Below are 40412 nucleotides of genomic sequence, written 5' to 3'. Positions count from 1 at the left end.
GCGGCGGGGGCGGCCAACGCCGCTCAGGTCGCTCTCGGCGCGGCTGCCGGGGCAGGCAAGGCGTCTCGCGCCGCAGCCTCCGCGGCGGCGGCCGCGGGGATGGCGCAGCGCGCCGCCGCTCGGGCCCAACGCGCTGCCAGCGACGCGATCTCCGACCGCAAGGCAGCCGGTACCGCGCGGCAAGCGGCAGAAGACGCTGACAACGCCGCGAAAGCGGCGAAGGACGCAGCCGCCACCGTCGCGCACGTTGGTGAGGCAGCCCGGGCGGCGAAACGTGCGGCCGATGCCGCAGTCAGTGCCGCTGCCAACGCGGACGGCGCCGCCGGAGCCGCAGGCGCGGCAGGCGGCTACGCCCGCGAAGCGGGCGTCAAAGCCGAGCAGGCTACTGCCCAAGCCGCGAAAGCAAAGCGGGCTGCCGCGACCGCGACCCGCGCCGCGAACACCGCGCAAGCCCTTGCGCAGCAGGCTATTTCCGCCGCGATGGAGGCCAAAGCCGCCGCCGAATCAGCCGCCGGGCACGCGGAACGGGCAGCACAAGCCGCCAGGGAAGCCGCGGACCGCGCCGGCGACGCGGCGGACGCAGCGAAAGAATCAGCCGCGCACGCCGCCGAAGCACAGGGTGCCGCCGACGCGTCGCTCGCCGCCGCGGAACAAGCCCGCAAGATCGGCGAGATCGGCCGCGCCGCGGACGCGGCCCGGCTCGAAACCTGGCAAGACCAGGCTGTGGCCGACGCCGAAAAGGCAAAGCAAGAGGAAGCGGACAAGGCCGCCGACGTCGCCTGGCAGGTCGCCGACGCCGCGCGGCTGGACGCCGAGACCCGCACCCTGCTCGAGGCCGCGACAGCACCCGGTGCCACCCGTGAAACAGTCGTGTCCAGCGGGCGCAAGGTCGCGATGCGCCTCATGAACACCGGCGCGCCCTTTACCAAGGCCGCCGCTGAACAGGCCTTGATCGGAAACGACGACGTGGTCGCCGACTTCGTCGCCAGCACCCGGCTGACCGCGAACGAACAAGACGACCGCGCCCGGCTCGCCCAGATCGCCGACACCACCGACCGGCCCGGCCTGAAGACCGCCGCGGCGACCGCGCTGGCCGGCGACTACCCTGGCGTGACCCGGATGCTGGCCGGTCAGGACTACCCGGAACGCGAAACCGACGATCGCCTCCGCGTCGTCCAGCTCCCGAACTCCGGCGGACCCGCTGTCAAGGACGGTGCCTCGAAGGCACTCGATGCCCACACTCCTCCGGCGCTGCGGGAGTTTCTGGCCGTAGGCCAGCACTCCGCCCGCGAGCACGACGAACGCATCGCGGTCAACCAAGTCCTCTACAAAGGCGGTCCCGAGGTCAAAGCCGCCGCGCAGGCAGCTCTGTCCGGGCCGGTGTCCTACTTGCGGAAATTCCTCGACGTCGGACAACACCGGGCTGCGCAGCGCGACCACAACACAGCCGCCCACGCCGCCCAAGTAGCCCGTTACGTCGCCGAAGCCACCGAAGCCACCGAAGCCGCGCAGCAAGCCCAGGAGGCCGCCGCGAACGCGGCCAAAACTGCCGCACTGGCTCGCAACGCCGCCGCCGAGGCCGCTGGTTACGCGGCGCAGGCCGATCGGCACGCGTCGGCCGCCGCCGGCTATGCCGATGCGGCAGGCCGATCCGCTCGCGAGGCGCAGGAATCGGCCAAGAATGCCGTCGCCTCCGCCAAAGTCGCGCGCAATGCCTCGGCCACCGCGTAGCAAGCAGCCCGCGCCGCCGAGGCTTCCGCCGCGGCTGCGCGGACTTCAGCCGCCCGAGCCCGGTCTTACGCCATTGCGGCAGCTGACGCCGCCCGCATCGCGCGAAGAGCCGCTATCGACGTCGGCGCGGACGCGGTGAAGGCGGGAGAAGCCGCTGCGCATGCCGCAGGACTGTTCTTGGAGCGGCATAAGCAAGAAACTCTGGACGGACTGAAAGGCGCTGTCGCCGACGTCCAGGTGGAGGCGACACGCTACGACAACGGCACAGCTCTGCTCGTCGTCGACGGAACCTGCCACCTGAACGGCATCGAATCACCGGGCGGCCTCGGTGTCTCCTGCGGTGTCCTCGCCGCCAGCTTCGATCAATGCATCGACGACTTCGGTTTTGTCTTCGGCAAACCCAATGTCGACGAGAAAGACCTGCCGGCCTTCTATCTCAAGGTCTACTGCAAGTACTCGCCTGGTCAGTGCGGATATGCGCTTACTGTCCAGCCAAGCCGCTACGAAGGAAAAATCTTTCCCGGCTTAGAGAACGGCCCCGTTCTCGGCGGCGGCGGTTTCGGCCGGCTCGGACGCTTGGGCAAGCTCGGCGAAATTGCCGGAAAAAACATCGTACCCGAAAGCGGTAAATTCGGGAAGACGCTCCAGTCGATGGAAGACGTGTTCGCCAATCCGCAACTGCTTCGAGGGAAACTTCCGGACGAGGTCGAGAAAGTCTTGAAGGAAACGCCGGGCTGGCGGATCGAGACGCTTGGCAAGGGAAGCCACCAGGGAGAGGGGTGGGTGATGCGCAAGTACAATGAGCGCGGAAATCCGACCGGACCTCAGCTGCGGTGGCACCCTGGCGGCGGGCATCATGGGCCCGAGCCGTACTGGCGGGTCGTCGGTCCCAACGGAGACCTGGGAGGAATTATCCGATGACTTCGGAGCAAGTCCGTTCGCAATTGCGCTCGCTGGTGCGTGCGGTCGAACGCCTCGCGGAACCGGCCGCTTCGCAGGTTGCTTACCTGCGCGATCTGCGGACCTATCCGTCCGCGGACGAGCTGGCTCTGGAATTCGACGCCATGCGCGGGTTCGTGCCTGAGCTTTCCGAATCAGGTCTGGTCACGCGTTCCGCGGTCGCGATGCTGGATGCGATAGACGAAAAACTGGCGGAGATGAGCGGCGGCGAGAACGAGGGGCTGTGGCACGCGGACGCGCTGGAGAGCTCAGCTGACTGGAAGATCGTGCGGACGCTCTCGAGGGATGCACTGGTCCAATTGAAAATACCTTGAGTGATGTGTTCATCGTGTGGCGGGATATCGCGACTGGCCGGGGTGTGATGCTCGGCTGTCCGTGCGCGCGACGCACGGGCAGCCGAGTGGGGCGACTGCCGAAAGTTGGCTGCGGTGGTCGGGTTTTCGAGAATCCGCAGGACGGACGCCGGTAAAGCACGCCCGCTCAAGCGGTATCAGCCGAACGAAATCGAGCCCGCCGTCCTGCTGGCGCTTGAGGAGGCGGCCAGAGCGGCCGGGATCCGAACCAAGCTGATCGAGGTCATCCGGTCGGAGTTGGTTTCCGGCAGCCAGCAATAGCGGAGGAACTGGACCCGCGTGCCGGGAAGTTGTTGTTGGACTTGGTGAACGTCGTGATCGCCGAGGCGGGGTCGAGGGTGAGCAGTTGCGCATCGCGGACGTCCGACGGCAAGCCGAATAAGGTGCCGCGAACCGTGTCGCTTGTGGCCGGAGGGTTCCTCGCACCACTGCCGCGTGGCGGCCTCTGCCAGTGCCCACCGACTTGCTGCGGTGCCGGTGCCGGGAGTCTGAGCTGATCCGGAAGGCCACGGGCGTGCAGGCGCGGCGAACGACAACCCGCGAGCCTCGGTACATGAGCGGCAGGCCGTGCCGCTTGAGAGTTGCCTTGGGGATGAAATGGAGCAGGGGCCGACATTCGTAGTAGCGGTAGCTGGTGCGCGGAACGAAGATCACGTTGTGGTCTCCGCGGTCGGCGACTGCCCGGATCGCTGACGGCAGGTCCTCTTCGGCGAACATCAGCCTGCGGAGGCTGGGCGGCCTCCCATGGCAGGTTTCACTGCCCCAGTGCACCGACCAGCTCCAAATCAGTCTGGAAACCCGGCAGCGGAAGGCTCACGTACTCGGGTGGTAGCGGCTCGCGTGCGCGGAGGACCGCATTGAACAGAGATCCTGCTGACAGGTTCCAGCGTCGTGGGAAGTTCTCGGCGCTGGCCTGCTCTTCATCGTCATGCAGCAGTTCGATGTCGTCCTCGCGCTCAACCTTTTCCGTGTCGATCATGCTCGCTTCCACGGCGTCGACGGTGTTCGTCATGTATACCCCACGACACATCGCCTGCGTTTCATTCCGTGTCGCTGAGAAAAGTTTCGTTCCACAGTTCGCGCGCCGGTGAAAGGCTGAACTTGCTGTCGATCGCGGCGAGCCTGGTCGGTTCCGCGTTGCGAGCTACCGGTGAGCGCGGGGTGGATGACAACAGGCCAGATGTCGGTTTAGCGTGGAGTATCAGTCCTTCACCCATGGCATCCTGCAAGCCAGCGTGCTAAACAACCGCCCCGGCCCATCAGGCGTACGCGGTGCCCGCGGTCCACGCCAACGCGCTACATCGATGTCGGCAACAGCAACGCGGTGCTGTTCCGACGGACCTGCCCGACGAGAAGCGGGGAGATCAAAGACTCTGAGTCGACGCTCACTGAGGTCGAGTCGGCTGCTTGCCGTAAGTGCAAGATGGCTGGCTATTAGCACTGACGTTGGTGGAGTTCCTCGAAGCGATGGCCAGGACTGCGACCGGCAAGCTGTTGAAGAGCTGCAGGAGCGGTAGAGAAAGCCGCAGGACGGACGCCGCAGTTGACTGCACTTGACTGCAGTCCAACGCTGCTCAGCGTCGTTGAACCAGTTCTGCTCCAAGAAAACTCGCATGAATGCACGCTGCGCAAGCACACTCACCTGAGTGTCTCGCTGTGCGATCGTGTTGTCCAGAGCCTGCGTGACAAGGAAGGCCGGGTTCGGTCGTCGGCTGCGGAGATCGAAGATGTCAACCCAGGTCGAGCGGGTAAGCACATCGGTGACTTGTGCCGCAAAGTGGGCCAACCGGTCATACCCCCGTTCGCGCGGGGAGAACTCGATTCACGAGCAGCGCACGGACGTCGAGCTGGGACCACCCCTGCTCGCGCGGGAAAGATACGTACGCTGTGGGTGGCTTCTGACGGCCGGAATTCCGGTCCCGCACGTGCGCCACTGGGGGAGATTCGTGGTGACAGCATCGTCCAGTACAGCGGAGAAAACCGTGCTTCCCCGCATCTTTCACGTCTGGCTGGGCGGTGCTCTGGTGTCGCAGCTTGGCGACGCCGCTTTGTACTTCGCATTGGGGTGGGCGGCCTCGGCTCACGGCGGTGTGGCGGCCGGTTGGGTTCTGTCGGCGGTCGCGCTGCCGCGGACGATTCTGCTCCTGTTCGGCGGCGCCGTCGGCGATCGGCTCGGAGCCCGACAGGTCATGATCATCGGTGATGCCGTGATGCTGGTCGTCGCCGTAACACTGGCTGTCGTGTCGGGGGCAGCTGGGGCGCCGTTGGCCATTCTCGTGATAGCCGCTCTCATAGTCGGCACGAACGACGCCTTCTACCTGCCCTCGTCCGGATCGATGCCCCGCCGGCTCGTCGAGCCCGAGCTGCTCCCGCGGGCAGTCGCGCTTCGTCAGAGCGGAACGCAGGTGATTAGTCTGGTCGGTGCTCCTATCGGCGGTGCGTTGGTGGCATTCGCCGGGCTCTCCGCAGCGGCGTGGGCCGACGCGATTACCTTCGCTGTGGTGCTGGTCGTGCTGGTTGTGGTGCGTCCGCCGTTCACCCCGCCGTCGCCCGCGCAGCGCAAGCACATCCTGCGCGAGGTGTGGGAAGGGATCCAGGTCGCGGTCAGGACCTCCGGACTGGGACCCGTATTGTTGCTTGTGGCGGGCGCGGCGGGGTTCGTACTGCCTTTTGTTTCTCTGCTGATCCCGCTGCTTGCGCGAGAGCACGGATGGGGTTCGACCGGTGCGGGGTTTGTGGTCGGAGCCCAGAGCATGGGCACGATCGTCGTAACCCTGATTATCAGTCGCCGCGGGATCTTCGCCCGCCCCGGCATTGTTGCTGCGCTCGCGCTGGCTGTGGTCGCCGTGGGCGAACTGGCGGTCGGCCTCGCGCCGGCGCTGCCGATGGCCATCACGGGCGCGATAGGTGTCGGCGCGGCGAGCGGCATGTTCGTCAGCCACCTCAGCCCGCTGCTCCTCAGCGCCGCTCCTGATACTCATCTCGCTCGTGTCCAGGCAATCCTCTCGGTGATTCAGAGTGTGACTCTGTTGGCGACCAACAACATCATCGGATCGGTTGCCCATGCGCTTGGACCTCGAGCCGGGGCCTTCGTGTGTACGGCCGCGCTGCTTATATGCGCCGCGGCGGGACTCTTCAGCCGGCCCGTCCGCAGGATCGCCCGACCGGCAGGTCGGGTTGCGCGTTCTTGATGGTCTGTCCTCGATGGCATCGTCTGAACAAGGACAGCGGACGATCGTGCTAGCCACGACACTCGCGGTTGAAATGTCCGGCGGCGTATATCGGGTTTCGGCAGCGGCACCGCGACGTTGCGCGCGTATGAGCCTGCGAGGCCTGGCTGCGGCCGGATCGCTTTCTCCTGCCACGAGCCCGTGCACCCGCTCAACACGAACAGCTGGCCCGACGAACTGCCTGGCGTGCTCACTCCGGACGGGAATCCGTCCGGGGCGCTAGTCCTGGGGCAGTTCTCGTTTGGGGATGCCTGCGCTGACGTTGGTCGCGGAGCGGCGGGACGCGAGGCCGCCGCTGTTGCTGTTGTCTCAGGCGAAGCGCGCCGCAAAGTCCTGGGGGTCAAGTTAAGGCCGGAGATCCGCAAGATCCAGCGGTATATGTAAACCGCAGCAATCTGCGCGGGTCTCCCTATCATCCGTCTATGACGCGCAGCTGGACACGGATCCATGAACACCTCGGGTTGCCGCCTGGGCCGCTCGCCTTCGAGCACATCGCCGCAGTTGCGGAGGCCAAGCTGCCAGAGGCAGACGTGCTCGACTGGAAGGAGCCGTTGCCACGCCGCCGCGAGACGGCGCATGGAACGAGTTCGCGAAGGACGTCGCCGCCATGGCCAACACTCGTGGCGGCCTGCTGGTCTACGGGGTTGCCGACGACAAGACTTTGAAAGGAATCGATGCGGACGCTGTCGACGATCGGCAGTACGCGCAATGGCTGCGCAACCACGTACGTCCGTTCTTGACAGGCGTCACCTATGAGGTAATGCAAGCGGCTGACCAATCTGCGGCAGTGCTGGTCGTAGAAGTTGCAGCGAGCGAGTTTGCCCCGCATTCCGTTACAGGAACCGCGGCCCGGGACAAGCAGCAAAATGCCTTCGTGGTGCCCTTTCGCGACGGTGATCACACCGCATGGATGGAAGAACACCAGATCGCAAGAACGTACCGAGACCGTTTCGCCAGCCAAGAACGGCACGATCGAGCGCTTGCGAAGGCATGGAACGCGACTCACGAATTGCTTGTCGATCCTCTCGGAGACGACGCCTGGCTGGTCGTTGCTGCGCAGCCAGTACGACCATTGTCGCGACTCACTCCTGAAATCAATCGCCAGGACGTCGAGCGGATTCTGGAACAAACCCTTGCGGACACGGTCGGCCTGCGCAACGAAAGCCACTCCGACGTGATGGTCTTGCGCCACCTGGGCACCCAACGCCTCAATGCGCGCATCGGATTGCGCTCCTGGGTCGTCAGCAACGCGGTCGCCGCAGCCGACGTCGACCAGCTGCGGCCGACCTATCTACAGCTCGGGTATGAAGGTGCCTTGACATTCGCAGTCAACGTCAGCACAAGGACACTCAACGAGGAACCAGAGCCTGGCTTACTCGTGGTCAATTCCGATGTCGTGGAGGTTGCGATGTCCGAGGTCGTTAGCTTGGCCCGCGCTTTAGCTCGCCACCTTCACCACGACTCGCCGATCGGCGTCCATGCAGGGATCTCGGACCCGAGAGGAATCACGCACCGTTACGTGTGCGCTGTGCCGAACGGCTTCGGCAGGTTCGAAGTTCCTCGCACGTCGCGGAGGCCACGACGTATCCAACCCTGGACCACCGAACTCGTTCCGAGCGACCCGCCCGACACCGACCGCGTTGTCGCCGAACAACTCTCGGCCGCGATGCTGAACCAGTTCGGGGTGCAGTCTCGGCTGTACTTGTAGGTAGGCGGCGCGGCGGGTTGGGGCCGACTGTGTACCGGAGCGGCCGCGTGAGAAACCTGCCGGTCAGTCTTCGCTGGTGCGGGCTATGGCCGGGTCGTTGGCTGGTCGGCGGTGGAGGCGGGCGTGCCGGGCTGCGGCTTGGTCGAGTTCGTGCCGAGTTGCGGAGCCTCGAATGTCGGCAGCGCGGCTTGACGGGGCAACCTCGACATCATCTCTGGCTGCAGCGGCACCGCTGCGAACCCGGCCTCAACCCCTTCAGCTCGACCGCATCGAACACCTCGCCATACGCAGAGAAGACCGACTCGACGGACTCATCCACGCGTACCAACACGCGGCTTGACCTGCATGGGCGTAATTTTCGGCACTCGTACCGTCCGCGGCAAGACTCTGCCGCTCGACCGCGTACCCGACAGCGTCCGGGACATCCTCGCCAAGGCGGAAGCCAATCTCGCCGAGCTTCTAGCGGCTCTCCACACCGCGAGAACCTGAGAAATACGAAACCGAGATCACTCGGTCCTGAGCCGTATGCAGCCGTCCGATTCGCCGAGACCGCTCGAGATGCGCGGTGCCGACGAACAGGCACATCGAACGGCGCGGAGGCCATGTCGCTGTGCAGCTCGGCGAGCAGGTGCTCCGGGTCCGCCAGTTGGCGTTGAATCTTGCTCATCGGCGGGCTGCGGTGGCTCGTGAAGGAATCGTTCGGGATGACCATGGGGCAGGCGACCAAATTGCACACCACGGTGCGGACCCTGGTGAGCGTGCTCGGCCTGGCAGCGCTGGGGGTGCTGTCGATCTTCGTGTGAGGACACCGCGTCGCGCGGCAGAGGCAGCGCGTGGAGGCGGTGGTGACCGACGCGGCGGTCCGGGCCTGACCCGGCGCCGGAGGCAGCCCGGCGACGACCTGCCGGCGGTAGATTGGCCGTTGTGAGCCGAGTGACCTTGCTGGATGTAGCGGCGCGTGCGGGGGGTGTCGCGGGCGACGGCGTCGTTGGTGCTGCGGGGCACGGGTCGGGTGTCGGAGGAGACGCGGCAGCGTGTCATGGCCGCGGCGACCGAGTTCGGGTACGTCTACGACCGGGTCGCCGCGTCGTTGCGGACGCATTGGCCCATACACAGCTTCGTTGAACAGGAGACGACATGCAGTTCGCGAATGAAGAACGACAGGGGCCGCGGCAAGTGAAGGTCCTCGACCGTGACGATATCGGCTTGGTCGTCGACGAAGGCAAAAGCTTCGGCTCCGGAAGCGCTCATGTTTACTGTGTCGGCGTCCATTTCCCGGCGACAGGGGAAGTGAAGTTTTACGACAAGAGCAAGGTCACGACGGTCTGACGCCGCGACATCAACGCGACGCAGCCGCCCCGCGGAACAATTCGGTGTCCGCACCAGCGAGACGGCTCGGCAGCGAGGCGAGTTCGTCGGTGTCGACCGCGGCGGCTCGGCCGCGCGGACCCGGCGTCGGCCACGGAGCGTGGCAGGCTGCAGGAGCGTGTCGTCCGGCATCCCCGGTCACGGGCAAGTAGGCTCATCGGAACAACGCCCGGTTGATTGACGTCGCCCGCGCATCCTCGCCGACCGAAACTCATCCCGTCGTCCTGGCCAGCGTAGTCACGCCGCCGAACTCCGGCGGCGAACCTGACCGGCCTTCGAAGGGAACAACGGGTGCAGATCCAGATCAGCACGGACAAGAACGTCCACGGCAGCGAAGAACTGATCCAGCGGCTCGAGGCCGAACTCCAGTCGACGCTGTCGCGGTTCAGCGAGCACATCACCCGCCTGGAAGTCCACCTGAGTGACGAAGTGTCGACGGGTGCGGGAAGCGTGGACCGGCGGTGCGTGATCGAGGCGCCATTCGCAAGCTCGAAAGCGTGCTCGAAACCCAGTCCGGACGAGCGGACCACCGCAAGGGCGGGGAGTCCATCCGGCACATGACGGAGGACGGACCAAGATAACGCCGACCGGGACTTTCGCGGTGCGACGCGATACCAAGCCCGGCAACCGCATCAGAGGACGTTCCTTCGTCGATCACCGGCACGCAGAACATCTGTCTATGCCGCATGCCGGTCGTTCACGAACGCGCCGGCGGCCAACGAACCGCGTGACAACGCGTTCCGATCGAGCACTGGAGTTGGCGGTCCCACTACCGGCGACACGATGGTCCCTCTGCCCTGACAAACGACAGGAGGGATCGGCGTCCATGAAATCAAGTCGCGACGAGTTCGTCCGGCTTTGTCAGCGGCGCCGAATTCGGACGGCGTACGTCATTCCGGTTCCGCGTGGATCACGTGGTCGTGAAGGGGGATGCAGCTGACGGGCTGGCCGATCGCTGGCCAGGAAGTCGCGAAGGTCGTCGCTCGGCGAGGGATTGCAACGGCCTGTCTTGAGGTGGCGGCCGGACTCCGGATGCCCTCGAGCCGGCGTTCGGGAGACTGCGCGGGTGTGCGTTCAGGTGTGCCGCCAGGGCTGCCCGGTCGAGCTGGGCAGGCACGGGGCTGAGCTGGCCGTCGCGGTGTCCGCCGAGGACGTCGGTGACGAACTGCGCGACGGTGCCGGGCGGGGGTGCGATGTGGCCGCGGAGGTGGCGGATCACGGGCGGGTGGTCGTTGCCGCGCGGTTCGATCGCGACAGACCAGCCGAGCCGTTCGTCCCAGACGAGCATCAGGTCGCGGTGCGGGCGGCCGACGGCGCCGCAGGCCAGTCCGAGGTAGGCGGTGGCGGTGTCGGTGACTTCGTGTGTCACCGCGTCGAGGGGGACGCCGACCGCCTCGGCCACCTGGCGGACGTAGCCCGCCAGCGCGGAATCCAAGCTCGGTGTCGTGGTTCCGGCGGTGGGCTTGAGGTCCAAAATGGACAGCAAGAGGCTTTCGTCGTGCGGGTCGCGCGCCATCCGGGCGACTGTGCGCGCGGCGCGGACCCGGCATTGCTCGTGCTCGCGCAGGTGACGAGCACGAGAGGAGGCGAAATGCGCCGCCGGTCGTTCGCCTGGCGAAGCGGGGGTTGAGGTCACGGTCGGCACCTCGAACCCCGGAAAGTCGAACGCGGCGGAGATGCGGGCGGGCGGGCAGGCGCCGCTGGGCGTCCACGGCGACGCGGACGCCCAGCCGGCGTGACGGTGGTCAGAGGACCGACACCGCCGTGGCCTGCGGGCCGCGGTTGCCCTGGCCGACGTCGAACTGCACGCGGGCGTTCTCGTCGAGGCTGCGGAAGCCGCCGCCGCTGATTTCCGAGTAGTGGACGAACACGTCGCTGCCGCCGTCGTCGGGGGCGATGAATCCGAAGCCCTTTTCGGAATTGAACCACTTCACAGTGCCTTGGGACATATCAGTATTCCTTGTCGCGTCGAACATGCGGCACAACCTCGTGCGAGGCGGCCGGGCCGCGAGCGTGAAACCAGGGAAAGCCGGAAAGGCACCGAGACGACGCTCGCCAAAAACCTCTGCGGCGTCGGGAACAACGAGCACAAAAATCTTCAACCGCAAACAGTGGAGCACATCGGCGGGCGAGCCGTCAAGCGGGACGCGCGCCTCGCCCCCTGCCGGCAGTGGCCCGCCGATGCGGGTAGCGTCGGAGCCAGCAGGCTCGCGCCGCGTTTTTCGACCCTGGGTCACGAGAAGCCTTGCCGACGCTGTCCGACCTGCGACCAAGCCTCCGCCCGACGATGCGCGCCGACCCTCTCGACGCTGCCGTTCGGTGCTCATGAGTCACCGCTGGCCGTGTTCACCTGCCCGGCCCCTTCCCAGGAGTTTCTTTTGGTTCTGCATTATCGGAACCACGTCGAAGCCATCTCTTCGTCAACGTGCGCCTCAAGAGAATCCCTGAAACGCCAAGGATTCCTGATGCGGATGACATCCGCTTGCTGTGACTCAAGAAACGAAGGTCGACCGCAGCCGCGCCAACCGCGCCCGGCGGCAGTGTGCGGCAACCGGATGAAAGCCCGCCGCCACCACCCACACGCCCGCGAACCGTTCCTCGGCGTGACAGCGTCGAGAGAGCGCGTCCTGCTGCTGCCTGTCTTGGTGGGCAGCCGCGGTCGCCTCACAGGCCGGACGTGTCGTGTGGCTCGATCAGGCCGTGATGGTGGGCGAAGCGCACGGCGTGCACCCGGTCTCTGAGGCCGAGTTTGGCCAGGACGCGGGAGACGTGGGTTTTGACGGTCTGTTCGCCGACGTAGAGCTGTTCGCCGATGTCGGTGTTGGAGAAACCCGCGGCCATCAGCAGGAACACCTCCCGCTCGCGCGCGGTGAGCCGGTCCAGGCCGGGGGCTTGCGCCCGGGCCGGAAGCGCCGGGGCCAGCGCGTCGACCAGCCGTGGGGCGAGTCGGCTGGTGATCGACGGGTCGAGGTAGATGTCGCCCCGGGCGGCGACGCGGATCGCGGTCACGAGTTCTTCGGGGGGCAGGCTCTTCAGGACGAAGCCGCTCACCCCGGAGGCCAACGCGGAGCGCAGGTAGTCGTCGGTGCCGAACGTGGTGAGCAGGACGACTTTCAAAGCTTGCCGCCCTGACGACATCAGCTGGCGAGCGGCCGCGAGGCCGTCGAGTTTCGGCATGCGCACGTCCAGGACGGCGAGGTCCGGGGCAAGGGACCGGACGGCTTCGACGGCGCTGTAGCCGTCGCCGACGTCGGCGACGCATTCCATGTCCGGTTGAGCGTCGAGGACCGCGCGAAAACCGGAGCGGAACATCGCGTGGTCGTCGGCGATCACGATCCGCAAGGTCACGATTCGCCTCGCAGGGGAATCGTCACGCTCGACTCCCAGTAGAGCCCGTCGCCGGCGAGGCCGAAAGCTGCCGTCCCGCCGAGTGTTTCCGCGCGTTTGCGCATCCCTTCGAGTCCGACGCCGAAGCCGGTGACCGGGAAGGCTGACCCCGCCGGATCCGCGCGGGGGACGATCCGGTTGCGGGCGGTGAGGCCAACGCGGTCGCCGCTGTAGTCGAGTTCCACTCGAGCGGCTTTCCCGTCGCCGTGCCGCAGCGCGTTGGTCGTCATCTCCTGCGCCACCCGGTACAGGGTGGTGTCGATGGCGCGGGGGACCGGGTGCGGGGTGTTGTAGACGACGTATGTGACCTGCAGGCCGGAAGACCGGACGCTGTCGAAGAGATCCGGCAGCATCGCCAGTCCCGGCTGCTCCGGTGACTCGTCGCCCTCGTGCAGCAGCGACAGCAGCCGGCGCAGGTCGACCATCGCGGCCTGGCTGGATTCCTCGACCGCGGCGAGCGAGGTGCGCACCGCGCCGTCGTCGGCGGGCGGGCCCGCCGCGAGGTTCAGCCGGGCCGCCGTGGCGTGGACGCCGATCGCGCTGACGTGGTGGGAGATAACGTCGTGCAGTTCGACGGCGATCGTTTCCCGTTCCTCGGCCACTGCCGCGGCCACCTCGGCTTGCGCATCCCGCAGTGCGGCTTCGCGTTGGTGACGCAGTTCGTCCACGTGCGCTTTGCGCGCGGTGGTGTACCGCCCGACGAGCCACGGCATCAGGGAGTTGGCGGCCACGAGGCTCAGCACGGAAGCCGGTGCGCTCAGCCCGCTGATCAGCAACGAGCACAGGACCCCGCCGCACGACGCCGCCAGCGCCGCGCCGGCGGGCCATCCCCGCAACCAGGCGCCGGCCCGGTACGCGCTGACCAATTGGCCGGCGGTGCTCGCGCTGCGGCCGGGAAGCACGAAGGCGAGCGCGGCAACCACCAGGGCGTGCCCGGCCGCGACCCAGCCGGAGAGCCTCGGCGCCGACACGAGGGCAGCGTCGGCAATCAGCATTCCGGTCAGAAGAAGCGCGTTCCACGGGCCAGGGCCGGGACCATGCGTCAAGAAGCTCACCGCGTCGATGACCAGGCACATGACCCCCACCAGTGCCGACTGGCGCGCCAGGGAACGCTCCGTATCGTGCGCGCCCGCGCGGCCGAGCCATCGGCGCAGGGGGCCGCGGTCCACCTGGTTCGTGCTGCTGAGCATCCGGTCATTGTGCCCGGCGCGAACCGGCCGGAAGTCACTCCCGAGAGGGAGGGCGATCACAGCTCGGGGTGACGCAGGGCGGCGGGTCAGGCTCATAGCGTGCTGCCATGCGCTTGTCCCTCTCCCGCCGCCGGACGGTGGCTCTCGCCGGCGTCGCGGCCGTACTGCTCGTGTTGAGCGGTCTCGTCTTCTGGCCGGACGGCACGCCGCGGGTTCCGCCCGGCGCCGCGCCGGACTCGCTGACCCTCGAGTCCTGCACCTATGACACGGAGGCGGGAACGCGGGCCGCCGACTGCGGGACGCTGGTGGTCGCGGAAAACCGCGCGAACCCGGCGTCGAGCCTGATCGCCCTGCCGGTGGTCCGGATCCGCGCCATCGCGCAGCCCGCGGGCGAGCCGATCGTCCGGCTCGGCGGCGGTCCTGGCCTGTCGAACATGGATTTCCCCGAGGCCGCCCGGCTCGCCGACCACCACGATGTGGTTCTCGTCGGCTACCGGGGAGTCGACGGCTCACGACGCCTCGACTGTCCCGAGGTGACGTCCGCGCTGCAGTCGTCGTCCGACGGCATGACCGGTCCGGACGCTCTTTCCGCGACCAGCCGGGCGTTCGGCAAGTGCTCGAACCGGCTCCAGCGCTCAGGTGTCGACCTGAGCGGCTACTCGGCCGCCCAGCGCGTCGAGGACATGGAATCGGCGAGAAAAGCTCTCGGCTACCAGCGGGTCGATCTGGTCAGCTCGAGTGCGGGCACCCGGACCGCGATGATCTACGCGTGGCGCCACCCCGAGGCGCTGCTGCGCTCGGCGATGATCTCGGTCAACCCGCCCGGCCACCTGTTCTGGAACCCGCGCGTCACCGACTCCCAGTTCGCGCAGTACGCCGATCTGTGCCGGGCGGACGCCGCGTGCGCCGCGAAGACCCCCGATCTCGCGAAGACGATCCGAGACGCCGTCGCCACGATGCCGTCGCGGTGGGGGCCGCTTTCCATCAAGGACACCAACGTGCGGGTCTTGAGCCAGTACGCGATGCACCACAACGGCCCGGGCTCAGCACCCAACAACGCGCCCACGGCCGTCGACGCCTACCTCGACGGCGGCCCGGGCGCCAAGTGGGCGATGTCCGTGCTCGCCGAGGCCGCACTGCCGACCTCCACGGTCTGGGGCGAATTCGCGTCGTTCGCCATGCTCGACGCCCCCGCCGCGCGGCAGTACTACGCCCAGGGCGGCGATCCCGGCTCGATCCTCGGCAACGCCTCGACCGACTTCCTTTGGGGCGGCCCAGGAGGCTTCTACACCGCGTGGCCGGACAGTCCCGACAACGCTGGCTACCGCACGGTCCAGCCAACTGCGGTCGAGACCCTGCTCGTCGGCGGCGAACTCGACTTCTCCACGCCGCCGGCGAACGCGACGAACGAACTGCTGCCCGCGCTGTCCCGCGGGCACCAGGTGGTCCTGCCGGGTCTCGGCCACACCAACGACTTCTGGGAGCACCGGCCCGAGGCGGGCAAGCACCTGCTGACCGCCTTCTTCGACACCGGCCGCGTCGACAGCTCGCAGTTCGACCGGCGTCCGGTCGGCTTCGGCACAGTGCCGTTGAGCATGTCGACGATCGCCGGTCTCCTCGTCGGCGTCCCCGCCGGCGGGGCGCTGATCGGCTTGCTGGTGCTCGGCCTGCTGGTCCGCAGGCGCCGGCGTCGCGGCGCGCCGAGCCGCCGGGCGAGCCGCTGGATCCGGGCGCTGACCATGGTGCCGCTCGGACTGGCAGGCTGGTTCCTGGGCGTGTGGTTCGCCTGGACGCTCGCGCCCGGATGGTTCATCGCCGCTCCGGTCGTGGTGGTGCCGGGTACGGGCCTGTTGATCGGGCTCGGTGCGTACCTCGCCCGGTCGACGGCGAATCCCGGGTCCCGGTTCGCCGCCGCCGCAGCGGTCGCGGGGGCTTTGGCGGGGGCGCTGCTGGGATCGCTGGCGGGAACGGGATTGACGGCTCCCGTACTCGGGATTGTCGGCGCGGCGCTGGGTGCGAACTTCGTGGTGGAGTTCCGAGGCCGCCGACAGCGTGCGGAACTCGCCGAGCCGGCCGCGGCGGGGTGACCGACGGGCATGGGGATCGTCGTGAACGTTGCGGTGGTTTTTGGGCGCCCGGGCCGGTTCGTCCTCCGGGCCGGAGTCCGAAAGCGGACAAGGACGTCGGCGCACTGCGTGCTGAATTCTAGGGAAGTCAGGGACTACGCAATGAGCCCGACCACGTCTTTCGACTTCGATGCCGCGCTGATCGGCACCGGACAGACCTGGCCCGGCGAGAGCGCCGATACGTGCCGTCGGATCGGCGCGTCGGCAACCGGCCTCGTCGCCGATGCCCTGCCGGTCACCGACCCGGCGGCACGGTCATCGACCTGGACGGCAAGCCCCGGAGCGCGGCCAGCCGCGACTTCCCGGCCGCCGCCGCGGGCGTCCGCGTCGCCGCGCTCGAGGTCTTGTCCTCGATCTGACCGGCACCCGCCCAGACCTGTCGAGACCAAACAAATCAAGAGCACAAGGAGCATTTCGTCATGACCAGCATTGGCATCCTGGGCGCCGGCCGCGTCGGCACGAACCTCGCCCGCGCCTTCGCCGCGGCGGGCCACACCGTCACCCTCGGCCGTCGTGAGAACGACGAGGCGACGAGCACGCCGCCCGCGGAGGGAGCCGAGATCCGCTACGCCGATCACACCGCCACCGCCCGAGCCGCCGACGTCGTAATCAACGCGACCCCCGGCGACAGCGCGCTGGAGCGGCTCACCGCCCTGCGAGCCGAACTCGCGGACAAGATCCTCGTCAACGTCTCCAACGCCACGATCGACGCGGCCGACGGTCTCCCCGGCGACCTGCGCTACCCCGGCAGCAGCCTCGCCGAACAACTGCAGGCCGCGCTGCCCGGCACCCGGATCGTCAAGACCCTCAACACGATGCTGTTCATGGTCATGACCGCCCCCGGAACGCTGAGCACCCCGCCCACCGCCTACCTGTCCGGAAACGACGAGCAGGCCAAGAAGACCGTCGCCGGACTCCTCGGCGACCTGGGCTGGCAGCCCGCCTGGATCGAGGACCTCGGCGACGTCACCACCGCCCGTGCCACCGAAGCGATGATCCTCGTCGTTCCGCACGTCCTGCGCCGCCACGGCTTCACTCCGTTCGCCGTCTCCCTCGCCCGCTGACTCCGCCGCCCCGAGGCCACATTCCCCGCGACACCGCCTCGCGACCGTCGCGGATCCGATGCCCTCGCGGGCGATGCGCGGGCTGACCCCGCTCCGACGGAGCCCGTCTCGCGGGGCGGGGAGGTGGTAAATAGCCACCTTTTTGACTGTCGACTTAGGAGATATACGTGTCTCAGGATTTGCTGCCTGCCACGACCGCCGCCGTCCGCCGGGCCGGCGCCCGGCTGCTGAAGCGCTACTCCACCGCCGCCCGCCAGCCGGGGCTGGCCGAACTGCTCGCCGATCTGCGCGCCAATGACCTGACCGTCGTCGACGTGCTGGAACCCGCGCTGGCCGAGATCCTCCCCGAGGCGCGCTGGCTCAACGACGAACACGGCTCCGGCCCGCTGCCCGAAGGCGCGTGGTGGCTGATCGACCCGGTGGGCGGCAACCTCAACGCCGTGCACGGAATGACCGACTGGAACATCGGGGCGAGCCTGGTCCGCGACGGCCGCCCGGTGCTCGCGGTGCTGTACTTCCCGTTGCTGGACGAGATGTTCACCGCCACCGAGGGCGGCGGCGCCTTTCTCAACGGAGTGCCCCTGCGCGTCTCCGGCAAGCAGTCGCTCGAGGGCGCGCTGACCGGAACCGGCCAGGCACAGCCCGGCACGACCGTCGCACTGGCCGACCGCACCGGCGCGGCCTTCGCCGCGATGTCCAAGGCCGCGCTCTACGTCCGGATCTCGGTGCCGGTCAGCCACCAGCTCGCCCAGGTCGCGGCGGGACGGATGGATCTGCACTGGCAGTTCGACAACGTCCGCGCCCACGCCGGCGGCGTGCTGCTGGTGCTGGAGGCCGGCGGAGTGGTCACCGACCTCGACGGCAAACCGTGGGCGATCACCTCGGAAAGCTACCTGGCCGCAGCGCCGGGAGTGCACGCCGCCGCGCTCGAGGTCCTCACCGCCTGAACCTCTCACCGCCAGACGCAGAAGGTCATGAAGATCGCCGAGGCCGGCGTCGCCGGGCCAACCGGCCGCCGCCTCGGCGAACCCGCCGGACACGGTCCCGCACCGCGGGCCAGCACCCGACCACCCGGCACCACCCACCCCGTCCGGCCGCCGCGACAGCCGATGAGGCACCAAACCCGCTGCACGCCAGAACACGAGTATTGGCCTCGATCCTGCATGCGGGGGCAGGGATCGGCCGAAGCTGTCGTTGTGAGCGGGAACTGTTGTGAGGGCGCGGTTGTGGGCCGGCCGGGAGCGTTCGTGGCGCAGGGCGAGGCGCTGGCCATGGTTCGGCGGCGTTGCCGCGACGACGGCCTGGGTTTTCACCCTCGCCCCTGTTCGCTCAAGGCCCGCAATTTTTTCAGGTAGGCGTTCTCCGCCGACAAACGCAGGTTCTCCGCCCGCAACCGCTCCAGCTCGCCGGACGGGCCCGGCGAGCTGCCGGTGGGCGGCCTTTCCGCTTGGGCCGCAAAGCGTCCTCCCCGTCCCGCCGATACGCCCGAGCCCACGACTCGACCAGCTTGGGCGAGGACAGCTCGTGCTCGCGTGCCAGTTCGAGCGCGGTGGCCTCCCCGCCGACACAGCGGCGCACGATCTCGAGCTTGAACTCGAACGCTAACGACCGCCGGTCCGGCTTGTTCATCAGCGCTCCCGCGCTCCGCAGCATCCAACGATCACGCAAGCGTTGCACCGCCGTCACCGACACGCCCAACCGGGTCGCGACTACACGGATACAACGAACCACTTCCGGACAGTCGGAACCGGATTCCCAGTACAACTTCCGGGAAACAGGTCAGAATCAGACTCTCTCAGGGTTCCCTCGCGGACACCCTGGTCGTGCAGCGGGCGGGGTGGCGCAGCCCGCACTGCGGAGAGAAATCAATGAGCTGCTTCACATTATTGCAGGATTGACAGGCATGGGCGAACAATGCCCCAGGAGAAAATTGACGAGGATTCGAAAGTATGCCCTCGAGCCGAAGTTGACAAGAATTCCTTAATATGTCCTCGCATCGCCACGAACGGTTTCGGGGAATCGGATTGACAGGGTTAAGAAGAGTGCCTACGGTCCCATTACCGGCCTCTTACCGATCGCATTCGAAGGTGTTCATGACCGCCTCTTCAGCATTGCCGAAGGCTCGGCAATGGTTGATCCTCGCTGTCCTCATGCTCTCCCAGCTGGTGATCTGGGTGGACAACACCATCCTCAGCGTCACCTTGGAAACTCTGACCGATCCCGTCAACGGACTGGGCGCCAGCCCGTCCGAGCTGCAATGGGCCACCGGCGCCTACACCCTGGTCTTCGCCACCTTGATGTTCACCGCGGGCGCGCTGGGCGACAGTTTCGGCCACCGGACCGTGCTCGCCGCCGGAGTGGTGATCTTCGGCGCGGCCTCGGTATGGGCGGCGTACGCGGGCGACCCCGCTCAGCTGATCGCCGCCCGCGCGGTGATGGGAGTGGGCGCCGCGCTGATCATGCCGGCCAACTTCGCCATCCTGTTGTGGACTTTCAGCGGCCCCGCGCGGGTCACCGCGATCTCCATTTCCTCGACCGCCGCCGGCGTCGGCATGGCCGCGGGGCCGGTGCTGGCGGGGATCCTGCTCGGCCATTTCTGGTGGGGCTCGGTCTTCCTGGTCAACGTCCCCATCGTGGTGCTGGCCCTGATCGGCATCGTCGTGCTGGTCCCCAACTTCCGCAGCCCCACCGTACGGCCGCTGGACCCGGCCGGGATGCTGCTGTCGATCACCGGGCTAGCGGCGCTGGCGTACGGGCTGATCCGCGCCGGGCAGGTGGTCGACTGGGATCGTCCGGACGTCTGGGCTCCGATTGCCTTCGGACTGGCCTTGCTGGTCGCCTTCGTGCTCGTCGAACTGCGTATCAAGGCGCCCAGTTTCGATCCCCGGCTGCTCGCGAAACGGATGTTCGGCGGCGGCAACGCGGCCATGGCCCTGGTCTTCTTCGCGGTGGCCGCGATCACGTTCTATAACGCGTTCTATCTGCAAGGCGCACTGGGCTTCTCACCGATGAAGGCAGGCTTGGTCAACATCCCGACCGCGGCCGGCGCGGTGGTGGGTGCGCCCCTCGGGGCACGTCTGGTTCGCTTGTGGCCGCTGCGCGCGGTTTCGGTGCCGACGCTCGTCGTGGTGGCGCTGTCCATGGGCGCGTTCGGATTGCTCGGACTGCACACCCCGCTCGTCCTGATCGCACTCTTGTTGTTCGTGCAGGGCCTTTCGGTCGGCATGCTGATGCCGGTGACCGGGGAATTGATCAGCACCCTGCCGATGGACCGGGCCGGCACCGGGTCGGCCGTCACGCACACCGCGCGGCAGACCGGCAGCGTGATCGGGATCGCGATCGGCGGCACAGTGCTGTCGGTCGTGTACCGGAACGCGATCGAACCGTCGCTGGGCGGGGTGCCCCAGGCCGCACAGGACCAAGCGCGGGTTTCCGCGGAACAGGCCCGGCACGTCGCCGCCGAGATCGGCCAACCCGCGCTTGCCCGGGCCGCCGACGACGCGTTCCTCCATGCGATGCACGTCGGCGCGGTCTGGATCATGGTCGCCGCGTTGATCGGGGCAGTGGTGCTGGTGCCTGCCTTGTGCCCCACCGGAAAGCGCTCGGCGAAGTCGGCCGAGCCGGACGACGCTCGGGAGGGCCTCCGCGCCGGGGCCGGCGACGAGTCCGCACTTGAGAGCGACGCAGTGGGCAGCAATTGACACCATGGGAACCGGGCGAAAACTTCCTGAAGTCCAGCCGGACAGCCAGGCCACGTACCTTCTCGACCGTCATATGTTCGCGTTGTGGCCCTGGTCCGGCCGGGCCGCGGGGGATGCCCCGCCGCACGGTACGGCCGAGACCGTTTCTTTGGTCGTCCCGACGCCGGGACCGGGCGGGTTCGAGTGTCCGAGGTCGAATGCGGGCCGATCGAGCCGGACCGGCTCGCCGACGCGCCTCTGGAATCGCCCGGTTCCTAGGTGGCTGCCTGGCGTGCGTGGACCGCGGGCAGCGACGCGGCTCAAGCGCCTGTGCGCAGCGTTCGTCATCGAGCATCGCACCCGACGGGTCCACCTGCTCGGCGTCACCGGCCACCCGACCGGAGCCTGGGCAACCCAACGGGCTCGAACCTCGCTGCAGATCTTGAAGACAGCGGACACCGGTTCGCCCGCCTGATCCGCGATCGGGACGCCAGATTCACTGCGGTCTTCGACGCGGCGTTCGCCTCGATCGGCATCGACATGGTGCTTACCGCACTACCGGCACCGCGGATGAACGCGATCGCCGAACGCTGGATCTGCTCGCTCCGCCGCGAATGCACCGACCGGCTGCTTATCACCGGTCGTAACCACCTCGGCCACGTGCTTGAGGCGTACGTCGACCACTGCAACGCCGGCCGCAGCCGCCAAGGCGACGGCGTTGGATTACGAGCATCCGATGACGACCCGAACGTGGTCCCGTTGCCCGCTCCGCCGGACCGGATCAAGCGCACCCGACGCCTTGCAGGACTACTCAACGACTATCTACCAGCCGCCTGAATCCCCAGTTCACAGCCGATGACGACATTTTCGACCAGGACAGGGCTGCCGTCCGCGTCCGGTGATGCAGCACCGGACGCAGTTGCGGTCATCGTGTCGTGCGTGAGTTGCAGCGTAGTTCCGTCGTCGAGTTGGCAGGGGCCTTGCTCCGCATGCGGCGAGGACTCAACGTTGCTGCTTTGCTCTGTATTGAGCAGCGTCAGAGGTTGCTGCCGAGGGCGCGACTTGACCAAGGTCTGGAGCCTGGCGAGATACCGGCTGGCTATCGGGCGGGTTGCGCGGCCCGGGTCTCGGCAAAGGCCGGACGGCGATGCTCCAGGAACGCCCGGATCCCTTCTTGACCCTCGGCCGTTTCCACGAGCGCGGCGATCCCCGCTGCTTCAGCGTCCAGATGCTGGGGCAGTGGAGCTTCCTGTGCCTCGCGAACCAGCCGTACCGACTTGGCGAACGCGCCGCGCGGGCCTGTCGCGAGTGTTTCGGCGAGGGCGAGCGCGTCGGTGAGGGCATCGCCGGTGCTGACGCGGCTCACAAGGCCGTAGCGTTCCGCCTGCTCGGCGTCGACCATCCGGTTCGTCAGGATCAGGTCGGCGGCGCGCGCGGGACCCAGTGTCCGGGTGAGGGACCACGAGACTCCGCAATCCGGAGACAGGCCGGCACCTGTGTATGCGACGCGGAATCGGACGTCGTGCGAGGCGAGGACAATGTCGCCTGCCAGTGCGAAGCCGATTCCTGCCCCGGCGCATGCTCCGTGGACGGCGGTGATCACCGGGGCTTGGAGCGCGTGGAGACCGAGCAGCGCTTCGTGTGCGGTGGCGGCCAGTTCGGAGAGAAAGCTACGAGGGTCGGCGGCCTCGGCGAACGACTGCAGGTCGCCGCCGACGCAGAAGTTCTTGCCCTCACCGTGGAGGACGACTGCGCCGAGGCTGGCTCCGGTGCCCAGGCTGGCGATCGCGGCGCGCAATTCCTGCGCGGTGACCAGGTCGATCGCGTTTCCTCGTTCTGGTCGCGCGAAGGCGATCCGGGCGACGTCTCCGACCACGTCGAGGGTCACGTTGTTGCCGGGTGATTGCTGCACGAGCATGCTCCTCGAAGGCGACGGCGCCTGGACTTCGGCCAGTCTCGCCGACAACCTCAAAACAGTCAATGCTGACTGTTGCAGATCACCTTCGCCGGGTCAGCCAGATCGAGACCGCCTCGGCGCGGTTGGCCGCGCCGAGCTTGCGCAGGATGTGTTTCACGTGCGACTTCACGGTTCCTTCGGAGATCACCAAGCGGGCGGCGATGCGGCCGTTCGTCTGCCCGTCGGCCATGTAGCTCAAGATCTCCGCTTCGCGCCGGGTCAGCGAGGATTCTGTGCGTGGGCAAGCGCGCGGGGCTGCGTGTGCGGTCTCGCGGATCGAAGCGGGGAAGCCTTCGGTGTGCTCGACGAGGGATTCGCGCAGCTGGGCGAGTTTGTCCAGCAGGATCGCGCGTTCCAGGGCGTACCCGAATCCGTCGGAGAACACCGAAAGCAGTTCGCGGTCGAGCTCGGCCAGCGGGCCGGGATGGAAGTAGCGGTCGGCGTGCAGGAAGCCGATCACCTGGTTCTTCGGCATCACCGGTGCGGCGACGTAGGTGGCTGATTTCGACGACTGGGCCACGGCTTGGTGGACCCGCGGGTTTTCCTGGACGTCGCGGACGACGATCGCGCGCCTGCGCCGGACGATCTCGGTTTCGTGCAGTTTCGGGGTGAGGGCTTCCGGGTGCTCGCGCCCGGCTTCGAGGATCTCGTGGGCCCAGTTCTCGTCGCCGCCGACGTGCACGGTTTCGGTCACCCACATCGCCTCGTAGATTCGCGAGAAGATCGCCCGGTCGAAGCCGAGTTCGCAGACCGCCGCCGGTGCGGCCGAGATCAGTTCCGGCACCGATCTCGTACTCTGGAAACAGCCCAAGGCGGTGCGCACGGAGCTGAGTGCCGTCGATCGCCGGAGGTCTTCGTCGCGGCGGACCCGGTCTTCGACGTCTTTCGCCCGTACGGCAAGGGAAAGCAGATCGCCGCTGCCGCTTAAGGACGAACGCTCGCCGCGCGCGCCCGCTCGGACGGCGTTCCAGACCTGGTCCAGTGCGGACGTTCCGTCGGGAAGATGTTCGATCTGGGCCGCGTCGGGCGCGCGGCGCGGATCCAGCACTCGTTCCGCGTTCTCCAGTGCTGCGAGCAGTTCGTCCGGAACCGAGCCCGCGGCCTTCGGTGTGGTGGTCACGGCAGCCCTCCTTTGGGCCATTCGGCGCAGTATAACAGTCAGCGCTGACTTGTCCATGGGGCAGCGGGGTAGGCTGGCCGGGTGGCAGCAACCGCAACGACGAAACGGGCCCGGCGGACGTCGGAGAGCCTGGCCAAGATCCTCGACGCCGCCGTCGAATGCCTGGTGGAATCCGGATACCAGGGTGCGACGACGCTCGAGGTGCAAGCTCGCGCCGGGGTGTCCCGGGGACGGTTGCTGCACCATTTCCCGTCGCGCGACGCTCTGCTCGTCGCGGCCGCTCAGCACCTGGCGGCCGCGCGGGTGGCGGAGATGGCGATGCAGTCGACGGCCGAGATCACCGCCGGGCCCAGCACCCGTAAACGCATCGACCAGGCTGTCGAGCTGATGTGGACGACCTATCAGCAACCGTACTTCTGGGCTGCCATGGAACTGTGGATCGCGGCGCGGCACAACCCGGGAATCCAGGCGGCTCTCGAACCGGCCGAGCGGAGCCTGTACACGGCCATCAGGTCCGTGGTGGACCAGATGTTCGGTGCGGCGTACGTCAAGAAGGCGCAGTATTCCCAGGTACGCGAACTGCTGCTGACCAGCATGCGCGGGGTGGCGCTCACCTACTCGTTCGACCCCCGCGACCCGGCCGGGGACCATCACCTCGGCCAGTGGAAGGCGATGGCCAAGGCGATGCTGGCCGAGTGACGCGCTCAGCGTGGCGCCGGAACAGACCGCTCGCCGTTGACCCAGATCGAGACCGCCTCAGCGCGGTTAGCCGCGCAGAGCTTGCGCAGGATGTGCTTCACGTGCGACTTGACCGTGCCCTCGGAGATGATCAGTTTCGAGGCGATCCGGGCGTTCGTGTCGCCAGCCGCCATCAGCTTCAGCACGTCCACCTCGCGTCTCGTCAGCCGCGAATCGGAAGGCCAGTCGTCGCTCTGCGCGGGGGCCGGTCGCGCCGGCTCGCGTGGTGAGTCGCCGAACGTCGGCCCGGCTCCCCAGTCGTCGTCCATGATGGACGCGAGCCCCTCGCTGTGGCGGAGGACCGACGCCCGCATCTGCGCGAGCCGTTCGACGATGATCGCGCGCTCCAGCGCGTAGCCGAATCCCTCTCCGAAGATCGCCAGCACGTCCCGGTCGAAGTCGCTGAGTTCGCCTCGGTGGAAGTAGCGGTCGGCGTGCAGGAAGCCGATCACCTGGGCGCGGGGCATGATCGGCGCGGCGACGTAGCTCCGCGAACCCGAGGCGTCGGCCACCGCACGGTGGACTCGGGGGTCGGCCTGCACATTCGTCACGCGCAGCGCGCGTCGCCGACGTACGATCTCCGTCTCGAACAGTTGGGGCACGAGCCGTTCGGGATGGGTTCGCCCCACCTCGAGGATCTTCTCCGCCCATTCCGTGTCGCCTTCCACATGGACTGCCTCGGTCACCCACATCGACTCGTGGATGCGCGAGACGATCGCCCGGTCGAAACCGAGGCTGCACACGATCGCGGGCGTGGCCGCGATGATCCCGGAGACGGTGTCGCTTTGCTGGAAGCGGCTCAGCGCGGCCTGGACATTGCGCAACGTCGAGGACTGCCGGGCCGCCCGTTCCCGCTGGACGCTGTCTTCGCTTTCTTTCACCTTCAGGAGGAACGGAACCAGGTCCTCGGCATCGCCGATCCGGTCGGCCGCGGCGCGGTCGCCGAGGGCGAACGCGCGTACGTCGCGCCAGACCAGGTCGAGAGCGGTGGCCGCGGCCGGGAGATCGCTGACCTCCGCAGGAGAGGGCGAACGCCCGGCCGTGAGCAGGGTCCGTGCCTTCTCGAGCACGGCGAGCACGTCGTCGCGCGCCGATTCCGAAATGGACAGTTCGTAAACGTGGTCCATGACCGGTCGTGCGCGGTCGTCGTCGTGCCTGGTGCCTTCGGCAGCCACCACGAGCCTCCCTTCACCTTTGAACTGCGGCAGACTGTAGGCACGGTCAGTCCCCGCGGTCACGTAAAACCCCTTCGATGGAGGGGGAAACTGCCTCCCTGGGGGAGAGGCGAGCGTCAGCCCGTCACATCCCGCCCGATCAGTTGGCGCGCGACGAGCCAGTGCTGGATTTCGTTGGCGCCCTCGAAGATTTCGAGGATCTTCGCGTCTCGGTAGAGTTCTTCGAGGTGGTAGGTCTCGCCGGTTTCGGCGACTTCACGGGCGAAGCCGTAGCCGCCGTGGATTTGGATCGCGTCGCGGGCGAGGTCGGCGGCCAGCCGGGTCGCGAACGCCTTCGCCATCGCGGCTTCGGGTTCCGGGGCGCGTTCGCCGCCGTCGACCCGCAAGGCCGCTTTCTGGTACAGCGTGCGCGCGCATTCGAGTTCGGTCGCGCGTTCGGCGAGGCGGTACTGCCAGTGCTGCATGGCGCCGAGGGGCTTGCCGAAGAGGTGCCGGCTGCGCAGCCGGGCGACGGCTAGATCGAGGGCGGACTGGGCGACGCCGACTCCGGCGGCCGCGATCCCGATCCGGCCGTAGGTCAGGCAGGCCAGTGCGACCGAAAGCCCCTTGCCTGGTTGTCCGAGCACGTTTTCCCGGGGGACGCGGACATTCTCGAACACGATGTCGGCGGTCAGCTGTCCGTGGTGACCCATCTTGAGGTCCGGCTTGCCGACCCGCACGCCTTCGCTGTTCTTGAGATCGACCGCCAGCATGGTCATCCCGTTGCCGGTGCGGCAGAGCACGGTGACCCAGTCGGCGACGACGCTGTTGGTGATCCAGCGCTTCCGCCCGTTGACGACGAAGCCGTCCCCGTCCTCCACCGCTTCGGTCCGCAGCGAGTCCACGGACAGGTCGCTGCTCGCGTCGGGTTCGGTTGTGGCGAAGGAAAATACGAGGTCGCCGCTGATCAACCCGGGAAGCAGCCGGGCCTGGAGTTCCGCGCCGGCGAACGACAACGCCTTGGGGACGAGGATGCACTGACCGTCGTAGACACCGGCCATGCTGCTGCTGTGATACGCGATCTCCTCCGTCACGGTGCAGGTGCCCAGCAGCGGGTGGGCGAGGCCGCGGCCGTATTCGGCGGTGAAGGGCACCGCGAACGCGCCGGCTTCGGCGAGGCCGCGGAATGCTTTCCAGGGGAAGCTGTCGGCGGTCTCTTCCCGGCGGCCGATCTCGCGCGCGTACGGGGCGAGCCGCTCGGCCACCGCGGTCCGCATTTCGGCGCGCAGGGCGGCGATTTCTTCGGGGATGCCGAGGTCGTGCCACATCCGGTCTTGGGTGCGGGGGACTTCGTTCACTGCTGATCGGCTCAACGCGGGTACTCCTCGACGGCGACGGTGCCTGGACGCGCGCCAGTCTCGCGCGCGTCCGCAAAACAGTCAATACTGACTGTTTCATGAAGCCGCGATCGGGCCGGAAACCCGTGCCTACCCCTCCGATGGAGGGGCGAACTACCCCCCTGCGAGAGATGTGGCGCCCCGGCGGACCGGGCAGCATTCCTCCAGCACGTCGACAAGGCCGTCGATCGGGAGGTAACCAGCATGACGACCGCTGCCGCAGCGAGGCTGCCGGGCACCATCAGCCGCTCCGATGGCTGGGACCTGTTGCACGACGCAGGCGACGGGCGGCTGGAGGCGTTCGGCACTCTTTACGAACGTTACGTCGATTCGGTTCGCCGGTACATCCGCGCCAAGGTCCACGACCGGAACCAGGTCGAGGATCTGACGAGCGAGACGTTCCTCCGCGTGCTTTCGAGGGCCGCGTCGTTTCACGACCGCGGCGTCAGCGTGCGCGCCTTGCTGTTCACCGTCGCTCGCAATCTGGTGCTCGACCATGCGAAAGCGAAATACACCCGAGCGGTCGTCGTCGGCGACGAGCTGGTCGAGAACGCCTGCGCGAACACGGTCGACACCGAGTCGCTGGTCATCCGGGCGCACCGGAACGCCGACCTGATGCGCAACCTTCAGCTGCTGAACGACGACCAGCGGGCGTGCGTCGTTCTCCGCTTTCTCGAAGGGTTTTCGGTTCCCGAGACCGCGAAGGCGCTGCACCGCGACGTCGCGGCTGTCCGCCAGCTCCAGTTCCGGGCGGTGCGGCGGCTGGCCGCGTTGATGAAGGAGGAATGGCGATGAACCGGGCGCAGGGCCTTGACGCCGTCGACATGGTGACGGTCGTACGCGGCTGCGGGCGGGGTTTTCTCGTCCTCGTTGTCGGCGGACTGCTCGCGCCGGTGTTGGCGCAGCGTGCGCCGTTGCTCGGAACGCTGGTGCTGGCTGGAACCGCCCTCGCGGCGTTCGCGGTGGCTTCGCTGCCGCTCGGAGGCTCGGTCAACGGCCCTCTGCACGGGATTCTCGCCGCGGTCGGGGCGTACTTGCTCGTGCTGCCGCTGGTTTTGCTCGCCCCCTCCGGTCGCGACGTCCTGCAGATCTCGATGACGGCCGGCACCGCGGTCTTCGTAGGTGCGGGCACCGGGTGGGCGGCACAACGGCTTCGAAAGAAGGAGGGACAGGCGTGAGTGCCCTCGCGCACACGGAGCCCCGCGCCCGGCGGCTGAAGCTGCCGAAGTGGGCCAAGAGCGTGCAGCGGCCGCTCTCCGAAGCCGGTGAGATGGTGCAGCTCGCGGGAGACGTCTTCTACCGCGCTGTCCGGCATCCGGTGGGGTACTGGGGCGAGGTCCGCGACCAGATGTTCCAGATCCTCAAGCTCTGCTGGATCCCGATGATCGTGTCCTGCACGGCGTTCGGCTTCGGCGCGCCGGGTCTGCAGGGCGGCAACCTGTTCCTGCTCTTCGGCATCCCGGAACGGCTCGGGTCGTTCTTCATCATGGCCAGCGTCCGGGAGTTCGCCCCGTGGATCAACGCGATGGTCGTGGCCGGCGTCATGGGCACCGCGATGACGGCGGACCTCGGCGCCCGCCGGATCCGGGAGGAAATCGACGCCATGGAGGTCCTCGGCGTCGACCCGATCCGGACGCTGATCCTGCCGCGGGTGCTGGCAGTCACCTTCATGACCGGTTTGCTCGATCTCGTCGCCTTGGTGTTCGGCGTTCTCGGCGGGTACATCGCGTCGGTGTGGGTGCTGGGCGCGAACAGCAGCGCCTTCCTCGACAACTTCTTCGCGAACGCGACCACCACGGACGTGTGGGGCAGCGTGGTGAAGACGACGATCTTCGGCCTGCTGATCGGGGTTGTCTGCTGCTACAAGGGAATCCACGCCGAAGGCGGCCCGATCGGGGTCGGCCGCGCGGTGAACCAGGCGGTCGTCATCGCGTTCGCCGCCATCTGGATCTTCAACTACGTGTTCACCACGATCCTGCTCGGGCTCAACCCCGACATGCAGGTCTACAAGTAGGGCGCCCGCGATGACGACATCCCTGGAACGTCCCGAGGGGCGGCCGACGGAAGCGCCGAAACCGCGCGACACCGTGATTTCCGCCAAAGGCATGAGCCGCGGCGTGAAACAAGCGATCTCGACCAGCGGCGAGATCGCGCGCTTCGCGGGCAAGACGATCAGAGAGTTCCCGGACGTGCGGCACTACACGTCCGAGGTTTTCCACCAGGCCGGAATTCTGATTCTGTCGAGCGGGCTGATCATCTGGCTGATGCAGTTCGTGATGGGCACCGCGTGCGGGCTCGAAGCGAGCTACACGCTCAAGCAAATCGGTGCGCCGCTGTATTCCGGAATTTTCAACGCGTTCTGCTCGATCCGCGAGCTCGCGCCTTACATGTGGGGCTACATTTTCGCCGCCAAGGTCGGTTGCGGGCTGGTCGCCGAGATCGGGTCGATGAAGATCGCCGACGAGGTGGACGCCATGGAGGTCATGGGCGTCAAGTCGCGCAGCTATCTCGTCGGCACGCGGGTGATGGCGGCGTGGATCGCGATGCCGTTCCTGTACACCGTCGGGCTGGGCGTGATGTACGTGTCGATGTATCTCGTCACCGTGGTGCAGCTCGGCGGCGTTTCCTCCGGCGGCTACAACTACATTTTCTGGCTTTACCAGAACCCGCTGGATTTCCTGTACTCGCTGGTGAAAGTCATGGCGATGGGGACCACGATCGTCTTCGTCGGCTGTTTCTACGGCTACACCGCGTCCGGCGGATCCGTCGGGGTGGGAAGAAACACCGCGAGATCGATGATGCTGAACATGGTGCTGATCCACGTCATCGGCGTGCTGGCCACCCAGTTGTTCTGGGGGCTCAATCCGAACGCGCCCATCGCGAACTGACCCGGAGGCAAATGTGTCCACGACTCCAGCGCATCGCGCCGCGGAGCTGACCGATACCCTGCCGGCGCACGGCGTCCTGCCGGGGCAGCGGCCCGCCGCGGGCAACGGCACGCACAGCATGGAAGTGCGCGGCGTGCACAAGGCGTTCGGCGATTTCAAGGTCCTGCAGGGGATGAACCTCAACTTCGTCGACGACGCGATCACGACGGTGCTCGGCCCGTCGGGCACCGGCAAAAGCGTGCTGATCAAGCATCTCGTCGGCCTGCTCGAACCGGATGCCGGCGAGATTCTCATCCACGGCCAGGACATCTGGCGGATCTCCGAGAGCGAGCGCTACGAGCTGCGCAAGAAGTTCGGCGTGCTGTTCCAGGACGGTGCGCTGTTCGGCTCGATGAATCTCTACGACAACACCGCGTTCCCGTTGCGCAAGCACACCGATCTTTCCGAGCACGACATCTCCGACATCGTGCTGGAGCGCCTTCACGAAGTCGGCCTCGACAAGGCGCTGACCAAGTACCCCAACGAGGTCTCCGGCGGGATGCGCAAGCGCGCCGGTTTCGCCCGCGCGCTGGTGATGGACCCGGACATCGTCCTGTTCGACGAGCCGGACTCCGGTCTGGACCCGGTCCGGACGAGCCTGCTCAACGACCTGATCCTCGAAATGCACCGCCAGCACAAGGGAACTTACCTGCTGGTCACCCACGACATCCGCACCGCCAGGAAGGTCAGCGACTACGTCGGGCTGATCTGGAAGGGCAAGGTGGTGCACTACGGCGAGGCGGAGGCCGCGTTCAATTCGGCCGACCCGTTCGTCCGGCAGTTCCTGTCCGGCGATTCGGCCGGCCCGCTGGGGATGGACTGACGATGCGCAGACTCCTGATCCCCGCCCTCGTCGCCGCGGCCGTGCTCGCGGCCGCCGGATGGACGTGGGCCAAACCGGATTACACCGTCGGGGTGCTGCTGGGCTCGGCGACCAACGTGGTCAAGGGCGGGTCCGTGCTGATCAACGGTTTCCCGTCCGGCTCCGTCGCCGACATCAGCGTCCGCGACGGCAAGGCCTACGTCCAGCTGGCGCTCGACGGCGACCACGTTCCGCTCCACGCGGGCGCGAAGGTGACCGTCGCCTGGAAGGCGCTGCTGGGGGAGCGGCTGGTCGAGGTGCACGACGGGCCGGAAAGCAACGCCACGATTCCGTCCGGCGGAATGCTCACCGGCACGATGGACCAGCCGATGGAACTGGACCAGGTGCTCAACGCGCTGGACCCGGCGACCCGGGCGCATCTGTCGTCGCTGGTGAACGGCCTCAACAGCACCGTTTCGGGCAACGAGCAGAATATCCAGGCCACGGTGAAGTCGGCCGGACCCGCGCTGACGTCGCTCGGCGCGGTGCTGAAGGCGCTCGGATCCGACGGCCCGGCGATCAAGAATCTCGTCACAACGCTCGACCAGATGACCGGGACGCTGGCCGCGCGCGACAAGGACGTCCGCGGCGTGCTCGACGACCTCAGCCGCACGACCGCCTTGACCGCCCAGCAGCACCAGCAGCTTTCCGCGGCTCTGCAGAAGCTTCCGGCGGTGATCGACAAGGCGAACGGGACGCTCGGCGACGTGCCCGGTGTCGCGGACAAAGCCGTCCCGCTGCTGCAAGACCTTCAACCAGCGACCGAGAAACTCCCGTCGGTAGCGAAGAACCTGAAGCCGGTCTTCCAGGACCTCCGCCCGTTGGTCGCGGAGCTACGGCCGACGCTCGACTCGGCGAAGACGCTGCTCGGCTACACCCCCGGGCTCCTCGACCAGGCGCACGCGGTCGTCCCGGGCGCGACGTCGGCGGTGAACTACCTGCAGCCCGCGTTCCAGTTCCTGCGCCCCTACACCCCTGAAGTGGCTTCGTACTTCTCCCTGTGGGGCTCCGCTTTCGCCAACTACGACGCCAACGGCCACTACGCCCGCATCTTCGGGCCGCAGGTCGGCGCGACCAGCCTCAACAACAACCCGGGTGTCACTCCGCCTGGGGTCCGTCAGGACCCGTACCCACTGCCGGGAGCAGCAGGCAACCAGCCCTGGGCCGACGCCTTCGGGAGCCAGCCGCGATGAAAACGCCCCAACGCCGCCTGCCCAAGGCGCGCCTCGCTCTCACCGCGCTGGTCGCCGTGGGCGCGGTCGCCGCGGCCACGACCGGCATGGCCGCTGACGCGAATCCGTCCACTGTGGTCGTCACCGCACGGTTCGCCGACGCCAGTCCGCTGCTGGTGGGCAACGACGTCAAGCTGCACGGCGTCCGAGTCGGTGCCATCACCAGCATGACCGTCGCGCCGGACGGTGTCGCCGCCGTCGCGATGGAACTGGACCCGGCCGCGCTGCCCTTGCACCGTGACGCCAAGGCATTCGTGCGCCCGGTGAGCCTTCTCGGCGAGCGCTACGTCGAACTCGACCGCGGCAGCGACGCCGCGCCGCTGCTGGAGAAAGGCGCGCCGATTCCCGAGTCGCAGACCGGACAGAACACCGACCTCGACCAAGTCCTGAACACCCTCGACGAACCGACCGGCCAATCGCTGGCCGCGCTCGTCACCGTTCTCGGCGAGGGGTCGCAGGGCAACGGCGCGCATCTGGCGGACACCATCAAGGCACTGGCTCCGGCGATGAACGACACCGCCGGGCTGGCCACCGTGCTGAACCAGCAGAACGACGTCCTCACCCGCCTCGTCGACCGGCTGACTCCGGTCGCGTCCGCGCTTGCGGCGGACAAAGGCAAATCCCTCGACACGCTGATCGGCGCGACGCAGCAGGCCCTCGGCACGACGGCCGCGAACCAGCAGTCGCTCGACCGCACGCTGGCCGAACTGCCCGGCACGCTGCAAACCGCCCGCGACACCCTGGCCAAGCTCACCGGCACCGCGACCGCCGCCGCGCCCACCTTGCAGGCGATCCGGCCGACCACCGACAACCTCGCGCAGATTTCGCAGGAACTGCAACGGTTCGCCGACTCGGCCGACCCCGCTCTGGCGAGTGCGAATCCGGTGCTGGACAAGGCACAGACTCTCCTCGACGAAGCGCGTCCGGTCGTCGAGACGCTGCAGCGGTCCGGGGGAGACACCAAATCCCTCGCGGCCTCGCTGAAACCGATCGCCGGCCAGCTCACCGACAACATCGGCGGGGTGTTCGAGTTCATCAAGAACTGGGCACTGGCGACGAACGGCTCCGACGGGCTGTCCCACTACTTCCGGGCCGGGCTGGTCGTCACCCCGGACATCGTCAGCGGTGCCTTGCCCGGCCTGGGCTCCAACCTCGGGATCGGTGGCTCGCCCGCGCCGCTGACCGAGAACCCCAGCGGCAAACCCGTCGATCCGCAGGCCCCGCAACAGCCCGGCGGCGGACCGGCCGGCGGCCTGTTCGGCGGTACCGGCAAGGGGCCGGGCCCGCTGCTGTCCGGCTCCGCGCCGGACGGCGGGGCCACCGGGCTCACCCAGAACCAGGAGAACGGTCTCCTCGGCTTCCTGATCGGGGGCAACTGATGGCAGGCAAGAAAAGCGCGCGGAGCCGGCGCCGGTCGGCGCTGCTCGGCACCGGGCTGATCGTCGCGTTCGTCGTGGCGGTGTATGTCGCGATCACCGCCAATTCCGGCCTGCCCGGAGTCTCCGGCACCACCGTGCGAGCTGCCTTCGACGACGTCGGGGCGCTGCGTGCGGGCGACGACGTCCGGATCGCCAACGTGCGGGTCGGGCAGGTGAAGGACATCCAGCTCGTCGACGGCAAACCCCTGGTCACGATGGGCCTCGACGGAGACCGCAAGATCTACCGGGACGCCGGGGCGACGGCCGCGTCGATCGGGGCGCGGTCGGCACTCGGGCAAAAGTACGTCGACCTGCAGCCCGGCAATCCGGCCGCGGGCCAGTTGCCCGCGGACTCGGTCATCCCAGCCGGCAAGACCGTCGGGTCCCAGGAACTCGCCGACGTCCTGCGCGTTCTCGACGCGCCCACCCGCCAGGCACTCGGTTCCACCCTGCGCGAGGCAGGCGGCGGACTCGGCGGCCATTCCCAGGACCTCAAGGACGCGGCTTCAGCGCTTCCGCAAGAGCTGCCTGATCTCGGCGTCGTGTCCCGTGCACTGTCCGCTCGGGACGGTGCGGATCTCGCTGGACTGCTGAAAACCGCCGACTCGCTGTCGGTTTCCTTCCAAGGCCACCAGCAGCAGCTCGCCCAGCTGACCCAGCGGCTCGGCACCACCTTGCAGTCCTTGAACGTCGACCGGGGCAAGCCGCTGGCCGATTCGCTGAGCAAGGCTCCCTCGACGCTCGCCGACGTGAAAGGCGCGCTCGGCGGTCTCAACGGCCCGCTCGGACAGACCGAGCAAGCGGTGCGGACCTTGCGGCCAGGGGCGGAGGCACTCGGGCAAGCAACGCCGGACGTGCGCGGCGTCCTGCGCGAAGGAGTTCCGTCGCTGGACAAGGTTCCCGGCGTTGCCGCACAAGCCGATCCCGCTGTCACGGACTTGACCCACGTCATGACCGACGCGAAACCTCTTGCCCCGCGCCTCACCGCGGCGATCGGTGCGGCCAAGGACCCGGTCGGGGTGCTCGCGCCGTACGCCCCCGAAGTCTCGATGTTCTTCTCCTACGCGGCCGACGCGCTGCACCTCGGTGACGCGGCGGGCCACTGGCTGCGCTTCTACCCGGTCCTCAACCTGGAATCGGCCGACGGCACCCTGCCGATCGCCGACCCGACGGTGGCCAGGGACGCGTACCCGGCGCCCGGCCAGGCTGCCAAGGAGAAGAAGAACGGTCTGCTGGGAGGCCGGAAATGACCGCCACAACGACCAAACCGCGCCGTTCGCGGCTGACCCCGCTGCGGCTCGGCATCCTGTTCTTGGTGGTCGCGTTGCTCGCGGGTACCGCGCTGTTCAACAAGAACCGGATCGTCACCACGCTCAAGCCGGGCGAGACGTTCGGCATCGCGTTCTCCGCGGACAGCAGGCTCGTGCCTTACCTGAGCCAGGTGAAGGTGTCGTTCGTCCCGGTGGGAGTCGTGACCGGCGTCGAGCGGAACGCGGCGGGCGGAGCCCGGGTCGAGGTCAAGGTCGACGACGGCACCAAAGCGAAACTCGGCACCGAGCCGAGCGCGGTCATCCGCCCGACTACCTTGCTCGGCGGCAACTATTTCGTCGACCTCGTGCCCGGCGGCAAGCCCGGCGAGCCGAGCGGGGACATCCCCGTCGCCCGGACGAAACTGCCCGTCGAACTCGACAAGGTCGCCGCGGCGTTGCAGCCGTCCGCTCTGCGGGGCCTGCAGCACGATGTCGCCAACCTCGACACCACCTTGCGCGACGGCGGCAAGGAGGCGATCGACCAGCTCGTCGCCGATGCTCCCGCCGCGCTCGGCCCGGCCGCGAACGTCCTCGACGCCGCGGTAGGCACCGATCAGACGGACCTGACGAAGCTGGTTTCCGGACTGGAGTCGGCGTCCCGGCAGCTCATCGACAAGGAAGGCCAGCTCGACGCGGTCGTCGGCGATCTCCACACCACCAGCTCGGTTCTCGGCAACCGGGCCGGGGACCTCTCCTCGGCGATCGGGCAGCTTCCCGCCTCGCTGGACTCGACCAGCGCCGGGCTCGACCGGCTCCGCACCACCCTCGCCAAGCTGAAGGACACCGCAGAACCAGCCCAGCCGGTCGTCACCGCGCTGAACACCGCTCTGGAACACGCCGATCCGGTCCTCGCCAAAGCCCGGCCGGTGGTCGGGAACCTCCGGAACCTGGTCGCCGACGCCCGGCCGCTGGTCCAGGACCTGGTGCCGGCCAGCCAGCAGGCGAGCGCGCTGCTCGGCGACGTCCGGGGCCCGGTGCTCGACCGGGTCAACGGACCGGTCAAGTCGTTCGTCCTCTCGCCCTACCGGGGCAGCGGGCCCTACGCGGCGTCCACTTCGGACAAACCGATGTTCCAGGACCTGGCCTACATGTTCGCCACGCTGACCCGCGCGTCGTCGATGAGCGACCGCAACGGCCCCGCGGTCTCGTTCCAGCCCGGCATCGGCGCCGGAACCGTCGGCGGGCTGCCGCTGAGCCTGGAGCAGATGTTCACCGGACTTTCCGGCCAGCTCGGGATTCCACTGCAGAAGGGAGGCGCGCGATGAGCGCGCGCATCGCCCGGTTCCGCCGCGTACTCGAGCGGGTCCGGACCGAACCCGGGCTCAAGCGGAACGTTCTGGTGCTGGTGGTGCTGATCGCCCTCGCCGGGGTCTCCGGCGGGATCATCCTCACCAACCAGCGCGTGAACCTGCCGTGGGACGACAAGTTCCGCTTCTACGCCACCTTCGCGGCCAGCCCCGGCGTCAGCCCGAACCACGGCCAGGAAGTGCGCATCGCCGGGGTTCCGGCCGGGGAGATCGCTTCGGTCGACGTGGACGACCACGGCAAGGCACGCCTGGAGCTCGCCGTCGATCCGCAGTACAAGATCCACGACAACGCCACCGTGGTGTTGCGGCCGAAGAGCCCGCTCAACGAAATGTACGTCGAGCTGAATCCCGGCACCGCGCAGAGCCCGCAGCTCGCCGCCGGCGGGGTGCTGCCGCTTTCCGCGTCGCAGCGGCCGGTCCAGATCGACGAGGTGCTCGGGCACCTGGACGACAACAGCCGGGCCGCGCTGACGACTCTGCTCCAGGAGTCGGACGTGGCGCTGGCGGCCGCGCCCCAGCATCTGCCGGAGGGCGTGAACGCGGCCGACGCGGTCGTGCGGAAACTGCAGCCCGTCCTGACCGCGCTGGACGCCCGGCGCGACAACATCCAGAAGCTCGTCACGTGTCTGCGGCAGGTGTCGCAGGCGGTCGGCGACGACGGCGGACGGCTTGGCGCGCTCGCCGATTCGCTGCAGACCACGCTGGCGACGCTCGGGCAGAAGCACACTTCGCTGGACAGCGCGCTCGGTCAGCTGCCCGACCTCACCGGGCAGCTCAAGCAGGCGATGGACGCCGTCCAGTCGCTCAGCGGCCAGCTGGACCCGACCCTGGACAACCTCAAGAACGCCTCCGGCACGCTGCCGGACTCGCTGGAGAAGGTCACCAGCACCGTCGACCGGCTGGGCGGCACGGTCGACCGGCTGCAACCGGTGGTGGACAAGGCCGCGCCGGTTGTCGCCGACCTGCGGCCCTACGTGCACGACCTCAACGTCGCGCTGCCCGACCTGCGCGCCACGACGTCGCGGCTCGATCCGGTCACCTCGGCGCTGGTGAAGTACCTGCCCGACCTCGGCGCGTTCGTGGTCAACACCCACTCCATGACGAGCATGGCCGACGCCAACGGCGGGATCCTGCGCGGAATGCTCGAGATCACGCCGACCACCCTGCCCCTCGACCTCGGCAAAACGCTGCCGAGCCTGACCGGGAAGTAGGCGCCCGCCATGCGAATCCCCCATGCCGTGCTGCCGGTCCTGCGGCTCGTGATGCTGCTCGCGTTCGTTCTCGTCTGCGCGCTCGTCTTCGGTTATCTCTGGGTCAGCTCGGGCGGAAAGCTGCCGGTGGTGTCCCAGCCGGGGTACCAGGTCGTGCTCCACCTGGACAAGGCGTCGAACCTGGTGAAGGACTCCGACGTGATGGTCGCGGGCGTCAAGGTCGGGAAGGTCGACCAGCTCTCGGTCCAGGGCGGCAAGGCGGACGTCGTGCTGCAACTGGAAAAATCCGCTCCGCTGCACCAGGGAGCCACGGTCCAGGTGCGGGCGAAGACGTTGATCAACGAGACCTTCCTCGAGATCACCGACGGCAGGGGCCAAGAATTGGCTTCCGGCACCGTCCTCCCGGACAGCGCGGGCAAGCCCGCCACCGAGCTGAACGACGTCCTCGCCAGTCTCGATCCCGGCACCCGCAACGCGCTCGCGAGCAGCGTCCGGTCGCTCGGGGCCGCCACCAAAGACGGCAAAGCGAGTATTTCCCAAGCCCTGCAAGGACTCGGCGACCTCGGCCGCGAGGGCAAGACCACTTTGGACGCTCTCGCCGGGCAGTCGGAGGACCTCAAGCACCTGATGGGATCCACCACCACGCTGCTCGCCGCGCTGGACACCCGGCAGGGCGAAATCGGCCAGCTGGTCGACAACGCCAACCAGCTCGTGTCCGCGACCTCCGGGAACAGCAAGCAGTTGGAAGACGTGCTGCGGAAACTGCCCGGCCTCATGGACACCGCGCGCACCGCCACCGGAAGCCTGAACAAGGTCTCCGGGGCGCTTTCTCCCGTCGCGGCCAATCTCAACATCGCCGCACCCGATCTTTCGGCGGCGCTGAAGGAGCTGCCGCAGACCAGCGCGGATCTGCGCGCACTGCTGCCTTCGCTGAACGGCGTGCTCGCCCAGGCTCCGGCCACGCTGCAACGAGTCCCGGCGGTTGCCCAGGACGTGCGGAACCTCGTCCCGGCACTGCAGGTCGACCTGTCCGACCTCAATCCGATGCTCGGGTTCTTGCGTCCCTACGGTCATGATCTCGCGGCGTTCTTCACGAACTTCGCGCAGACGCTCGCCACCGGGGACGCCAACGGCCGCGCGTTCCGGGTGTTCTCGATCAACAACGAGCAGACGTTGAAGGGCAACCCGCTGAACACGAACATCGGGCCGCTCAACAAGTTCAACGCCTATCCGCTGCCAGGCTCGGCGACCAATCCCGGACCGGCGAACAACCCGTACCCGCACGTGCAACCGGAACCGCCGAAATGATCCGCCGCGTCCTCGTCGCACTCGGCGTCGTCGCCGCGGTCGCCTTCCTGGCCGGCGGCCTCGCGCAAAGCCGGGTCGAGACCGGGGTGGACTCGTTCCTGCCCGCCCATGACGCGTCGGTCGACCAGCTCGACGATCTTGCGCGGTCGTTCGGCGGGGACCCGATTGTGGTTCTGCTGGAAGGAAAGCAACCTCGCGAGCTGCTGGACGCGCAGCACATCTATTCGCTGCTGCGGCTGGAGGGCAAGCTGTCCTCGTTGCCGGACGTCGCCGCGGTCTACGGCCCCGGGACGACGCTGAACCAGATCACCGGGCAGGTGCAGAACTTCCTGACCGAACTCGTCGGCCGTCGCGACGGAGTACGGCAGCAGGCCGCGGCCGCGGCGAAGGCGCAGGGCAAGAGCGACGCCGAAGCCGCCGCTGCCGCGAACGACGCGGTCAAGGCGTTCGACATCCGGTACGGATCGCTGATCGTGCGCGGTCTCCCGGCCGGGCTGCCGACTTTGGGCAACGGCAGGTTCGTCCAGTCCGTGGTGTTCGGGCAAGGCGCGCAGCCGCGCGCGCAGTGGCGGTTCGTCGTGCCGTCGGAGAACTCGACGGCCATCCTGATCCGTCCTCGCCAGGGGGTCGATGCGGCGACCGCGGAACGGCTGGTCGCGTCAGTACGCGACGCGGTGGCGGAAGCGAATATCGACACCAAGCGCACCACTATCTCCGGCGTCCCGGTTCTCGCCGCTGATGTCAGCCATCAAGTGTCCGGAGAAGCCGTGTTGCTCGGCGGCATCGCGATCGCTGCGATCGGTGCCTGCTTCTTCTTCGCACCGTGGACGCGACGGCGACGCAGGCTCGTTCCACTCGGGTCGACACTCTTGGCGATCGCGACGACCTTGGCCGCGTTCGGCTGGATCGGCAAGCCGCTGTCCCTTGGCGTGCTCGCATTCCTCCCTGTGCTGCTGGGAATCGGCAGCTACTACCCGACCTACTTCACGCGCAACGCCCGCCCTCGCACCGTGCTGGTCGTCGCCGCGGCGACAGCGGCGAGCTTCGCGACGTTGATGTTGTCGCCATTGCCGTTCGTCCGGGACCTCGGTCTCACGTTGTCCGTCGGCGTGCTGATCTCCGCCGGGCTCGGAGCCCTCGGCCGCACGCGGTCGGCGGAGGAGGAACCGCCTGGAACCGTGGTGCGTCGCCGGATCGGCAAGCGCGCGGCTGCTGGCCTCGTGGCCGCCTCGGTTGTGCTGGCGGGGCTGGGCTGGGCGGCGCTGCCCGCCCTGCCGTTGCAGACGGACTTCGAGGCATTGGCCGGAGGGGCATCGACGCTCGACGACGCGCGGCACGTCGAGAACGTCATCGGTTCGTCCGGCGAGCTGTCGGTCGTGCTCACCGGCCCCGACGTCACCTCGCCCGCCGCCCTGCGGTGGATGCACGACGCACAAGAACGGCTGATTACTGAGCACGGAGACCAGCTCCGCCCGGTCGTATCGCCGCCGACCCTGCTGTCTTTCCTGGGCGACACCGGAACAACCGCGCAGATCGACGCCGCGTTGAAGCTGCTGCCGCCGTATCTGACCGGAGCCGTGATCCGGCCGGACCACCAGGTCGCGACCCTCGTCTTCGGCGTCCGGATGGACGATCTCGCGGCACTCCGCGACCTGCGCGACGACATTCGCGGAG

General features: G+C 68.0%; 39 protein-coding genes (1 of these 39 only partly in view). 29 read left to right on the top strand and 10 right to left on the bottom strand.

From position 1 onward, the window contains the following. The 4 genes from D0D37_RS11875 to D0D37_RS11860 form a co-directional block, all read left to right on the top strand. Positions 1–1731 (top strand): ALF repeat-containing protein (locus D0D37_RS11875; protein ID WP_208719907.1); only part of this gene is annotated, 1731 nt, incomplete at its 5' end. A 177-nt stretch (positions 1732–1908) separates the two neighbouring features. Further along, the gene (locus tag D0D37_RS46520; RefSeq protein ID WP_162834174.1) at positions 1909–2652 is read left to right on the top strand and encodes a hypothetical protein; all 744 of its coding nucleotides are present in this window, start codon (positions 1909–1911) and stop codon (positions 2650–2652) included. Beyond that, entirely contained in the window at positions 2649–3005 is a 357-nt protein-coding gene (locus D0D37_RS11865) for a hypothetical protein (RefSeq protein WP_116200558.1), read from the top strand. Before D0D37_RS46520 ends, D0D37_RS11865 begins: the two co-directional genes overlap by 4 nt. 114 nt (positions 3006–3119) lie before the next feature. After that, positions 3120–3305, top strand: a complete 186-nt coding sequence (locus D0D37_RS11860; RefSeq protein ID WP_116200557.1) for a hypothetical protein — start codon at positions 3120–3122, stop codon at positions 3303–3305. A gap of 493 nt (positions 3306–3798) precedes the next feature. Here the strand turns inward: D0D37_RS11860 and D0D37_RS11855 are convergent, their stop codons facing one another. Next, a complete protein-coding gene (locus D0D37_RS11855; protein ID WP_116200556.1) occupies positions 3799–4056 on the bottom strand; it encodes a hypothetical protein in 258 nt (85 codons plus the stop codon). Between the two features lie 937 nt (positions 4057–4993). Here D0D37_RS11855 and D0D37_RS11850 point away from each other — a divergent pair. The 6 genes from D0D37_RS11850 (at position 4994) to D0D37_RS11825 (ending at position 9911) form a co-directional block, all read left to right on the top strand. Beyond that, positions 4994–6235 carry an MFS transporter gene (locus tag D0D37_RS11850; protein ID WP_208719906.1) on the top strand — a complete coding sequence of 414 codons (1242 nt, stop codon included), beginning with the start codon at positions 4994–4996 and terminating at the stop codon, positions 6233–6235. 577 nt (positions 6236–6812) lie between these two features. Next, positions 6813–7982 carry an AlbA family DNA-binding domain-containing protein gene (locus tag D0D37_RS11845; protein WP_279630281.1) on the top strand — a complete coding sequence of 390 codons (1170 nt, stop codon included), beginning with the start codon at positions 6813–6815 and terminating at the stop codon, positions 7980–7982. Positions 7983–8327: 345 nt separating this feature from the next. Then, complete coding sequence (locus tag D0D37_RS47390) at positions 8328–8471, top strand: hypothetical protein (RefSeq protein ID WP_208719905.1); 144 nt, start codon at positions 8328–8330, stop codon at positions 8469–8471. A 469-nt stretch (positions 8472–8940) separates the two neighbouring features. After that, the gene (locus D0D37_RS48795; RefSeq protein WP_425266922.1) at positions 8941–9162 is read left to right on the top strand and encodes a LacI family DNA-binding transcriptional regulator; all 222 of its coding nucleotides are present in this window, start codon (positions 8941–8943) and stop codon (positions 9160–9162) included. Next, a complete protein-coding gene (locus tag D0D37_RS11830) occupies positions 9120–9311 on the top strand; it encodes a hypothetical protein (RefSeq protein ID WP_116200553.1) in 192 nt (63 codons plus the stop codon). The genes D0D37_RS48795 and D0D37_RS11830 overlap by 43 nt, the downstream gene beginning before the upstream one ends. Positions 9312–9641: 330 nt before the next feature. Next, positions 9642–9911 carry a hypothetical protein gene (locus tag D0D37_RS11825; protein ID WP_244223481.1) on the top strand — a complete coding sequence of 90 codons (270 nt, stop codon included), beginning with the start codon at positions 9642–9644 and terminating at the stop codon, positions 9909–9911. Between the two features lie 349 nt (positions 9912–10260). Here D0D37_RS11825 and D0D37_RS47385 read toward each other — a convergent pair whose 3' ends face one another. From D0D37_RS47385 to D0D37_RS11805, 4 genes are all read right to left on the bottom strand, one after another. Continuing rightward, the gene (locus D0D37_RS47385; RefSeq protein WP_208719904.1) at positions 10261–10986 is read right to left on the bottom strand and encodes a DUF6292 family protein; all 726 of its coding nucleotides are present in this window, start codon (positions 10984–10986) and stop codon (positions 10261–10263) included. A gap of 109 nt (positions 10987–11095) precedes the next feature. Then, entirely contained in the window at positions 11096–11299 is a 204-nt protein-coding gene (locus tag D0D37_RS11815; RefSeq protein WP_116200552.1) for a cold-shock protein, read from the bottom strand. 715 nt (positions 11300–12014) lie between these two features. After that, positions 12015–12698 (bottom strand): response regulator, encoded by a 684-nt coding sequence (locus D0D37_RS11810; protein WP_116200551.1) that lies wholly within the window; start codon positions 12696–12698, stop codon positions 12015–12017. Then, complete coding sequence (locus D0D37_RS11805; protein ID WP_116200550.1) at positions 12695–13927, bottom strand: sensor histidine kinase; 1233 nt, start codon at positions 13925–13927, stop codon at positions 12695–12697. Before D0D37_RS11805 ends, D0D37_RS11810 begins: the two co-directional genes overlap by 4 nt. A 107-nt stretch (positions 13928–14034) precedes the next feature. On the opposite strand from D0D37_RS11805, the gene D0D37_RS11800 reads away from it, so the two are divergent. From D0D37_RS11800 to D0D37_RS11790, 4 genes are all read left to right on the top strand, one after another. Then, complete coding sequence (locus D0D37_RS11800) at positions 14035–16014, top strand: alpha/beta hydrolase (protein ID WP_116200549.1); 1980 nt, start codon at positions 14035–14037, stop codon at positions 16012–16014. Between the two features lie 221 nt (positions 16015–16235). Continuing rightward, the gene (locus D0D37_RS46515) at positions 16236–16412 is read left to right on the top strand and encodes a hypothetical protein (RefSeq protein ID WP_162834173.1); all 177 of its coding nucleotides are present in this window, start codon (positions 16236–16238) and stop codon (positions 16410–16412) included. A 60-nt stretch (positions 16413–16472) separates the two neighbouring features. After that, the gene (locus D0D37_RS11795; RefSeq protein WP_116200548.1) at positions 16473–17117 is read left to right on the top strand and encodes an NADPH-dependent F420 reductase; all 645 of its coding nucleotides are present in this window, start codon (positions 16473–16475) and stop codon (positions 17115–17117) included. A gap of 167 nt (positions 17118–17284) precedes the next feature. Further along, entirely contained in the window at positions 17285–18064 is a 780-nt protein-coding gene (locus tag D0D37_RS11790; protein ID WP_116200547.1) for an inositol monophosphatase family protein, read from the top strand. 400 nt (positions 18065–18464) lie between these two features. Here the strand turns inward: D0D37_RS11790 and D0D37_RS48790 are convergent, their stop codons facing one another. Next, positions 18465–18746, bottom strand: coding sequence for a helix-turn-helix domain-containing protein (locus D0D37_RS48790; protein ID WP_162834172.1), 282 nt, complete (start codon positions 18744–18746; stop codon positions 18465–18467). 464 nt (positions 18747–19210) lie between these two features. On the opposite strand from D0D37_RS48790, the gene D0D37_RS11780 reads away from it, so the two are divergent. Further along, positions 19211–20818 (top strand): MFS transporter, encoded by a 1608-nt coding sequence (locus D0D37_RS11780; protein ID WP_116200545.1) that lies wholly within the window; start codon positions 19211–19213, stop codon positions 20816–20818. Between the two features lie 549 nt (positions 20819–21367). Beyond that, on the top strand, positions 21368–21634 hold the full coding sequence (locus D0D37_RS47380) for a transposase (RefSeq protein WP_208719903.1): 267 nt from the start codon (positions 21368–21370) through the stop codon (positions 21632–21634). 262 nt (positions 21635–21896) lie between these two features. Here the strand turns inward: D0D37_RS47380 and D0D37_RS11770 are convergent, their stop codons facing one another. Further along, positions 21897–22709 (bottom strand): enoyl-CoA hydratase/isomerase family protein, encoded by an 813-nt coding sequence (locus D0D37_RS11770; RefSeq protein WP_244223480.1) that lies wholly within the window; start codon positions 22707–22709, stop codon positions 21897–21899. A gap of 85 nt (positions 22710–22794) precedes the next feature. Next, positions 22795–23874 (bottom strand): helix-turn-helix transcriptional regulator, encoded by a 1080-nt coding sequence (locus D0D37_RS11765; RefSeq protein ID WP_162834171.1) that lies wholly within the window; start codon positions 23872–23874, stop codon positions 22795–22797. Positions 23875–23955: 81 nt separating this feature from the next. Between D0D37_RS11765 and D0D37_RS11760 the strand changes: the two genes are divergently transcribed. Continuing rightward, positions 23956–24573 (top strand): TetR/AcrR family transcriptional regulator, encoded by a 618-nt coding sequence (locus tag D0D37_RS11760; protein ID WP_116200542.1) that lies wholly within the window; start codon positions 23956–23958, stop codon positions 24571–24573. A 5-nt stretch (positions 24574–24578) separates the two neighbouring features. Here D0D37_RS11760 and D0D37_RS11755 read toward each other — a convergent pair whose 3' ends face one another. Continuing rightward, complete coding sequence (locus D0D37_RS11755; protein ID WP_162834170.1) at positions 24579–25787, bottom strand: LuxR C-terminal-related transcriptional regulator; 1209 nt, start codon at positions 25785–25787, stop codon at positions 24579–24581. A 116-nt stretch (positions 25788–25903) separates the two neighbouring features. Continuing rightward, positions 25904–27124 (bottom strand): acyl-CoA dehydrogenase family protein, encoded by a 1221-nt coding sequence (locus D0D37_RS11750; protein ID WP_244223479.1) that lies wholly within the window; start codon positions 27122–27124, stop codon positions 25904–25906. Positions 27125–27367: 243 nt separating this feature from the next. On the opposite strand from D0D37_RS11750, the gene D0D37_RS11745 reads away from it, so the two are divergent. The 12 genes from D0D37_RS11745 to D0D37_RS11690 form a co-directional block, all read left to right on the top strand. Next, positions 27368–27958 carry a sigma-70 family RNA polymerase sigma factor gene (locus D0D37_RS11745; protein WP_116200540.1) on the top strand — a complete coding sequence of 197 codons (591 nt, stop codon included), beginning with the start codon at positions 27368–27370 and terminating at the stop codon, positions 27956–27958. Then, positions 27955–28341 (top strand): hypothetical protein, encoded by a 387-nt coding sequence (locus D0D37_RS11740; RefSeq protein ID WP_162834169.1) that lies wholly within the window; start codon positions 27955–27957, stop codon positions 28339–28341. Before D0D37_RS11745 ends, D0D37_RS11740 begins: the two co-directional genes overlap by 4 nt. Further along, positions 28338–29177 (top strand): MlaE family ABC transporter permease, encoded by an 840-nt coding sequence (locus tag D0D37_RS11735; protein WP_244223478.1) that lies wholly within the window; start codon positions 28338–28340, stop codon positions 29175–29177. The genes D0D37_RS11740 and D0D37_RS11735 overlap by 4 nt, the downstream gene beginning before the upstream one ends. A gap of 10 nt (positions 29178–29187) precedes the next feature. Beyond that, positions 29188–30051 (top strand): ABC transporter permease, encoded by an 864-nt coding sequence (locus D0D37_RS11730; protein ID WP_116200538.1) that lies wholly within the window; start codon positions 29188–29190, stop codon positions 30049–30051. 76 nt (positions 30052–30127) lie between these two features. Continuing rightward, positions 30128–30913: an ABC transporter ATP-binding protein gene (locus tag D0D37_RS11725; RefSeq protein WP_425266923.1), complete on the top strand. Its 786-nt coding sequence runs from the start codon at positions 30128–30130 to the stop codon at positions 30911–30913. A 2-nt stretch (positions 30914–30915) separates the two neighbouring features. Next, positions 30916–32145, top strand: a complete 1230-nt coding sequence (locus tag D0D37_RS11720) for an MlaD family protein (RefSeq protein WP_116200537.1) — start codon at positions 30916–30918, stop codon at positions 32143–32145. Further along, on the top strand, positions 32142–33563 hold the full coding sequence (locus tag D0D37_RS11715) for an MlaD family protein (protein WP_116200536.1): 1422 nt from the start codon (positions 32142–32144) through the stop codon (positions 33561–33563). The genes D0D37_RS11720 and D0D37_RS11715 overlap by 4 nt, the downstream gene beginning before the upstream one ends. Then, positions 33563–34852 carry an MlaD family protein gene (locus tag D0D37_RS11710; protein WP_116200535.1) on the top strand — a complete coding sequence of 430 codons (1290 nt, stop codon included), beginning with the start codon at positions 33563–33565 and terminating at the stop codon, positions 34850–34852. Before D0D37_RS11715 ends, D0D37_RS11710 begins: the two co-directional genes overlap by 1 nt. Beyond that, entirely contained in the window at positions 34849–36177 is a 1329-nt protein-coding gene (locus D0D37_RS11705) for an MlaD family protein (protein ID WP_116200534.1), read from the top strand. Before D0D37_RS11710 ends, D0D37_RS11705 begins: the two co-directional genes overlap by 4 nt. Next, the gene (locus D0D37_RS11700) at positions 36174–37430 is read left to right on the top strand and encodes an MlaD family protein (protein ID WP_116200533.1); all 1257 of its coding nucleotides are present in this window, start codon (positions 36174–36176) and stop codon (positions 37428–37430) included. The genes D0D37_RS11705 and D0D37_RS11700 overlap by 4 nt, the downstream gene beginning before the upstream one ends. A 9-nt stretch (positions 37431–37439) precedes the next feature. Further along, on the top strand, positions 37440–38738 hold the full coding sequence (locus tag D0D37_RS11695) for an MlaD family protein (protein ID WP_116200532.1): 1299 nt from the start codon (positions 37440–37442) through the stop codon (positions 38736–38738). Beyond that, a protein-coding gene (locus D0D37_RS11690; RefSeq protein WP_116200531.1) for an RND transporter family protein crosses the window boundary here: on the top strand, positions 38735–40412 show its 5' portion. The gene runs 563 nt beyond the window's last position; only the first 1678 of its 2241 coding nucleotides appear in the window; the start codon lies at positions 38735–38737; the stop codon falls past the right edge of the window. Before D0D37_RS11695 ends, D0D37_RS11690 begins: the two co-directional genes overlap by 4 nt.

This window comes from Amycolatopsis circi (assembly GCF_003385235.1).
Classification (GTDB): Bacteria; Actinomycetota; Actinomycetes; order Mycobacteriales; family Pseudonocardiaceae; genus Amycolatopsis; species Amycolatopsis circi.
This window is presented reverse-complemented; position numbering and strand designations above follow the sequence as displayed.

Bases quoted from the DNA above. Each gene is read 5' to 3' on its own strand.
- D0D37_RS48790 (WP_162834172.1), bottom strand. From the start codon at position 18,746: ATGAACAAGCCGGACCGGCGGTCGTTAGCGTTCGAGTTCAAGCTCGAG.
- D0D37_RS11815 (WP_116200552.1), bottom strand. From the start codon at position 11,299: ATGTCCCAAGGCACTGTGAAGTGGTTCAATTCCGAAAAGGGCTTCGGA.
- D0D37_RS11795 (WP_116200548.1), top strand. From the start codon at position 16,473: ATGACCAGCATTGGCATCCTGGGCGCCGGCCGCGTCGGCACGAACCTC.
- D0D37_RS47390 (WP_208719905.1), top strand. From the start codon at position 8,328: ATGGGCGTAATTTTCGGCACTCGTACCGTCCGCGGCAAGACTCTGCCG.
- D0D37_RS47380 (WP_208719903.1), top strand. From the start codon at position 21,368: ATGAACGCGATCGCCGAACGCTGGATCTGCTCGCTCCGCCGCGAATGC.
- D0D37_RS11730 (WP_116200538.1), top strand. From the start codon at position 29,188: ATGACGACATCCCTGGAACGTCCCGAGGGGCGGCCGACGGAAGCGCCG.
- D0D37_RS11800 (WP_116200549.1), top strand. From the start codon at position 14,035: ATGCGCTTGTCCCTCTCCCGCCGCCGGACGGTGGCTCTCGCCGGCGTC.
- D0D37_RS11745 (WP_116200540.1), top strand. From the start codon at position 27,368: ATGACGACCGCTGCCGCAGCGAGGCTGCCGGGCACCATCAGCCGCTCC.
- D0D37_RS11855 (WP_116200556.1), bottom strand. From the start codon at position 4,056: ATGACGAACACCGTCGACGCCGTGGAAGCGAGCATGATCGACACGGAA.
- D0D37_RS11805 (WP_116200550.1), bottom strand. From the start codon at position 13,927: ATGCTCAGCAGCACGAACCAGGTGGACCGCGGCCCCCTGCGCCGATGG.
- D0D37_RS11695 (WP_116200532.1), top strand. From the start codon at position 37,440: ATGCGAATCCCCCATGCCGTGCTGCCGGTCCTGCGGCTCGTGATGCTG.
- D0D37_RS11715 (WP_116200536.1), top strand. From the start codon at position 32,142: ATGAAAACGCCCCAACGCCGCCTGCCCAAGGCGCGCCTCGCTCTCACC.
- D0D37_RS11780 (WP_116200545.1), top strand. From the start codon at position 19,211: ATGACCGCCTCTTCAGCATTGCCGAAGGCTCGGCAATGGTTGATCCTC.
- D0D37_RS11705 (WP_116200534.1), top strand. From the start codon at position 34,849: ATGACCGCCACAACGACCAAACCGCGCCGTTCGCGGCTGACCCCGCTG.
- D0D37_RS11710 (WP_116200535.1), top strand. From the start codon at position 33,563: ATGGCAGGCAAGAAAAGCGCGCGGAGCCGGCGCCGGTCGGCGCTGCTC.
- D0D37_RS11720 (WP_116200537.1), top strand. From the start codon at position 30,916: ATGCGCAGACTCCTGATCCCCGCCCTCGTCGCCGCGGCCGTGCTCGCG.
- D0D37_RS11865 (WP_116200558.1), top strand. From the start codon at position 2,649: ATGACTTCGGAGCAAGTCCGTTCGCAATTGCGCTCGCTGGTGCGTGCG.
- D0D37_RS11700 (WP_116200533.1), top strand. From the start codon at position 36,174: ATGAGCGCGCGCATCGCCCGGTTCCGCCGCGTACTCGAGCGGGTCCGG.
- D0D37_RS11740 (WP_162834169.1), top strand. From the start codon at position 27,955: ATGAACCGGGCGCAGGGCCTTGACGCCGTCGACATGGTGACGGTCGTA.
- D0D37_RS11830 (WP_116200553.1), top strand. From the start codon at position 9,120: ATGCAGTTCGCGAATGAAGAACGACAGGGGCCGCGGCAAGTGAAGGTC.